At 54.6% G+C, this 56,422-nt stretch carries 44 protein-coding genes (1 of these 44 running past the window's edge); 28 read left to right on the forward strand and 16 right to left on the reverse strand.

Translation table 11 applies throughout. The features are described 5' to 3' along the window. Positions 1 to 341, forward strand: the end of a protein-coding gene (locus tag TU92_RS07710; RefSeq protein WP_112165888.1) for a methyl-accepting chemotaxis protein. It extends 1,489 nt beyond the left edge of the window; only the last 341 of its 1,830 coding nucleotides appear in the window; the start codon falls outside the window, past its left edge; the stop codon is at positions 339 to 341. Between the two features lie 62 nt (positions 342 to 403). On the opposite strand, the gene TU92_RS07715 is transcribed toward TU92_RS07710, so the two are convergent. The 3 genes from TU92_RS07715 to TU92_RS07725 form a co-directional block, all read right to left on the reverse strand. Next, the gene (locus tag TU92_RS07715) at positions 404 to 1,588 is read right to left on the reverse strand and encodes a sugar transporter (RefSeq protein WP_112165890.1); all 1,185 of its coding nucleotides are present in this window, start codon (positions 1,586 to 1,588) and stop codon (positions 404 to 406) included. A 184-nt stretch (positions 1,589 to 1,772) separates the two neighbouring features. Further along, positions 1,773 to 2,315, reverse strand: coding sequence for a M15 family metallopeptidase (locus TU92_RS07720; protein ID WP_112165892.1), 543 nt, complete (start codon positions 2,313 to 2,315; stop codon positions 1,773 to 1,775). Next, positions 2,312 to 3,130 carry a gamma-glutamyl-gamma-aminobutyrate hydrolase family protein gene (locus TU92_RS07725; protein ID WP_112165894.1) on the reverse strand — a complete coding sequence of 273 codons (819 nt, stop codon included), beginning with the start codon at positions 3,128 to 3,130 and terminating at the stop codon, positions 2,312 to 2,314. Before TU92_RS07725 ends, TU92_RS07720 begins: the two co-directional genes overlap by 4 nt. 471 nt (positions 3,131 to 3,601) lie before the next feature. Here TU92_RS07725 and TU92_RS07730 point away from each other — a divergent pair, with 471 nt between their 5' ends. The 4 genes from TU92_RS07730 to TU92_RS07745 are packed head-to-tail and all read left to right on the forward strand — an operon-like array spanning position 3,602 to position 12,663. Next, positions 3,602 to 4,894, forward strand: a complete 1,293-nt coding sequence (locus tag TU92_RS07730) for an MdtA/MuxA family multidrug efflux RND transporter periplasmic adaptor subunit (RefSeq protein WP_112165971.1) — start codon at positions 3,602 to 3,604, stop codon at positions 4,892 to 4,894. Next, complete coding sequence (locus TU92_RS07735) at positions 4,891 to 8,100, forward strand: efflux RND transporter permease subunit (protein WP_112165896.1); 3,210 nt, start codon at positions 4,891 to 4,893, stop codon at positions 8,098 to 8,100. The genes TU92_RS07730 and TU92_RS07735 overlap by 4 nt, the downstream gene beginning before the upstream one ends. Next, on the forward strand, positions 8,097 to 11,222 hold the full coding sequence (locus TU92_RS07740; RefSeq protein ID WP_112165898.1) for an efflux RND transporter permease subunit: 3,126 nt from the start codon (positions 8,097 to 8,099) through the stop codon (positions 11,220 to 11,222). The genes TU92_RS07735 and TU92_RS07740 overlap by 4 nt, the downstream gene beginning before the upstream one ends. 58 nt (positions 11,223 to 11,280) lie before the next feature. Beyond that, positions 11,281 to 12,663, forward strand: a complete 1,383-nt coding sequence (locus TU92_RS07745; RefSeq protein WP_208640487.1) for an efflux transporter outer membrane subunit — start codon at positions 11,281 to 11,283, stop codon at positions 12,661 to 12,663. Positions 12,664 to 12,739: 76 nt separating this feature from the next. Here TU92_RS07745 and TU92_RS07750 read toward each other — a convergent pair whose 3' ends face one another. Together TU92_RS07750 and TU92_RS07755 are read right to left on the reverse strand one after the other, a co-directional pair. Then, positions 12,740 to 13,933, reverse strand: a complete 1,194-nt coding sequence (locus TU92_RS07750; protein WP_112165902.1) for a cytochrome c — start codon at positions 13,931 to 13,933, stop codon at positions 12,740 to 12,742. Next, positions 13,930 to 15,840, reverse strand: coding sequence for an NAD(P)-binding protein (locus tag TU92_RS07755; RefSeq protein WP_112165904.1), 1,911 nt, complete (start codon positions 15,838 to 15,840; stop codon positions 13,930 to 13,932). Before TU92_RS07755 ends, TU92_RS07750 begins: the two co-directional genes overlap by 4 nt. Positions 15,841 to 16,189: 349 nt before the next feature. On the opposite strand from TU92_RS07755, the gene TU92_RS07760 reads away from it, so the two are divergent. Further along, the gene (locus tag TU92_RS07760; RefSeq protein WP_112165906.1) at positions 16,190 to 17,791 is read left to right on the forward strand and encodes a PTS transporter subunit EIIC; all 1,602 of its coding nucleotides are present in this window, start codon (positions 16,190 to 16,192) and stop codon (positions 17,789 to 17,791) included. On the opposite strand, the gene TU92_RS07765 is transcribed toward TU92_RS07760, so the two are convergent. Next, the gene (locus TU92_RS07765; protein WP_112165908.1) at positions 17,788 to 18,528 is read right to left on the reverse strand and encodes a GntR family transcriptional regulator; all 741 of its coding nucleotides are present in this window, start codon (positions 18,526 to 18,528) and stop codon (positions 17,788 to 17,790) included. The genes TU92_RS07760 and TU92_RS07765 overlap by 4 nt on opposite strands. Positions 18,529 to 18,704: 176 nt before the next feature. Further along, positions 18,705 to 20,459, reverse strand: a complete 1,755-nt coding sequence (locus TU92_RS07770) for an ABC transporter ATP-binding protein/permease (RefSeq protein ID WP_112165910.1) — start codon at positions 20,457 to 20,459, stop codon at positions 18,705 to 18,707. A gap of 130 nt (positions 20,460 to 20,589) precedes the next feature. On the opposite strand from TU92_RS07770, the gene TU92_RS07775 reads away from it, so the two are divergent. Further along, positions 20,590 to 21,306 carry a tetratricopeptide repeat protein gene (locus tag TU92_RS07775; RefSeq protein ID WP_112165912.1) on the forward strand — a complete coding sequence of 239 codons (717 nt, stop codon included), beginning with the start codon at positions 20,590 to 20,592 and terminating at the stop codon, positions 21,304 to 21,306. Positions 21,307 to 21,526: 220 nt separating this feature from the next. Here TU92_RS07775 and TU92_RS07780 read toward each other — a convergent pair whose 3' ends face one another. Next, a complete protein-coding gene (locus tag TU92_RS07780) occupies positions 21,527 to 21,856 on the reverse strand; it encodes a DUF805 domain-containing protein (RefSeq protein WP_112165915.1) in 330 nt (109 codons plus the stop codon). A gap of 295 nt (positions 21,857 to 22,151) precedes the next feature. Beyond that, positions 22,152 to 23,027 (reverse strand): MBL fold metallo-hydrolase, encoded by an 876-nt coding sequence (locus TU92_RS07785; protein WP_112165917.1) that lies wholly within the window; start codon positions 23,025 to 23,027, stop codon positions 22,152 to 22,154. 117 nt (positions 23,028 to 23,144) lie between these two features. Between TU92_RS07785 and TU92_RS07790 the strand changes: the two genes are divergently transcribed. Together TU92_RS07790 and TU92_RS07795 are read left to right on the forward strand one after the other, a co-directional pair. Further along, positions 23,145 to 24,062 carry a LysR family transcriptional regulator gene (locus tag TU92_RS07790; protein WP_112165919.1) on the forward strand — a complete coding sequence of 306 codons (918 nt, stop codon included), beginning with the start codon at positions 23,145 to 23,147 and terminating at the stop codon, positions 24,060 to 24,062. Between the two features lie 336 nt (positions 24,063 to 24,398). After that, positions 24,399 to 25,562, forward strand: a complete 1,164-nt coding sequence (locus TU92_RS07795; RefSeq protein ID WP_112165921.1) for an MFS transporter — start codon at positions 24,399 to 24,401, stop codon at positions 25,560 to 25,562. Between the two features lie 54 nt (positions 25,563 to 25,616). Here TU92_RS07795 and TU92_RS07800 read toward each other — a convergent pair whose 3' ends face one another. After that, positions 25,617 to 26,546 carry a LysR family transcriptional regulator gene (locus TU92_RS07800; protein ID WP_112165923.1) on the reverse strand — a complete coding sequence of 310 codons (930 nt, stop codon included), beginning with the start codon at positions 26,544 to 26,546 and terminating at the stop codon, positions 25,617 to 25,619. Positions 26,547 to 26,679: 133 nt separating this feature from the next. Between TU92_RS07800 and lysA the strand changes: the two genes are divergently transcribed. Next, complete coding sequence (gene lysA / locus TU92_RS07805) at positions 26,680 to 27,939, forward strand: diaminopimelate decarboxylase (RefSeq protein WP_112165925.1); 1,260 nt, start codon at positions 26,680 to 26,682, stop codon at positions 27,937 to 27,939. 187 nt (positions 27,940 to 28,126) lie between these two features. On the opposite strand, the gene TU92_RS07810 is transcribed toward lysA, so the two are convergent. Then, a complete protein-coding gene (locus TU92_RS07810; RefSeq protein WP_112165926.1) occupies positions 28,127 to 28,444 on the reverse strand; it encodes a PTS lactose/cellobiose transporter subunit IIA in 318 nt (105 codons plus the stop codon). A 286-nt stretch (positions 28,445 to 28,730) separates the two neighbouring features. Here TU92_RS07810 and TU92_RS07815 point away from each other — a divergent pair, with 286 nt between their 5' ends. From TU92_RS07815 to TU92_RS07835, 5 genes are all read left to right on the forward strand, one after another. Further along, positions 28,731 to 30,068, forward strand: a complete 1,338-nt coding sequence (locus TU92_RS07815; RefSeq protein ID WP_112165928.1) for a PTS sugar transporter subunit IIC — start codon at positions 28,731 to 28,733, stop codon at positions 30,066 to 30,068. 35 nt (positions 30,069 to 30,103) lie between these two features. Next, positions 30,104 to 31,540 (forward strand): glycoside hydrolase family 1 protein, encoded by a 1,437-nt coding sequence (locus TU92_RS07820; RefSeq protein ID WP_112165930.1) that lies wholly within the window; start codon positions 30,104 to 30,106, stop codon positions 31,538 to 31,540. 14 nt (positions 31,541 to 31,554) lie between these two features. Next, complete coding sequence (locus tag TU92_RS07825; protein WP_112165932.1) at positions 31,555 to 31,872, forward strand: PTS sugar transporter subunit IIB; 318 nt, start codon at positions 31,555 to 31,557, stop codon at positions 31,870 to 31,872. A 94-nt stretch (positions 31,873 to 31,966) separates the two neighbouring features. Further along, a complete protein-coding gene (locus TU92_RS07830; protein WP_112165934.1) occupies positions 31,967 to 32,740 on the forward strand; it encodes an FCD domain-containing protein in 774 nt (257 codons plus the stop codon). 5 nt (positions 32,741 to 32,745) lie between these two features. Further along, positions 32,746 to 33,198: a GNAT family N-acetyltransferase gene (locus tag TU92_RS07835; RefSeq protein ID WP_112165936.1), complete on the forward strand. Its 453-nt coding sequence runs from the start codon at positions 32,746 to 32,748 to the stop codon at positions 33,196 to 33,198. On the opposite strand, the gene galR is transcribed toward TU92_RS07835, so the two are convergent. Further along, a complete protein-coding gene (gene galR / locus TU92_RS07840; protein ID WP_112165938.1) occupies positions 33,191 to 34,198 on the reverse strand; it encodes an HTH-type transcriptional regulator GalR in 1,008 nt (335 codons plus the stop codon). The two genes, TU92_RS07835 and galR, sit on opposite strands and share 8 nt — an antisense overlap. Before the next feature lie 260 nt (positions 34,199 to 34,458). On the opposite strand from galR, the gene TU92_RS07845 reads away from it, so the two are divergent. From TU92_RS07845 to lplT, 3 genes are all read left to right on the forward strand, one after another. After that, entirely contained in the window at positions 34,459 to 36,729 is a 2,271-nt protein-coding gene (locus tag TU92_RS07845; RefSeq protein WP_112165940.1) for a molybdopterin guanine dinucleotide-containing S/N-oxide reductase, read from the forward strand. A gap of 325 nt (positions 36,730 to 37,054) precedes the next feature. After that, positions 37,055 to 39,220 carry a bifunctional acyl-ACP--phospholipid O-acyltransferase/long-chain-fatty-acid--ACP ligase gene (aas, locus tag TU92_RS07850; RefSeq protein WP_112165942.1) on the forward strand — a complete coding sequence of 722 codons (2,166 nt, stop codon included), beginning with the start codon at positions 37,055 to 37,057 and terminating at the stop codon, positions 39,218 to 39,220. Further along, positions 39,217 to 40,425, forward strand: a complete 1,209-nt coding sequence (gene lplT / locus TU92_RS07855; protein ID WP_112165944.1) for a lysophospholipid transporter LplT — start codon at positions 39,217 to 39,219, stop codon at positions 40,423 to 40,425. The genes aas and lplT overlap by 4 nt, the downstream gene beginning before the upstream one ends. Positions 40,426 to 40,512: 87 nt before the next feature. Here lplT and TU92_RS07860 read toward each other — a convergent pair whose 3' ends face one another. The 3 genes from TU92_RS07860 to mutH all read right to left on the reverse strand — a co-directional run bounded on the left by TU92_RS07860 (position 40,513) and on the right by mutH (position 42,773). Beyond that, positions 40,513 to 41,553 (reverse strand): NADP(H)-dependent aldo-keto reductase, encoded by a 1,041-nt coding sequence (locus tag TU92_RS07860; protein ID WP_112165946.1) that lies wholly within the window; start codon positions 41,551 to 41,553, stop codon positions 40,513 to 40,515. Between the two features lie 176 nt (positions 41,554 to 41,729). Then, the gene (locus TU92_RS07865) at positions 41,730 to 41,948 is read right to left on the reverse strand and encodes a YgdI/YgdR family lipoprotein (RefSeq protein ID WP_112165973.1); all 219 of its coding nucleotides are present in this window, start codon (positions 41,946 to 41,948) and stop codon (positions 41,730 to 41,732) included. 138 nt (positions 41,949 to 42,086) lie between these two features. Continuing rightward, on the reverse strand, positions 42,087 to 42,773 hold the full coding sequence (gene mutH / locus TU92_RS07870; RefSeq protein WP_112165947.1) for a DNA mismatch repair endonuclease MutH: 687 nt from the start codon (positions 42,771 to 42,773) through the stop codon (positions 42,087 to 42,089). 696 nt (positions 42,774 to 43,469) lie between these two features. Here mutH and rppH point away from each other — a divergent pair. The 9 genes from rppH to ptrA all read left to right on the forward strand — a co-directional run bounded on the left by rppH (position 43,470) and on the right by ptrA (position 53,423). Further along, positions 43,470 to 43,997 carry an RNA pyrophosphohydrolase gene (rppH, locus tag TU92_RS07880; RefSeq protein ID WP_112165949.1) on the forward strand — a complete coding sequence of 176 codons (528 nt, stop codon included), beginning with the start codon at positions 43,470 to 43,472 and terminating at the stop codon, positions 43,995 to 43,997. Between the two features lie 11 nt (positions 43,998 to 44,008). Beyond that, complete coding sequence (gene ptsP, locus TU92_RS07885) at positions 44,009 to 46,255, forward strand: phosphoenolpyruvate--protein phosphotransferase (protein ID WP_112165951.1); 2,247 nt, start codon at positions 44,009 to 44,011, stop codon at positions 46,253 to 46,255. 181 nt (positions 46,256 to 46,436) lie between these two features. Then, a complete protein-coding gene (gene lgt, locus TU92_RS07890; RefSeq protein ID WP_112165953.1) occupies positions 46,437 to 47,306 on the forward strand; it encodes a prolipoprotein diacylglyceryl transferase in 870 nt (289 codons plus the stop codon). A 6-nt stretch (positions 47,307 to 47,312) separates the two neighbouring features. Then, on the forward strand, positions 47,313 to 48,107 hold the full coding sequence (gene thyA / locus TU92_RS07895; RefSeq protein WP_112165955.1) for a thymidylate synthase: 795 nt from the start codon (positions 47,313 to 47,315) through the stop codon (positions 48,105 to 48,107). Between the two features lie 239 nt (positions 48,108 to 48,346). After that, entirely contained in the window at positions 48,347 to 48,841 is a 495-nt protein-coding gene (locus TU92_RS07900) for a prepilin peptidase-dependent protein (protein WP_279633914.1), read from the forward strand. Next, positions 48,838 to 49,419 (forward strand): prepilin peptidase-dependent protein, encoded by a 582-nt coding sequence (locus tag TU92_RS07905; RefSeq protein WP_244207828.1) that lies wholly within the window; start codon positions 48,838 to 48,840, stop codon positions 49,417 to 49,419. The genes TU92_RS07900 and TU92_RS07905 overlap by 4 nt, the downstream gene beginning before the upstream one ends. Positions 49,420 to 49,475: 56 nt before the next feature. After that, positions 49,476 to 49,913 (forward strand): YgdB family protein, encoded by a 438-nt coding sequence (locus TU92_RS07910; RefSeq protein ID WP_112165976.1) that lies wholly within the window; start codon positions 49,476 to 49,478, stop codon positions 49,911 to 49,913. Continuing rightward, positions 49,906 to 50,265 carry a prepilin-type N-terminal cleavage/methylation domain-containing protein gene (locus tag TU92_RS07915; RefSeq protein ID WP_112165959.1) on the forward strand — a complete coding sequence of 120 codons (360 nt, stop codon included), beginning with the start codon at positions 49,906 to 49,908 and terminating at the stop codon, positions 50,263 to 50,265. Before TU92_RS07910 ends, TU92_RS07915 begins: the two co-directional genes overlap by 8 nt. A 272-nt stretch (positions 50,266 to 50,537) precedes the next feature. Then, entirely contained in the window at positions 50,538 to 53,423 is a 2,886-nt protein-coding gene (gene ptrA, locus TU92_RS07920) for a pitrilysin (RefSeq protein ID WP_112165961.1), read from the forward strand. A gap of 67 nt (positions 53,424 to 53,490) precedes the next feature. Here ptrA and argA read toward each other — a convergent pair whose 3' ends face one another. Further along, a complete protein-coding gene (gene argA, locus TU92_RS07925; protein WP_112165963.1) occupies positions 53,491 to 54,816 on the reverse strand; it encodes an amino-acid N-acetyltransferase in 1,326 nt (441 codons plus the stop codon). Between the two features lie 229 nt (positions 54,817 to 55,045). Here argA and amiC point away from each other — a divergent pair, with 229 nt between their 5' ends. Further along, positions 55,046 to 56,296 (forward strand): N-acetylmuramoyl-L-alanine amidase AmiC, encoded by a 1,251-nt coding sequence (gene amiC / locus TU92_RS07930; protein WP_112165965.1) that lies wholly within the window; start codon positions 55,046 to 55,048, stop codon positions 56,294 to 56,296. The last annotated feature ends 126 nt before the right edge of the window (positions 56,297 to 56,422 follow it).

Raw genomic sequence — 56,422 nt, forward strand, 5'->3', positions numbered from 1 at the left:
TGGCACAGCGCAGCGCGCAGGCGGCAAAAGAGATTGAAGAGCTGATTGGCGAATCGGTTGAGCGCATCAGCGCGGGCTCGGAGCTGGTGGAGCAGGCGGGCACGACGATGCACGACATCGTGACATCCATCGGTAATGTCACTGAAATTCTGAATGAAATTGCTCAGGCGTCAGATGAACAGAACCGCGGGATCTCACAGGTCGGGGAAGCGATTATCGAGATGGATAACGTGACTCAGCAAAACGCCGCGCTGGTGGAGGAGTCTTCTGCCGCCGCCAACGCGCTGCGCGATCAGGCGCAAAGCCTGGCGGGTTCCGTTTCACGTTTTGTGACTGAGTAATTGTTTTATTGCTCACTGCGCTATTGCGGCGCAGTGAGTTTTTTTACCAAAGCAGTACGCACTCAGCTGGTGGTTTTTAACTGCGGATAGCGTTTGAAAATCGTCAGACACCAGACAAAGGCGATACAGCCGAGCAATCCGCCGGCGTAGCCGACGTCGCTCATCGCCAGATGTAAACTCACCTGATTGCCGATCAATGCGCCCGCGCCGATACCGATATTGTAGATGCCCGACAGCAGGGACATCGAGACGTCGGTGGCGTCGCTTGCCAGCCCCAGCACGCGTACCTGCATTGCCAGCCCGATAATCATCATCGCCAGCCCCCAGACCACGCACAGAATCGAAATACTGACCGGGTTCATCACCGCAACAAACAGCAGCAACATGCTGAGCGTGACCATCAGGATCGGCCCGCTGAGCATGGCTGCCGGGAAGCGGTTACCGAACACGCTGAAAATGATGCTGCCGAAAATCCCCGCACCACCAAAAATCAGTAGCAGGAACGTGGTGAAGTTTTCACCCATATCCGCGACGGTCTGAATAAAGGGCTCGATATAACTGTAAGCGGTGTAGTGAGCGGTCACTATCAGCGCAGTCAGAATATACATGCCGACCAGAGCGGGACGGCGGAACAACATCGGGACGCTTTTCAGGGAGCCGGTATGTTCGCTTGGCAGCGGTGGCAGCAGTTTAATCAGGCAAATCAGCGTCAGCAGCGCAACGCCGCCGATGCACATAAAGGTGGTACGCCAGCCGAGATACTGGCCGATAAGGCGGCCAAGCGGCAGGCCAAGCACCATCGCCAGCGCGGTACCGGTGGCTAACATACTGAGCGCCTGCGTTTTTTTACCGGCCGGTGCCACGCGGATTGCCAGCGATGCAGTAATCGACCAGAAAATGGCATGGGAGAGGGCGATACCGACGCGGGACGCCACCAGACTCCAGAAATCCCAGGCCACCACGGAGAGCCCATGACTGACGATAAACAGGCAAAAGATGATGATCAGCAGACGCTTTCGCTCGACCTGTCGGGTCAGCAGCATCAGCGGCAGCGACATCAGCGCGACCACCCAGGCGTAAATGGTGAGCATCAGGCCGACCTGCGCCGTTTTCATATTGAAACTGGCGGCGATGTCAGAGAGTAATCCGACCGGCACAAATTCGGTGGTATTGAAGATGAAGGCGGCGATCGCCAGCATTACAACGCGAAGCCAGGCAGTCCTGCGCGAAACGGTATCTGATTGCATTGAAATTTATGACTTATTAGAAGGTGTAAAGACCAGGCTCGCTTCTCAGGAAGCCTTTTGAGGACATAGTGTGTTTTATTTGTTCTAAAAATGAAACAGAAAATTGGCCTAACAGAAAAATGTTTAAGGGACAATTTTAGTTATGGAAAGTGAGAGGCAGATCACCGGTTTAAGACAAATGGCGTTATTGCGGGTGCCAGCACCAGTGCCACGGCTCAAAGATGAATCCCCACGGATTGTTCAGCGGAAATGACATCACGAAGCCAAAACGCGCGGCGTTGCCTTTCAGCCAGGCGAAAGCGTCGGTTTCACCGAACACGCCGGTGACTTCATCACAGCCGGGGGTATTGATATCCACGGCGCAGCCGGTGTGATGCTCGCTGCATCCGGGCGGTGCCAGTGAGGTAAAGAAGGTTTCAGGCGGGATACCGGCCTCCTGCTTCGCGCGGATAAGACCCGCCTGATATTCCACACTGCGCCACGCGGATACCAGGTAAATGGCGATGCCTTCGGCGGTAGCCTGCTGTTTCATCGTCTGCCATGCCTGCGCGGCGGGTGAGGTCAGGCGGTAGATTTTACCGGTGGCCGCATCGGTTTCAGCGTCCACCAGTAAGTGCTCACTTACTTCCTCGAAGAACGGCAGCGTGCGGTGCGCGATAACCCGCGGGTCGATATTAAGATCCCGCAACATCTGGTCTGTTTTGGTTTTCAGCACCGCCTGATTCATGCCTCTTCTTTCCCTTTGCGTGTCATTGCGTCGGTCATCGCCCGCGCCGAACTGCGCATAGAATGCTTATAGCGCGAAGCCGCCGACACCAGCGCGTTCAGCAGTTGCGTATCCTGCTGATGTTGCTGATATTCCGGGTGCCACTGCACGCCAAGGCAAAAGTCATAGCCTTCGCACTCGATGCCTTCAATCACGCCGTCGGGCGCATACGCATTAATGCGGCAACCTTCGCCGACCGATTTCACCGCCTGATGATGCGAACTGTTGACCTCATAGTGCAGGCTGTCGACGCAGCGGCTGAGCAGCGACCCTTCGACGATCTCAACCTGATGGCGAGCGCGCTTTTTGCCTCCGGCATTTTCGGTATCGACGGTGGTGCTGTGCTCGAGCGCATCGGGCAGCGCATCGGGAATATGCTGATGCAGCGTGCCGCCGGTAAGGACAGCCAGCAGCTGCTGGCCCCCGCAGATACCGAGCAGCGGCATGTTGCGCTGCATCGCGCCTTTGACGATGGCTTTTTCGAATTCGGTGCGGCCAGGTTTCAGGCGTACCTGACTGCTGGTTTGCTGCTCATTGAACAACTCGGGTGGGACGTCAAACGCGCCGCCGGTGACGACAATCCCGTCGCATAGCGCGAGATACTCATCGGTTAAATCTGCGTGATGCGGCAATGCCAGCGGCACGGCCCCCAGTTCTGCCAGACTTTCCATGTAGTTCTGACGTAAGGCGTACCACGGAAAGTCGGCGTAACCCCCGGCTTCCTCGCTGTCGAGCGTGACCCCGATAACCGGTCTGGATTGAAATTTTGTATGCATTCTCCCGATTCCCTGCCATGAAGATGAAAAACAACCAGAAAATTAACCATAACAAGGGGCGGTCGACGCAAACAATATAAATTATCAATGAATGCAATTTTCAGGATTTACCTCTACTTTTTTAAACCATTTGGGTGATGTGGTTGTTTATTTTTCATGCTAAATCAGCGCATTCCTGACAAAATTCCGGGTGGCGTTGACAGTTCCTTAAAATTTTCTGCTCCCTTCTTCAACTTTCATTCTCATTTAGTCCTTAACATTGGCTACCTCTAAAGGCTAAATTAGCGGGTATAATTCATCCGGATGATTGAAATACATATTCTTAATTACTAACGAAATCTTTACGGTGTCCTAAAAACAGCCACCCGTGGTTTTCAGGGATAATGGTTTTGCGCCGAACAATAAAATCTCTGGTTGAAGGTCATTTTTCAGCTGTTTTCTCCTCATCAATACTGCGAAATCAAGAAATTTATGCTGCCGACTGCCTCATCTCGCTCTAAAAAACGCACCTTCGTGTGGGTTATCATCGCCATCATCATTGCGGCGATCCTGGTCTGGTTCTTTGCTTTTCATCAGAGTTCGTCCGAATCCGCGGGTAAAAAAGGACCGGGACGCGGCGGTATGCGCGCGATGCGCGGCCAGATGATGATGGGGATGGATACGCCGGTGCAGGCCGGAAAAGCCACGCAGGCGGATGTGCCAGTCTATCTGCGTGCCCTGGGTACCGTGGTGGCCAACGCCACCGTGACGGTCACCAGCCGGGTCGATGGCCAACTGATGAAGGTGTATTTCACCGAAGGGCAGAAAGTTGAGCAGGGGCAGTTGCTGGCGCAGATTGATCCGCGCAGCTATCAGGCGACGCTCGAACAGTATCAGGGCTCCCTGGCGCAGAATCAGGCGCTGTCGAGAAGTGCCGAACTGACGCTGGCGCGTTACCGCAAACTGTATGCGCAGGACTCTTTAGCGCGTCAGGATCTGGAAAGCCAGATAGCGACCGCCGGGCAGTACGCCGGGGCGATGAAAGCCGATCAGGCGCAAATCGATGCCGCAAAACTGAATCTTGAGTTTGCGAAAATCACCGCACCGGTCAGCGGCCATGTCGGGTTACGTCTGGTCGATCCGGGCAATATGGTCACCAGCAGCTCAACGACCGGTATCGTCACTATTACCCAGACGCAGCCGATTGCTGTTACCTTCAGCGTGCCGCAAAGCAATCTGCAAACCCTGCTCAAAGCGCTGCGCGGCGGCAATAAACTGCCGACCACCGCCTTTAATCAGGACGGCAGCGAAGTGCTCGATCAGGGCCAGCTGCAATTTATCAGTAATGAAATTGATAGCAGCACCGGCAGTATCAAGCTGAAAGCGCTGTTCAACAATGCGGATGAAAAACTCTATCCGAACCAGTTTGTTAACGCCCGCTTACAGGTTTCCACGCTCAAAGATGCCACCGTTATTCCGGCTGCGGCGTTGCAGCTGAGCAGTAACGGCGATTTCGTGTACGTGATTAAAGCTGATAACACCATCGAGCGCCGCGCCGTGAAATCCGGGCCGGACTTCGGTGACAATCAGGTAGCGATTTTGTCCGGCGTGAAGCCGAGCGAACAAGTGGTGACGACAGGGATTGATCGTCTGACCAACGGCGCGAAAGTGCAGGTGGTGACAGCCAATACCGAAGATGCCGCCGCCGCCGGTTCTTCGAAAGCGCGTGAGCAAGGCGCTGGCGTCGATAAAGCCACAACCGGTAAAGACAGCGGGCCGAAATGAATCCTTCACGCCTCTTTATTCAAAGGCCGGTCGCGACTATTTTGCTGATGGTCGCCGTGCTGCTGTCGGGCATTTTTGCCTACAACATGCTCTCGACGTCGGCGCTGCCGCAGGTCGATTACCCGACCATTCAGGTGACCACGCTCTATCCGGGTGCCAGCCCGGACGTAATGGCGTCTGGCATTACCGCGCCGCTTGAACGCCAGCTCGGCCAGATGGCGGGCCTGAGCCAGATGTATTCCACCAGCGCGAGCGGCTCTTCGATCATCACGCTGAAATTCTCGCTGGATCTCTCTCTTGACGTCGCCGAGCAGGAAGTGCAGGCCGCGATCAACGCCGCCGACAGTCTGCTGCCGAACGATTTACCCAATCCGCCGACCTATAAAAAGGTGAACCCGGCGGATGCCGCGGTGCTGACGCTGGCCGTCACTTCCGAATCACTGCCGCTGACCAAAGTGCAGGATCTGGTCAATACCCGTGTAGCGCTGAAGCTTTCGCAGATCTCCGGCGTTGGCATGGTGACGCTGGCGGGCGGGCATCAGCCTGCCATACGCGTGCAGGTCGATCCGCGTAAACTGGCGGCGCACAACCTCACGCTGGAAACCATTAACACGTTGATCGGCAACAGCAACGTCAACGGCTCCAAGGGCGGTTTCGACGGTCCGCATCATTCGATCACCATTGATGCTAACGATCAGCTGCGCACCGCGTCTGAATACGCCAACCTGATTGTGACTTACGAAAACGGCGCGGCGCTGCGTTTGCGCGATATCGCCACGCTGTCTGAAGCGCCTGAAAACCAGTATCTGTCTGCGTGGGCGAATAAAGAACCGGCGATCATTATCAGCGTTCAGCGTCAGCCCGGCGCCAACGTGATTCAGGTGGTGGATGCGATTAAGACCCAGTTGCCGAAATTGCAGGAAGCGCTGCCGGATTCGGTCAAAGTCAGCATTCTGTCTGACCGGACCCAGACCATCCGTGCCTCGATAAGCGACGTTCAGTTTGAGCTGTTGCTGTCGATTGCGCTGGTGGTGATGGTGACTTTCCTGTTCCTGCGCAACGTGGCGGCGACGCTTATCCCAAGCGTTGCCGTGCCGCTGTCGCTTATCGGCACATTTGGTGTGATGTATCTGTGCGGCTTCAGCCTGAATAACTTGTCGCTGATGGCGCTGACCATTGCTACCGGCTTCGTTATCGATGACGCCATCGTGGTGGTGGAAAACATTTCGCGACGGCTGGAAGAGGGCGAAACCCCGATGCAGGCGGCGCTGAAAGGCTCGAAGCAGATCGGTTTCACCATCATTTCCCTGACCTTTTCTCTTATTGCCGTCCTGATCCCGCTGCTGTTTATGGGGGATGTCGTGGGGCGCCTGTTCCGCGAATTTGCCATCACGCTGGCGGTGTCGATACTGGTGTCGATGGTCGTCTCTCTGACGCTCACCCCGATGCTGTGTGCCTATTTACTGCGCCACACTCCGGAAGACAAACAGAGCAAGTTCTACCGCAAGGGCGGGGAGTTTTTCGACAAACTGATCGCCGGTTATGACCGGATGCTTATCGTTGTGCTCAACCACCAGAAGATAACCCTGCTGGTCGCCGCCGCTACCTTAGTCTTCACCGCGCTGCTGTATGTGATTGTGCCAAAAGGCTTCTTCCCGTCGCAGGATACCGGGATGATTCAGGGCATTACGCAGGCGTCGCAGGACGTGTCCTTTGGCGAAATGGGGCGTCGTCAGCAGTTACTGGCTGCCGCTATCCTTAAAGATCCCGACGTCGAAAGCGTCGCGTCAACCATTGGCGTGGACGGCAATAACACCAGCCTGAACAGTGGCCGCTTGCAGATCAGCCTGAAATCTTTTGATGAACGCAGCGAACGTGCGCCGGCGATCATCGAACGTCTGAAACAGGAAACCGCCGGTGTGCCCGGCATCGAACTGTATTTACAGGCATCGCAGGATCTGACCGTTGACGATCAGGTCACGCCGAGCCAGTACCTGTTCACGCTGGATGATTCCGACAGCGAAAATCTGGTGGAATGGACGCCGAAACTGCTGGCGAAACTCAGCGAGCAGCCGGAATTCAGCGATGCAGTCAGCAACCTGCAAAATCAGGGGCAGATAGCCTACGTGGAATTAGATCGCGACGCCGCAGCGCGTTACGGCATTACCGCGTCAGACGTCGATACCGCGCTGTACAACGCCTTCGGCCAGCGTCTGGTCTCCACCATCTTTACCCAGGCCAACCAGTATCGCGTGGTGCTGGAAGTCGCGCCGCAGTTCCAGCAGTCTCCGGCCTCGTTCGATGACATCTATCTGGCGAGCAACGTCACGACGTCAGCCACCAGCAGCACAACCTCGAACAGCAACGCGGCGTCCTCAACGACCACCGCATCCGGCAGTTCGACGTCGTCCACCAGCACCAGCAGTTCCAGCAATGGCATGGTGAAACTGACGTCGATCGCCAAAATCCACATGCGCACCGGCGCGCTGTTGCAGGCGCGACTGAACCAGTTCCCGGCGGTGACGGTGTCCTTCAACCTCAACGACGGCTATTCGCTGGAGCAGGCGCAGCAGGCGATCAAAACCACCGTAGCGGATATCGCGATGCCGGACAGCATTACTCTGCGTTATCAGGGCGCGGCGGCCTCGTTTGAAAGTGCCACCGGTAACACGTTGTGGCTGATCCTCGCCGCGTTGCTGACCATGTACGTGGTGCTCGGCATTCTGTACGAAAGCTTTATCCATCCGGTGACCATTCTTTCCACGCTACCGTCGGCGGCGGTTGGCGCGCTGTTGTCGCTGATCTTTGCCGGAACGGAATTCAGCTTGATCGCGTTGATCGGCGTGATCCTGCTGATCGGGATCGTGAAAAAGAACGCCATTATGATGATCGACTTTGCGCTGGAGGCGGAAAACAAGCAGGGATTATCGCCGCGTGAGGCGATCCATCAGGCCTGTTTACTGCGTTTTCGCCCGATCATGATGACCACCATGGCCGCGCTGCTCGGTGCATTGCCGCTGATGCTGGCGAGCGGATCCGGTGCGGAACTGCGCCAGCCGCTCGGGCTGGTGATCGTCGGCGGTCTGATCTTCAGTCAGATCCTGACGCTGTTTTCGACGCCGGTGATCTACCTGATGTTCGACAACCTCTCGCACCGCTTTAATCCGCGCCACCGTCGTGCCGCGCAGCGGGCAGATAACCGATGAACATCTCACGCTTCTTTATCCTGCGCCCGGTCGCCACCCTGCTGCTGACGCTGGCGGTTCTGCTGCTCGGCCTGCTCGGTTATCGTTTATTGCCGGTCGCGCCGCTGCCGCAGGTGGATTTCCCGACCATTCTGGTCAGCGCCAGTTTGCCGGGAGCCAGCCCTGAAACCATGGCGGCTACCGTCGCCACGCCGCTGGAAAGGGCGCTCGGGCAGATCGCGGGCGTCACCGAAATGACCTCGCGCAGCTCGCAAAGCTCCACCAGTGTCATTTTGCAGTTCGATTTAGATCGCGATATTAACGGCGCAGCGCGCGACGTGCAGGCGGCGATCAACGCTTCCCGCGCGTTATTGCCAAGCAGCATGCCGTCGCTGCCGACCTATCGCAAAGCCAACCCGTCGGATGCGCCGATCATCATGCTGGCGCTGACCTCGGCCACGCGCAGCAAGGGCGAGCTGTACGATATCGCCTCCAGCCAGCTGCAACAGAAAATTGCGCAGGTGAACGGCGTCGGGCAGGTCTCGCTGGTGGGCTCCGCGCTGCCGGGCGTACGTATTGATTTGCGCCCGGAAGCGGTCACCTCTTACGGCATTTCCCTCGACACCATTCGTTCAGCCATTGCCAACAGCACCAGCAACCTGCCGAAGGGGCTGCTGCAAGGCTCGAATCAGTCCTGGATGATCGAGGGCAACGGCCAGCAAAGTACCGCAGCACAGTACAAAACGCTGATCATCACCTACATCAACGGTTCGGCGATCCGCCTCAGCGACGTCGCCAATGTTTACGATTCGGTCGAAGACAAATACAACGTCGGCTATTACAACAGCACGCCGTCGGTGATGATCGGCGTCACGCGTCAGGCGGGCGCGAACATGCTGGAAACCATCGAGGCAATCAAAGCTGCGCTGCCGCTGATGAAAGAAAGCTTGCCGGGCGACGTCCAGCTTAATCTGGCGCTTGACCGCTCGCCGAACGTCTCCGCTTCCCTGCGCGATACCGAAATGACCTTGCTGGAAGCCACGCTGCTGGTGATCGCGGTGGTGTTTGTTTTTCTGCGCAACTGGCGTGCGGTGCTGATCCCCGCGCTGGCACTGCCGGTTTCTTTAATCGGTACCTGCGCGGTGATGTACCTGCTTGGCTACAGCCTCGATAACCTGTCGCTGATGGCGCTGATTATCGCCACCGGCTTTGTGGTTGATGACGCCATCGTGGTGCTCGAAAACATTACGCGGCATATCGAAGAAGGAATGGGGCCGGTGCGTGCGGCTATCAAAGGCGCACAAGAAGTCAGCTTTACCGTGCTTTCCATGACGCTGTCGCTGATCGCCGTGTTTATCCCAATCCTGCTGATGGGCAGCATCGTCGGGCGTCTGTTCCGCGAATTCGCGGTGACGCTCAGCGTCTCGCTGATCATTTCTATGCTGGTCTCGCTCAGCCTGACGCCGATGCTTTGTGCGCGTTTTCTCACGCGTAAACCACCGGTGGAAAAACGTCAGCCGCGCCTTTATCGCATGATCGAACGCGGCCTCAACAAGCTGCTGGCCGCCTATTCGGTGGCGCTCGGCTGGGTGATGCGTCATCAGCTGATCACACTGGTCGGGCTGTTCCTGACCGTGCTGCTTAACTTCTATCTGTATACCGTAGTGGAAAAGGGCTTCTTCCCGGATCAGGACACCGGCATGTTGATGGGCATGTTGCGAGCGGATCAGAACACTTCGTTCCAGTCGATCCAGCCGCAGGTGCTGAAATACAGCAAGATCATCCAGGACGATCCGGCAGTGGAAGCGGTAATGAGCTCAGCGGGCAGCGGCGGGTTTGGATCACGCAATACCGCCACGTTCTTCGTTCGCCTGAAAGATTTCGATAAACGCACCGCCAACGCCAATCAGGTGGCTAACCGCCTGATGATGGAAACCGCTAAAGTCCCGGGATCGCAGCTGTTCCTGATGGCGGCGCAGGACTTGCACATCGGCGGACGCAGCGCTAACGCCCAGTATCAGTACAGCTTACAGGCTGACGATCTTTCCCTGCTGCGCGAGTGGGCACCGAAAGTGAAAGCGGCACTGGCAGCGCTCCCGGAACTGACCGGCGTCGATTCCGACTCGCAGACCGGCGGGCAGGAAGTGATGCTCAATATCGACCGCGACCGTGCCACGCAGCTCGGCGTTAACGTGAGGATGATCGATACATTACTCAATAACGCTTTCAGCCAGCGGCAGATTGCGACTATCTACAAAACGCTTAACCAGTATCACGTGGTGATGAACCTGACCTCGGATTACACCGGCAATCCTGACGTGCTGAATCAGCTGTATGTGGTGACCGACGCAGGCAAGCAGATCCCGCTGTCGGCCTTTACCTCGTTCAGCGGCGCAAATGCACCGCTCTCGGTGGCGCATCAGGGGCAGACGGCAACCACGACCATCGCCTTCAACCTGGCCGACGGTTACGCGCTGGAACAGGCGCAGATTGCGCTGAAAACTGCGATGGCGAAAATCGGTTTGCCGGATACCATTCAGGGCAGTTATGCCGGTACGGCGCAGGCGTTCCAGGCGCTGGCCAGCTCGATGCCGTGGCTGATTCTGGCGGCGCTGGCGGCGGTGTATATCGTTCTCGGTGTGCTGTATGAAAGCTATATTCATCCGCTGACCATTCTCTCAACGCTGCCGTCTGCCGGGCTTGGCGCGCTGCTGCTGATGCTGATGACCGGCACACAGCTGACGGTGATTGCGCTGATCGGGATCCTGTTACTGATCGGCATTGTGAAGAAGAATGCGATCATGATGATCGACTTCGCGCTCGATGCCGAACGCCGCCTCGGCCTCTCGCCACAGCAGGCGATCACCCAGGCTTGTCTGATGCGTTTCCGCCCGATCCTGATGACCACGCTGGCGGCGTTCTTTGGCGCATTGCCACTGGCGCTCGGCAGCGGCGGCGATGCAGATCTGCGCAGCCCGCTGGGGCTGGCAATCGCCGGTGGTCTGGCACTGAGCCAGATCCTGACGTTATTCACCACGCCGGTGGTGTACTTGTATATGGATCGCACGAGCCGGGCGACGCATCGCTTATGGCATCGCCTGCGCCCGCACACAGCGTCGCCGGAGGTCAGTTCACATGACTGATAAAACAATGAATTCTTACCCTGAAGCGAATCTGATGACTTTGCAAAAATCCCGTACTATGGCGTCCCGACTTGTTCCGCTGGCGCTGGCTATAATGGTCAGCGCCTGTACCGTCGGGCCGGATTACCAGCGGCCTGACGTCGCCATGCCCACGGCGTTTAAAGAAGCCAAAGGCTGGACGGCGGCGATCCCTAAAGATAACCAGAGCAAAGGCGACTGGTGGACGGTGTATCAGGATCCGGAACTGTCTTCGCTGCTGAGTCAGGTGCAGATTTCCAACCAGAACGTCGCGCAGTACGCCGCGCAATACCGTCAGGCGCAGGCGTTAGTCACCCAGGCGCGTTCGGATCTCTATCCTTCCGTCGATGCCTCTGTTGGCAGCACGCGCAGCGGCACGTCATCGACTGTCACCAAAAATCAGTCGGCTGAACTCAGCGCCAGCTGGGAGCTGGATCTGTGGGGCAAACTGCGCCGTTCGGCAGAAGAGCAGGACGCCAGCGCGCAGGCCAGCAAGGCCGATCTTGCCGACGCCACGCTCAGCGCGCAGTCCGAACTGGCGCAGGATTACTTCCAGCTGCGGGTAATGGATCAGCAGATCGCGCTGTATCAGCGCAGCATCGAGGCGTATCAGCGTTATCTGACCGTCATCCAGAATCAGTATGAAGGCGGTAACGCCTCACGCGCCACGCTGGCGCAGGCCCAGACGCAGCTGGAAAGCACCAAAGCGTCGGCGCTTGATCTGCAATGGCAGCGTGCCCAGCTGGAGCACGCTATCGCGGTGCTTGTCGGCAAACCACCGGCGCAGTTCAGCCTCGCCGCGCGCGACGTCAAACTGACTCTGCCGCAGATCCCGGATGCCTTGCCTTCGCAGCTGTTGCAGCGCCGACCTGATATCGCCGCCGCTGAACGCACCATGGCGTCTTCCAACGCCGCTGTCGGTGTTGCTACTGCCGCTTATTACCCGGATCTGACCTTAAGCGCCAGCGGCGGATTTGCCAGCTCTGCCTTCCATAACCTGTTCTCACTGCCGAACCGCGTCTGGTCTTTAGGCCCGGAACTCAGCCAGACGGTACTGGATTTTGGTTCGACCCGTGGCAAAGTCGCCCAGGCGGAAGCCGCCTATGACGCCGACGTCGCCGGTTATCGCCAGAGCGTGTTAACCGCGATGCAGGAAGTGGAAGATTATCTGGTGGAATTAAATACGCTGGACAATGAGCTCATTGCCCGCCAGAACGCCGCCGATTCCGCCAAAGAATCCGCACGCGTGACCTACAACCAGTATCAGGCCGGGATGATTGATTATCTTGACGTCGCCAGTACCGAGAATACCAGCCTGACCCAGCAGCAAAGCGTCCTGTCGCTGGTCAGCACTCAGATGGTCACCAGCGTCAAGCTTATCGCCGCGCTGGGCGGTGGCTGGAACGGAGATGTGGGTAAATAATGAGTGGTGAAGTGGATGGCTAAACCCCGTCCCGGCGTCCCCTTTCGCAAGGGAAGCGCCGGGACGGGGTGCTAGTTTATCGGCTATCTTGTGACTTCCCGGCTTTGCGCGCTTTCGCCACATCCTCTGGCGTAACGATGGCCGCGTGATTTCCCCAGCTGGCGCGCAGAGTGTTGGTTAATTCTGCGGCCTGTTCGTCAGTCAGCGTCCAGCCGTAGGCGGGCATGGTGTCAGACATATGCGCTGCCGTCACCGGCGTCTGGCCACCGTTTAGGATCACCCGCAGCAACGTTTGCGGATTTTCAGCGTTGACCGTCAGATTGCCCGCCAGCGCCGGGATCGTATAGTCTTTCCCGCCGCCGTTCACACCGTGGCAGGTTGAGCAGTAGCGCATAAACGTCTGCTGCCCGGCCTGTGTCGCGACGGCAATTTTCGCGGGTTTATCCTGTGGCTCCGCTTTGAGACTTAGCAGATATACCGCCATGCTGTTGAGATCTGCATCGGTCATAAACTGCGTGCTATTAGTGATCACTTCGCCCATCGGACCGCTGACGGCGTCGTGCGCGTTACGACCCGTTTTCAGCAGCGTGACCAGCTCCGGCTGGCTGACCCTGAGGCCGCGCAGCGAAGGCGCGGACCAGCCGTCAAGTTCGCCGCCGCTCAGAAACGCCGTACTCTGATCGTCGACCGCTTTCTCCTGCTGCGCCCAGCCGCGTGGCGTATGGCAGGCACCGCAGTGTCCGGCGCCCTGCACCAGATACGCGCCACGGTTCCATTCGGCACTTTTATCGGCCTGTGTGGTGTATTCGCCTTCTTCGAGGAAAATGCTGTTCCATACGTGCAGTGGCCAGCGGACAGACATGGGCCAGCTGATATCATTCTCGCGGTTGGCGACCGGCTGGGGTTGCACCTCTTTCATCAGATAGTCGTACAGCGCGTGCATATCTTTGCCGCTCATTTTCACGTACGAGGTATACGGCATGGCCGGATACAGCGGATGCCCGTCTTTGGCGATGCCCTGACGCATGGCTTTGTCGAACTCCTCAAAGCTGTAGCCGCCAATGCCAGATTTCACGTCTGGCGTGATGTTGGTCGAGTAGATTTCACCGAGCGGCGTCGCAAAACGCACGCCACCCGCCAGGTTCGCCCCTGTCGATGACGTATGACAGGCCGCGCAGTCGGCGGCCTTAGCAACATATTCTCCTTCGGACATCGCCATCGCAGATCCTGCCGTCGCCATCAGCGTGGCGAAAATCATCAGCTGTTTCATGCGTTCACCTTCTTCATGGCTGTCAGTTCGTTCACTGCGCGCCACGCCTGATCCACCGCTGAGTTAGCGTACGGGCTCCAGTCGGAGTCTGAGTTGGCGATAGTGATGCGCCCGACCGGCTGGCGGGCGAGCTGAATGGTTTTCTGCGATTGTTCCTCATCGTCGAACATCCCGCTGAGGAAGTAGGAATAGCCGTGCGACCAGCGGTTGACGGTGATCGCCATGATGTCGCGCTGATGGTCAAAACCCGCCTCGCCGAACATGCCCTGGAGCTGATCGCGGATCATTTTTTCATGCGCATCAAACGAGGTTCCGAGCAGCAGCGCACGGCCTTTGTGCGACTGCTCGCGCGGGCTCAGGCCGCTGCCAGGCAGCGTCGGCACATAGACCATGTGCAGACCAATCGGTTGATTCGGATCGCGCGGATGCTGATAACCGCCCATATCCACCGGATAATCCAGCTTCACGCGGCTGTAAGGCGCACCGGGGGAGTAGATTTCGTGAACGCCAAGTTTGATAAACGGCTGCCAGTTGCGGATCACCACTTTGGTATACACCAGCGGCGCTTTGACGTTTTCCTTCAGCGCCGCTTTTTGCGCGTCGGCAATCTCCGGCACCAGGTACGGGATCATCATATTGTATCCGGCCATCACTGCCTGTCCGGCGCGGACGCGGTGCAGCTGCGAGCCGGTCATGTAAGTCACCTCAACTGCCGGTTTCCCTTCATGCTCCACGTTGGCGACGTGCATTCCGGTGCTGTTCAGGCGCAGACGCACCGGCTGCCCGTTCTTATCGAGCTGGCTGTAATCGAATTTCGCGAGCACGATATCTTCCATCGTATTGCCCGGCGCGACCTGCGGGATCAGATGACGCACCATCAGGCGCGCCAGACCGGCGTTGCCGTCCGGAAAGTGGAAGATGTACGGCTGGTCGAGATCTTCCAGCGATTCGGCATCCAGCGGCGGTAATCCCATGCTTTCCAGCCCCGGCAGGGCGCAGATGCGCGCATCGCTGCACGAGGTGGCATCAATTCCGACTGCCTGAAAATCATTGGTGCGCTGTTGGAAATAACGGATTGCCATCTCACTCAGCCCGACTTTTTCACGCAGGAATTGCGTATAGCTGTGTCCGTCCACCCAGGCGACTTTCTCTTCCTGACTCATCCCGTGCAGATAATCTTTCTCTTCGGTATGCAGGGCGATAAGCGCTTTACGGTCAGATTCCGGCAGGGGAAAATCATTGATGAAATCGCGGATATCGCGCCCGTTGAGGCGATCCGGCGGAATATCATCGGCCACTGCGCGGCCCGGGTCGCCGCTGACGATTTTATCGACGCCAAAGTTTTTGCGGTCAAAGTACACGCCACGGCTCAGGTGCAGATCCGGATAGAACGTCTGATCGAAGTCCTTCGCCATCGTTTCGATATCGACGTTCAGCGTTTTCAGCAGGCCCATCGCCACCGGGCTGAAGTTGGTGCGTGGCGACTGGAAAGACTCGCTGCCGCCATAACCGAGCAGCGTTTTATCTTCGACATGAAATTCATTACGCTTGGCGTGTCCGCCGAAATCATCATGGTTATCCAGCAGTAAAATCCGCTGTTGCTTGCCATGCTGTTCCTGCCAGAAACACGCCGCCGCCAGCCCGCTGATCCCGGCACCGACGATCACCAGATCAAACTCGTCCTCCACCGGTAAACTGGAAGGATCGACCTTTTTGCCTTCGCGCCCGAGAATATGCGCCGCCTCGTAAGAGCCCTGATGATTCCCGCGCAACCCGGTCAGGGAAGGCGGGTAATACAGCGTCTGCGCCGCCGTTTGCGGCGATGCTTTCAGTGCCTCAAACGGCGTCATACCGGCGGTTACGGTAATTGCCACACCATTTAAAAAATCACGACGAGTGATACCCATGTTGTTTCCTTAAATTGCTCACCATCAACCCGCGCCGAAGCAGCGCGGCAAAAGTCTTACGCTTAAAAATGTCTCAATGTTTTAACAATTTTAACATATAGAGCGACTTAGGGAGAGTGACGGAGGGCGCAAATGAGGAAGGAGAGGATTTGATGAGTGGTTGGTGAGTGTTGGGGGGTATTAATGGCTGCGTTGTGCTGAGATTATTAAATCTATCCCGCCTCTCTCATCTTCCCGCAAAAAATGTGATCCCTTTCATACTCCTGACTGCTATGTCTATACAACTATACATTCTATGACTTAACTCAATGAAAGTGTGTTTTTTCGCCAGTGACCTGAGGGGATACAGATGATGAAACTTGGCAGCAAGATCCACGATCTGGGGAAAGCCCTGATGACGCCTATCTCGGTGATCGCCGCCGCCGGGATTTTCCTGGGGCTGGCCGCCGCGTTGCAGAACCCGTCGGTAACCGGCGAAGCGTTCACGCAGATGAAAACGTTACAGCTGGTGATCGGGTTTATCCGGCAGGTGTCCGGCGCGTTGTTCGCTAATCTGCCGCTGTTCTTTGCGGTGGCGACCGCGATGGGTCTGGCCAATGCAGAGAAGGCCACGGCGGCCTTTTCCGCAGTGATCGGCTTTGTCGGGTTGCACGTCGGGGTTAATTATAGCCTGCTGGCGCAGGGTATTACGCCGGAAACCATTACCGTTGCGAAGCTCACCGCGAAAGGCATGACCGAAAGCGATGCGATGATTTACGCGGCGGAGTTCACCAACACGCTGGGCATTTTCACCTACAACATGAGCGTGCTGGGTGGTGTGCTGGTCGGGCTTATCACCATGTGGCTGCATAACCGGTTCTATACCATCGTGCTGCCTACGGCCATCGCCTTCTTCGGTGGACGGCGGTTTGTGCCGATCGTGACCATTCTGGTGCTGCCGATCGTCGGTGTGCTGATGTCGCTTATCTGGCCGACAGTTGCGCAGGGGATCCAGTGGGTCGGCGAGCTTATCGGGAGAACGGGCGAGGTCGGCACCTTTATTTATGCCACCTCTGAGCGGTTGCTGATCCCCACTGGTCTGCATCACATCATCAACGAAACCGTGCGCTTTACGCCAATTGGCGGGGTGACGACGGTAGATAATCAAAGCATCGTCGGCGCGCTCAATATCTTCAACGCCGCACTGGCGAATCCGGGCATGATCTCTGACGCCGTGACCCAGCAGGCGACGCGCTTCCTGGCGCAGGGCAAAATTCCGGTGATGATGTTTGGCTTACCGGCGGCGGCGCTGGCGATGTATCACTGCGCGCGTCCCGAGCATAAAGGTCGGGTAAAAGCGCTGATGCTGGCGGGTGGGCTGGCGTCGTTTACCACCGGGATCACCGAGCCGCTGGAGTTTTGCTTCATCTTCGTCTCGCCGGTGCTGTATATCCTGCACGCCGTGCTGACCGGACTCTCTTTCGTGCTGATGCAAATGTTCCATGTGATGATCGGTAATGTGCAGGGCGGGGCGATCGACTTCCTGATCTTCGGCGTGCTCGGCGGCAGCAAAACACATTGGTGGTATCCGCTGATCCTCGGGATACTTTACGCGCCGCTGTACTACTTCAGCTTCCGCTGGGTGATCCTGCGCATGCAGGTGAAAACACCGGGGCGTGAGGATGAGAACGATGCCGAGGAGCGCGCTAAACCGGCGAAGGGCACCGGTGAAAAAACCAAAAATATTATTATCGGGCTGGGCGGTGAGGGGAATATCACGGCGGTCGATTGCTGCTTTACCCGTCTGCGCGTGAAGGTGAAAGATATGTCACAGGTGCAGGATGGCACGTTGATGAAAACCGGGGCGGCAGGCGTGAAACGGATTACTGAAACTGACGTGCACGTAATTTACGGCCCGCAGGTCGAACAGGTCGCAAATCTGGTGAAGGCAGAGCTTTCCGGTATCGCCTAACTTTTGACTTTGGCATGGACGCTGAAGCCGTAGTTTTTCTGGTTGTAGTACACGTCGGAGACTTCAAACAGCGAACCGTCGGTAAAGGTGACGATGGCGTGAGAATGGAGCACCGGCTGGTCACGCGACAAATTCAGCGCGAGTCGGATCTCGTTAGAAGGCAGTTCTGCTGAAATCAGTTTGGTGCTGCCCGAGGGCTGAAAACCTTTCGAGCGGATATAGGCGTATTTCGAGGAGGTCATCGCCGCACGGGTGATATCCTGGAAACGTTCGCACAGCATCCAGCACTGTTCGTACACAAAAGGCTCATCGCCGAGCAGGCGCAGCCGGATCATGAAATAGACTTCCGTACCTGCGGGGACATTCAGTTCAGCAGCAATACTTTCACTCGCAGGGATGCGGCGAAACTCCAGCACCTGATTTTCAATTCGCTGATTATTTTCCTGTGCCACTTCGCTGGCGGTTAGATGCCGGTCCAGCGGCAAAATGATTTTCTGCTGTTTTGGCGGCTCGACCACGAAGGTCCCTCGCCCGCGAAAACGCGCTACTCTGCCCTGACGCACCAGATAATCCACCGCTTTTCGCGCGGTCATGCGTGATACGCCGTAAATCTCACACAGCGCCGCTTCCGTAGGGATCGGATCACCGGGTTTGATGTCGCCTGCACTGATTTTTTCGGTCAGCTGCTGCTCAATTTGCAGGTAGAGCGGCGTGAACGAATTCTTATCAATTTTCATCAAACCTCCGGTCACTAAATAATAGCTGTTAAGAATAATTGTATAGCCGGGTATACATTTGAACAAATTGTGTTGCGGGTTTTGTGCGCTGAAATGGGTTATGAAAGCAAAAAAAAAGGTTGCTGTTATCAGCAACCTTTATACGCTTCGATAGTTTGATACGCGGGCGTCAGACGCTATTCAGGCAGAACGGCGCTCGAGGTAAATCCGCACGGACCGTTTTCCTGATTTTTGAAACGCCAGCAGTTCTGATGGTACTTCGCCACCGTGTTACGGTGCGCAACGCTGATGACCGACGTTTCCGGCAGTTCGCTCAGCAGTAACGCATAAACCCGATGCTCAGTTTCTTCATCCATTGCGCTGGTAGCTTCATCAAGGAACAGCGTATCTGGCTTGATAAGCAGGGCGCGGGCAAACGAAAGACGCTGCTGCTCGCCCGGCGACAGGCGCTGGCTCCAGTTGGCATAATCATCGAGCATGGCGACCGAAGCCAAGTGCGGCAGACGGCATTGCTCCAGCACGCGCAGCAGTTGCTCGTCGGTATATTCGCGGCTGGCATCCGGATAACTCAGCGCATCGCGCAGGGTGCCGATCGGAATATAACTACGTTGCGGCAGGAACAGGTAACGCTTGCCCTGTGCCAGCGAGATATTGCCTGCGCCGTAAGGCCAGATACCCGCAATGGCGCGCAGCAGCGTAGATTTACCGCAGCCGGAAGGGCCGGCAATCAGTACACGTTCGCCCGGTTTCATGTCGGCAGAAACGTTGCAGAACAGCGGGCTTCCGTCCGGCAGATTCAGCGTCAGATTATCGAGTTTCAGCGCATGTTCCGCGCTTTCACCGACGTTGATGCCACGTGGCTGAGCGTTAACCTGATCAATCGCGGCGTTAAAACCTGCAAGACGGTTAACGGTCGCTTTCCAGTTGGCCAGATCGGTAAAGGCATCAATAAACCATGACAGCGCACCCTGCACCTGACCGAACGCCGAAGCGATTTGCATCAGCGCACCCATCTGGATAGCACCGGCAAAATAGCGCGGGGAAGCAACCAGAATCGGGAAGATATTGGCAAACTGGCCGTAGAAGTTGGAGGCAATATTCAGGCGACGGGTGACGCGCATGATCGACCACCAGTTGGTTTTGATCGAATCAAACTTGCCGGAAAGCTGGTCGCGTTCGTTTTTCTCGCCGTGGTACAGCGCAATAGCATCGCTATTTTCACGGATACGGATCAGCCCGAAACGGAAGTTCGCCTCGAACCATTCCTGATTAAATCCGAGTTTGACCAGCGGCTTACCGATCCACCAGATGATGAAGGAACCCAGCGCCGCATACAGCAGGGCGAACCACACCATGTAGCCGGGAATGTCGAAATGATGGCCGGCGAACACGAAGTTGAGCGGGCCACTGATCGACCACAAAATAAAGACGAAGGAGAACAGCGTGACAACGCTCGACAGCAACCCGAGAACCAGTGAAAGTGTGCCGCTGGTCAGGGCATTCAGGTCATCAGAAATACGCTGATCGGGGTTATCCACCTGATGCTGGTACTCCGTGTAATAATAGGCGTGATTGGTCAGCCACTTCTCCATATACTCTTCTGTCATCCAGCGTCGCCAGCTCATTTGCAGGCCCTGCGTCAGGTAAACCCTGTACACCGCAATGACGATGAAAAGCAGTGCCAGCCAGGTGAATTTCCACAGCTGGGCTTTGAAAACCGGGTAGTTTCTGTTTTGCAGCGCATCGTAAAATACGCGGTTCCATTCGTTTAGCAGGACGCTGATGTAGACGGTTGCCAGTGAGAGGATAACGATCGTGGCCAACATGCCCCAGGCACGCCACTTTTCTTCTGAGCGCCAATAAGGCTTAATCAATTGCCAGACGGCGCCCCATTGCGCCGATTTCCCAGGTTTTTTAGTCATAATTGCCATGTTTAATCGATATGTTGTGAAGCCTAATCATCCCAGAATGAGTGCCTTAGCGCGATAGGGCAATAAAGTACTTGTAAGGATGTTTTTCCAGCACGAAGCTCTGTAGACCACAAAAGTAGAAGGATGTTTGATGAAAGTCGCAGTGAATTTTCTGCTGGTGGCAGGATGTTTTACCAGCGTTCAGGCCTTTGCTCAGATTGATGAGCCGGACATTAACGCCGATTGCGTGAAAGCGGGTATTTATGCCTCTGCCGGAAAAGTGGCGTACCAGCAGGGCGAATTCGCCAAAGCGCGCGAAGTTTTCCGCAATCAGGTGGCCTGGAGCGAATTCTGCCACAAGCCACAGGATCAGATTGCCACGGCGTACAACAACATCGCGCTGACCTACATCCGTCAGGGCAATTACCGCAAAGCCAAAGCCTGGCTGATGCTGGCGCCTGCTGACAAAAAATCACAATACAACCTCAGCCAGATCCAGCCAAAACTCGATGCGCTGCCAAAACCCGAGAGCGCGGCGGGCGAATACTGGCAATACGCCGGTTATGGCAGCTGGAATCTGGTGGACGTCAAAGCCGAAGAGGCACAGTTTAAAATCGACTTCTCCGGTCAGTATATGGGGCAGATGTCGCTGTACTACGGCCCGAACATCGGCGAATTCTCGGTGGTGACCGCGATTAAAGACAATCACGCGGTTTATCATGAAGCCGATGACGCCTCAGTGGGTGAGGGGCAATGTACGGTAGAGATGAATTTCGCCGATGAAAACGTCAGATTGCACACCACCGGCGACTGCGGTTTCGGGCATAACGTGCAGGCCGAAGGGGAATTTGTACGGGTAACGCCGTAAGTTCTGCCTGCGCCAGCCATTAAAAAAACCCGCGTTATGCGGGTTTTTGCGTTCAGACCAGCCGGTGTAATCCGCTGATATCCACGGTTTGTTCTGCAATCCATAAAGAGTGTTGCATATGGCGCAGCACCTTTTATGAAAATGTGATCTTTAGACGTTCGCGCCGTAAAAATTCTTAAACCATAAATCGGATGCAGGGCTGGTACCCACACACGCGAGTTTACCGGGCAATATCTGCCGGGCGGAGGCCGAAACGGTTGTCATCTTCACTTGCGAAAAACAAGACGATTAAATTGAAAATGGGGCAGAGAACCCACCATCCGCTGTAACCGGCATCGTGGATCCTGCGAATCGTTACGGCCAGACCAGGCAGGAAGATAAATAAAGAATAGAGGCCGGATATTACATATTCATCTCCCAGTAAACTTGCGATCAAACTTAATGCTATGGAAATAAGGAAATTAAACATTGAGAACCACCAGTACTCACTTCTGGGTGCGCGGCCAGAAAAACAGGTGTAATTTTTAAGTACCTTCAAATACCAATTCATAATATTCCTTTATATAAGACAGGGTCAGGCTAGCCTGTGTGAATGACAGGATCCATGGGCCTTGAGGTGGGGGAGTGCTATCTGGCGGGAGTCTAATATGGGGAACGTAAGGGTTCAATTTATAAATAATAAGTCAGAGTTGTTTAATAATGAATTTTTGATTTTTTTTCGGAAAATTATAAGGTTAAATCCGTGAAAGTATTTAACACGGTTATTTCTTAATGATTTTAAAATAAAAAAAGGCGGGAAATAATCCCGCCGCTTTATTCATTCAATTATACGGAAAATGTATTTATTAAGGCCACTGCATTTCCCCTTTCAATACTTTCGCGCTCAACTGTAATGAAGAATCGTCTTTCAGCTGAGGATAATGTTTTTTCATCGCGGCAACCAGTGCGGCGGAATCTTTAGCTTTCGGCAGCTCTTTTTCCAGCGTCAGCAGATAATTGCGGGTGAATTTCACCGCTTCAAGCGTATGCGGCGCGCCCGGCAGGAAATGCCCCGGCACGACAACATCAGGTTTCAGACCGGCGATTTCATCCAGTGCTTCTACCCACTGCTTACGGGATTTCGCCGTCTGGGTGTCTGCTGTCCAGACGTGCATGTTGTCGCCGTTGACCAGTACACCGCCAGCGACGGCTTTCAGTGAAGGAATGTAGACAAAGGTGCGCGCGGCATCGACGCCTTTCACCTCAAATTTGTGTCCTTCCAGCTCGAACGAACTGCCTTTCAGCGGCTGCGGGACGATCACGGATTTTGGCGCATTCTCTTTCAGTTGCGGACCCCAGAAAGCGACTTTGCCGTCTTTGCTGGCGTTGATCAGATCGATGGTCGCCTGCGTGGCGACGATGTTTGCCTCCGGGAACGCGGCGTGGATCACGTCCAGCCCGAAGTAGTAATCAGGGTCTGACTGGCTGATGTACACCGTGGTCAGTTTTTTGCCGGTGGCCTTAATTTTTTCGACCAGTTTTTCGGCGTCGTTACGCTGGAACTGGGCGTCGATCAGTACGGCTTCTTTCTCGCCGGTGATAATTTCTGAAGATACCGGGAAGATAGCACTTTCGCCCGGATTGTAGACCTCCATTTTCAGCACGGTAGCGGCATGAGCGGACAGGCTGGTGCTGAGCAGGGCGGCAATCAGGGTCAGTGGTTTTAAGAGATCAAGACGCATAACGTTTCCTCAGGGGCATAAAAATAATCACGTTCAGTAAGCATCTACTGTACGTTGCATAATCCGCGAGAAAAACAGGATAATGCGCAATTGTTTGTTGCATAAATCGGACGAATCATGGACAGAATTACCGCTGCACAAGTGTTTGTTGCCATTGTTGAACGCAAAAGTATGGTCGGCGCCGCCGAATCGCTGAATATGTCGCGGGCGATGGTGACGCGTTATCTGTCGGAGATGGAGAAGTGGTCGGGTGCGCGCCTGCTGCACCGTTCCACCCGCAAACTCAGCCTTACCGATGCCGGTGAAAATACGCTGGCGCGCTGCCGCAAGATGCTCGCGGTGGCGGCGGACATGGGCAGCGTGGCGGATACTTCCGACGAAGCGTTGCGCGGTTTACTGCGCCTGAGTTGCTCGCAGTCTTTTGGGCAGGGCGCGGTGGTGATTGCCGTCAGCGAGTTTTTGCGACGACATCCGCAGGTGAGTATCGATCTTCAGCTGGAGAGCCGGGCGATCAATCTGGTGGAAGATCGCATCGATCTGGCGCTGCGCATCACGAACGACCTGGATCCAAACCTGATCGCCCGCCCGCTTGCGCTGTGCCCGTCGGTGGTGTGCGCGTCTCCGGCCTATCTCGCGGCGCAGGGCACGCCGCAGCATCCGCAGGATCTGAGCGTGCATAACTGCCTGACGTACTCCTATTTCGGAAAAAGCCTGTGGCAGTTTGAGCTGCAGGGCGAAAAAATTTCGGTGCCGGTAAGCGGCAATCTCAGTGCCAATGAATCACTGGTATTGCTGACCGGCGCGGTGGAGGGTGCGGGGATCGTCATGCAGCCTTACTATTCGGCGGCCCCGCTTATTGCCAGCGGGCAGCTGGTTTCGTTACTGGAAAACTGGCAGCCGCAGGAGATGGGAATTTATGCGATTTATGCCTCGCGGCGGCAGATGCCTGCGGCGTTGCGCGCGCTGCTCGATTTTCTGGTGGAATGGTTTAAAGGCCATCCGCGCTGGCTGTCATTGAGCGGGCAGAAAGACTGAGCCACGGTAAAGACGTCAGCCCGCTGGGGACGGTTCCTTTTTGACATCTTTACTCACATTTGTTTAATACTTTGATATTCAAAACCTTAACTAAAATGCCTGCCCTTTTCAGGGCGCAGGGCACAGACTGCGTATGGTCAAAAGTGTGATCTGCATGGTATTTCTGTAAAGGGAAACCAGCATAAAAACCATAAAACACACAAGGTTATCGATTCCTGTCGCTGCTGATTTGCTGTCTGATTTTCTTATTTTTTTGTTTCGCCAGACTGACTTTTTAAAGTCCGTCCGGCTGAGCGTCGTTCAAAAATTGGTTAAATATAATATCGGGGAGTTGTTATGCCTGTTGCACTTCTGGCACTGGCGCTAAGCGCGTTTGCCATCGGGACTACTGAATTCGTCATCATGGGGCTGCTGCCCAACGTGGCGGGTGATCTGAATGTCAGTATCCCGTCGGCCGGGTGGCTGATCAGCGGATATGCGTTGGGCGTGGCGATCGGTGCGCCGATCATGGCGGTGCTGACCGCGAAACTGCCGCGCAAAAATACGCTGTTGCTGTTAATGGGCATCTTTATTTTCGGCAACGTGATGTGCGCCCTGTCGTACAGTTACGGTTTCCTGATGCTGGCGCGCGTGATCACCGCACTGTGCCACGGCGCGTTCTTCGGGATTGGCGCGGTGGTGGCGGCAAGTCTGGTGGCACCAAACCGTCGTGCCTCTGCGGTGGCGCTGATGTTTACCGGTCTGACCCTGGCGAACGTATTGGGCGTTCCGCTGGGTACCGCGCTTGGCCAGGCATTCGGCTGGCGTTCAACGTTTTGGGTCGTCGCCGTTATCGGCGTGGCGTCGCTGTTCGCGCTGTATAAAAAGCTGCCGGATAAAAAAGAAGAAGAACCGACGGACCTGCGCAAAGAAATCCGCGCGCTGGGCAGCCTCGGCCTTTGGTTGTCTTTGTCGATCACCATTTTCTTCGCGGCGGCTATGTTTGCGCTGTTTACTTATATCGCGCCAATCCTGACCGAAATCACCGGCGTTTCAGAGCACGGTGTCAGCTGGACGTTGCTGCTGATCGGTCTCGGCCTGACTATCGGTAACGTGGTCGGCGGGCGTCTGGCGGACTGGCGTCTGGGTGTTTCTCTGACCACCACGTTCCTGCTAATCGCCGTGTTCTCGGTGCTGTTCAGCTACACCAGTGTTCATCTTGTGGCGGCGGAAATCACCCTGTTTATCTGGGCGATGGTCAACTTTGCGGCGGTTCCGGCATTGCAGGTGAACGTGGTGACCTACGGCAAAAACGCGCCGAATCTGGTCTCGACGCTGAACATTGCGGCATTTAACGTCGGCAATGCGCTGGGCGCCTGGGTGGGCGGTGCGGTGATCGAACGCGGCATGGGTCTTAGCAGCGTGCCTCTGGCGGCGGGCGGCCTCGGTGCCATCGGCTTCGTGCTGTGCGTGATAACTTTCCGTCGTGCGGCAAAAAAGACTGAGAAAGTCGTCGCGTAATATCCGATTGATGCAATGAAAAGGCCACACAGAATCTCTTCTGCGTGGCCTTTTTTATCGGATGGCCGAAACCTCCACCTCCAGCCGCTCGGCAAACCGTTGCGCCTGCTGATGACAGTGTTCGCTAAAGAGAGTAACCAGTGCGGAAGCGGGGCGATGCAAGGGTTTGATCAGGCTGACGGTGAAAGGCACGGCAATGCTGAATTCGCGGATCACCACGCCGTTTTCGGCATAGTCTAAGGCGGTCAGCGGGTTGACTATCGACACGCCCGCGCCCGCGCGCACCATGCTACAGACCGATGCGGCGCTGTGCGTCTCCATGACCAGTCGCCGCGGGACGTGCTGCTCGGCAAACAACGTATCGAGAAGCTGACGGTAACTGTCTGTCGCCGATAAGCTGATGAAATTCAGGCCGCTGAAATCCTGCGGTGTCAGGCATGGCTTTGCCGCCAGCGGATGCCCTGGAGGCAACACGCAAACTTCGTTGAGCGTCAGCAGCGTCTGGCGTTCGGTACCGGCAGGCGTCTGGGTATTTTCGGTCAGACCTAAATCGTGGCGCTGCGCCGACAACCATTCCTCCAGCAGCGGCGACTCCTGCGGCACAATATTGAAACTGACGTCAGGGTATTTATCCAGAAAGGGTTTGCAGACCGCCGGCAACAGCGACTGGCTGAACACCGGCAGGCAGGCGATGGACAGTTGCGCCTGCTCAAACTGGCGGATGCCCTCTGCCGCGCTGACGATCCTCTCCAGCCCGTAATAGGATCGCTGCACCTCTTCGAATAAACGTAATCCCTGCACCGTCGGGTACAAACGCCCGCGCAGGCGCTCGAACAGCTGCAAATTCAGCAACTTTTCGCAGCGCGCAAGTTCGCGGCTGACGGTCGGCTGCGAGGTGTTGAGCAACGCGGCGGCTTCCGTCAGGTTACCGGTGGTCATCACCGCATGAAAAATTTCGATGTGGCGCAGGGAAATGGCGGGCATGATTTTCATCCGGATGATGAGCAATAAGTCATATCATAAATGAATAGACTTGCATGAAATAGATATTTTATCGCAACCGTGTATCACGGCATACTGAGGGAAATAGACACGATCTCACCTGACGGAAAACCTTATGCCACGCGCCCTGAACGACACCACTACCGCGCTTAACGCCGAAAATTTACTGGCTCTTACCCAACAGTTTGGCTGCCCGGTCTGGGCATATGATGCGGAAATCATCAAAGCGCGCATTGCGCAGCTGCGTCAATTCGACGTCATCCGTTTTGCGCAAAAAGCCTGTTCGAATATTCACATTCTGCGCCTGATGCGCGAGCAGGGCGTGAAGGTGGACTCTGTTTCTCTGGGTGAAATCGAACGCGCGCTGGTGGCCGGTTTTATTCCGGGCCGCGAGCAGAGTGAAATTGTCTTTACCGCCGACGTAATGGATCAGCCGACGCTTGAACGCGTAACCGCGCTGGATATCCCGGTCAATGCCGGTTCCATCGACATGCTGAGCCAGATTGGGCAGCAGAAAACCGGACATCCGGTGTGGCTGCGTGTGAATCCGGGCTTCGGCCACGGCCACAGCCAGAAAACCAATACCGGCGGCGAAAACAGTAAACACGGGATCTGGTATGCCGATTTACCGCAGGCGCTGGCAGAAATCGGCCGTTACGGCCTGAAACTGGTTGGGATCCACATGCACATCGGATCCGGCGTGGATTATGGTCATCTGGAGCAGGTGTGTGATGCGATGGTGCGTCAGGTGATTGAAACCGGACAGGATATTGAAGCGATTTCCGCCGGTGGTGGCTTGTCGATTCCGTACCATTTTGAGGAAGAGTCCATTGATACTGGCCATTACTTTGGTCTTTGGAACCGCGCCCGCGAGCAAATCGCCGCGCATCTGGGGCATGACGTAAAACTGGAAATCGAACCGGGACGCTTCCTGGTGGCGGAATCCGGCGTTCTGGTGGCACAAATCCGTGCGGTGAAAAATATGGGCAGCCGTCACTTTGTGCTGTGCGACGCAGGTTTCAACGATTTGATGCGCCCGGCGATGTACGGCAGCTATCACCACATTTCGCTGTTACCGGCCGATGGCCGCGAGCTTGTTGGGCAACCGCTGACGGATTCGGTAATCGCTGGCCCGTTGTGTGAATCCGGCGATGTCTTTACCCAGCAGGCAGGCGGAGGCGTCGAAACTTTCCCGCTGCCACCGGTTAACATCGGCGATTATCTGGTATTCCACGATACCGGCGCGTATGGCGCATCTATGTCATCCAACTACAACAGCCGTCCGCTCTTGCCGGAAGTGTTGTTTGAGAATGGCGTACCGCGTGTAATTCGTCGCAGACAGACGGTGGAAGAGCTGCTAGCTCTGGAGCTGTAATTTTTTTGCTCCCTCCCCGGTAAAGGGGAGAGTTGGGGTGGGTATTACAACAAAATCATACGGTTGACGTTTATTTTGGTCGCCGTTTTGCCATTAACACCCCCTCCCGGCCTCCCCCTTCACAGGGGGAGGAGCAAGAGCCAAACCTAAAAAAACGGAAGGCTCCTTCTCTTCGCGGGGAAGGCACTTACTTATCAAACATTTCCTTTCTCAGTAACACGATCTCTTCGGCCAGTTCGCGGCACAGCATGGCGGTCATCAGGTGATCCTGTGAATGCACCATGATCAAGTTCACCGGTATTTTGCCCACGCCTTCATCCAGGCCAATCAGCTGTGTCTGCACTTTGTGCGCCACGCGCGCCGCGTCGTCGGATGCTTTGAGCATCGCATCGGCTTCTGCCCACTCTCTTTTACGCGCATGCTGAATCGCCATCATCGCGTTGGATCGTGCTTCTCCGGCGTTGATCAATAACTCCATCACCGTTTGTTCCAGATCGAATTCCATCGAAAACTCCAAATTGGTATACCAGAAAAGTGTGAATTCATCATATTGGAATTCCAATATTCACATGTGAGAACGCTGTCACAGAAATTAATTCTCATTCCGCTATTTTTTGGCATGCCACATTTTGCTTTATGAACGAAATAAAGCGGAATGCGGGCCGACAGGATCACTCTCAGAAACGGAATCTGGCTCTACTTCGCGCGGCACCTTTTCTTCCAGCGGTATAAAAGGTCAATGCGAAACAAACACCTGTACAGCTTTACACAAAATTAAAAGAGGTGGTGTCATGTCATTTAAAGACCGTTTTATCGATTCTCTCGGGGGATTCGCCAACACCTTCAATAGCTACCGATACATTATGGCTATCAAGGCGGCTTTTATCACATTAATGCCCGTCATTATTGTGGGGGCATTCTCAGTTTTAATTTCTAACATGGTGATGGATCCGAAAAACGGATTAGCACACTTTGAAATGTTGTCGTGGCTGGCCACGCTCAAACCGATCATGAGCAGTATTAACTACGCCACGCTGAGTTTCCTGACTATTGGTGCCGTCTTCTTAATCGGTATTGAATTAGGCAGAATCAATGGTTCGCGTTCATTATTTCCGGGCCTGCTGGCGGTCATTTGTTTTATTGCCGTGACACCCACCACTGTCGATATGATGGTGAATGGTCAGATGCAGGAAGTCAAAGACGTGCTGGCGAAGCAATTCTCCGATACCAAAAGTCTGTTCCTCGGAATGTTTATTGCGATCCTGTCCGTGGAGATTTATTCCAAACTCGAAAGCTATAGCGGCCTGCGAATTAAGATGCCGGAAAGTGTGCCGCCAAATGTCTCAGCGTCGTTCTCGGCGTTAATTCCCGCCATTATTACCGTGGTGATTATTGCCACCTTCGGATTTGTGTTCCATCAGGTCACCGGCATGTATCTGTACGATGCGGTGTATCAGGTGATCCAGCGTCCGCTGGAATCCGTGATGCAAAGCCTGCCGGGCATTCTGCTGCTGATGTTTGTCGCGCAACTGTTCTGGGTGATCGGCATTCACGGTAATCAGATGATCAAACCTATCCGCGAACCGCTGTTGCTGGGCGCGATCATGGTCAACATGACGGCGTTCGAGCAGGGGCATGAAGTGCCGAACATCATCACCATGCCGTTCTGGGATGTGTATATGAGCATTGGCGGCTCCGGCTGCACCATCGGTTTGTTGCTGGCCGTGATGCTCGCCACCCGCCGTAAAGAAATGCGCGAAATCTCCAAATTGTCGCTCGGGCCAAGCGTGTTCAACATCAACGAGCCCGTGATTTTCGGTATGCCGATCATGCTCAACCCGATCCTGGCTATCCCGTTCATCATCACGCCGCTCATCACCGGCACCATCGGTTACTTCGCCACCAGCCTCGGCTTTGCCGGACGCGCCGTGGTCATGGTGCCGTGGACCACACCGCCTATCATCAATGCCTGGCTTTCCACCGCCGGTTCGATGGGCGCGGTCATTACCCAAGCCGGATGCATCGTGGTGTCAGTGCTGATTTATCTGCCGTTTGTGAAAGTGGCCTCGCGCCGCGCCGAACAGGCACAGCTTGAGGCGATGCAGAAGAAACAGGCTGCAACGGCCTGAAGCGCACAAAATTATTCGGATAAAAGAGGACTGTTATGAGCAAGGTTTCCATCGCCATTCCTGACGGATTTATCCTCGGTGCCGCGGCTTCCGCGTGGCAGACCGAGGGCTGGAGCGGCAAGAAAAACGGGCAGGATTCGTATCTGGATCTCTGGTACAAAAACAGCCGTCACGTCTGGCACAACGGCTACGGCCCGGCGAAAGCCACGGATTTCATTCACCGTTACAAAGAAGACGTGGCGCTGATGAAAGCCAGCGGGCTGAGCCATTACCGCACGTCGATCAACTGGTCGCGTTTTCTCACCGATTATGAACTGGGTACCGTCGATGAGGAGTATGCCGCTTACATCGACTCGCTGCTCGACGAGATGAAACTACAGGGCATCGCGCCGATGCTGTGCCTTGAGCACTATGAACTTCCGGCCTATCTGATTGAAAAATATGATGGCTGGAGCTCGAAAAAAGTTGTCGAACTGTTCGTGCTGTACGCCGAAAAAGTGTTTGAGCGCTTCGCCCATAAAGTCGACCGCTGGTTTACGTTCAACGAACCGGTGGTGGTGCAAACCCGCGTGTATCTGGATGCCATCCGCTGGCCTTTCGAGCAGAACACGGCGAAATGGATGCAGTGGAATCACCACAAAGTGCTGGCGACCGCCAAAGTCGTCGAGCTGTTTTACCGCAAAGGCTATAACGCGGCGGGCACCATAGGTGTGATCCTCAATCCGGAAGTCACCTACGCCCGTTCGACTGCGCAGCACGATCAGAAGGCGGCGCACTTATACGATTTGTTCTATAACCGCGTGTTTTTAGATCCTATGATCAAAGGTGAGTATCCGCAGGAGTTGCTGGAATTACTCGAAAAGCATGGCGTTGATTTTGATTATTCCGAACAGGAACTGGCGATCATCCGAAATAATACCGTGGATGAAGTGGGGATAAATCTGTATTACCCACACCGCGTGAAAGCGCCGTCCCGCGAATGGAATAAAGAGACGCCATTCCATCCGGCTTACTATTACGAACATTTTGAATTACCGGGGCGGCGGATGAATAAATCCCGCGGCTGGGAAATTTATCCGCGTGTAGTGTATGACATGGCGATGCGCATTAAATCGGAATACGACAATATTCCGTGGTTCGTGGCCGAGAACGGTATGGGTATCGAAAATGAAGGCCAGTTCCGCGATGCTGCTACCGGTGAAATTCAGGATGATTACCGCATTGAATTTATCGCGGAACATCTTTACTGGACGTTAAAAGCGCGGGAAGACGGCGCGAATTGTCAGGGATATATGCTGTGGGCGTTTACCGATAACGTCTCACCGATGAATGCCTTTAAAAATCGCTACGGGTTGATTGAAATTGATCTCGATGACAACCGGAATCGTCATCAGAAGAAATCATCTCGCTGGTTTAAATCGCTCAGTGAAAATGGCGTGTTGTCTTTGACGCTGGACGACGAAGATAAATAACCCGAGGAAACACTATGAAACGTATCGTTTTAGCCTGTTCGGCAGGGATGTCCACTTCCCTTGTGGTCACCAAAATGGAAAAAGAAGCCGCCGCCCGTGGCCTGGAATTTCAGATCTACGCGATCCCGGAAAATAATCTGCGTGATGAACTCGAAGCCTATGGTCGCGATATTCAGGTGGTGCTGTTAGGGCCGCAGGTGAGATTCAAACTGGCAGAAAATAAAAAGCTGACCGATGAACACAATATTCCGATCGATGTCATTGATATGATGGCTTACGGAACGCTCAATGGTGCGAAAGTGCTTGATCAGGCATTAAGTCTGATAAAGTAATCCGTCATACTTCCGGCTGCAGGTGCGTGGTTCATGAGCCTGCAGCCCGAATTATTTTGGATTTTCATTTTTGTTTTTGCAGCAAGGTGAGCGTGTGGAAAAAGGTGTGGTTTCGCAGGACAGAAAACAGTATCAGGAAATCGGGCATGACCTGCGTGAGCAAATCAAGCAAGGGCAGTTTGCCGTGGGCTCCCGTCTGCCGCCTGAGCGCAATATGGCAGAAACCTATGGCGTCAGCCGGACTATCGTGCGCGAAGCGTTGCTGATGCTGGAGCTCGAAGGCACGGTGGATATCCGCCAGGGCTCGGGCGTATATGTGATCCGCATTCCTTCGCAGGAAGAGGGCGAAGATGAACTGATGTATCAGGGGCAGATTGGCCCGTTTGAGATTTTACAGGCGCGGCAGTTACTCGAAAGCAATATTGCCGCGTTTGCCGCCAAAATGGCGACCAAGTCTGATATCGAAAATCTGCGCCGCACGCTGGAGCAGGAACAAACCGCCATCGTGGCTAACGATGAGAGTGGCGACAATGACCGCCTGTTTCACCTGCTAATTGCCGGCGCGACACAAAACCAGATGCTGCTCGATTCGGTCAAAAATATCTGGATGCACCGCGACTCCAGTCCGCTGTGGAAACAGTTACACAGCCATATTGCCACGCGTGGATATCGTCTGAAATGGCTGGCTGATCATCAGAATATTTTGGCCGCGCTGCGCCGCCGCGACGTGATGGGATCCTATCAGGCGATGTGGCAGCACATGGAAAACGTGAAAAATACCCTGATGGAACTTTCCGACGTTGATGCGCCGGAGTTCGATGGCTATCTGTTTGAATCCGTGCCGATTTTTCAGGGAAAAATGGTCTGAACGCGATGAAAATCATCAACCTCAGCGCGCGGCCAGAGTTTAAAGAACAGGTGACCGACTGGCTGTGGCAGGCGTTCGGCAGCGAAAACAGCCGCGATTTTTTTGCCAGCGTGGTGCAAAGCAGCCTGTCGGGGGCAGATCTTCCGCAGACTTTTATTGCGCTGGAAGGTGAACGGCTGGCGGGGACGGTGGGTTTATGGCGCTGCGATTTGGTAAGCCGTCAGGATCTCACGCCGTGGCTGGCGGCGCTGTACGTCGATAAGGATTACCGCTCGCGCGGGTTGGGGCAGCAGTTGCAGGAGTTTCTTCAGGAGCACAGCCGCCGCAGCGGCTTTTCCGAACTCTATCTTTACGCCGAATTCACCGGCTATTACGAACGTTTTGGCTGGCGCTATATTGGCGATGCGCTGGACTATCCTGATAAGCCAGTTCGCGTTTACAAAAAGTCTTTTAGCTGACCGCCGGCCCGCTCACTGAGTGACGTCGTACCAGCGTAGGGCTGAACATGTGGGTGGTTTCCGGCAACGGCTGACCATTCGCCAACGCCAACGCCAGCTGCGCCGCCTGATTCGCCATCGCCACGACCGGATAACGCACCGTGGTCAGACGCGGGCGCAGATAGCGGGAAATCAGCACATCATCAAAGCCTATCAGCGAGATTTCGCCCGGCACATCAATACTGTTATCACTGAGCACCGATAAGGCACCGGCGGCCATGGAGTCGTTGTAGCAGGTGACCGCCGTGAAGCCTTTCCCCAGCCCCAGTAAATCTGCCATGGCTTTCTCGCCCCCGATTTCATCAGGTTCGGCGTAGGCGATGAGTTTGTCATCCACCGGGATATTATTCTCCGTCAGCGCGTCGATATAGCCTTGCAGACGATCGCTGGCGTCCGAAATACCGTGGTTGGAGCACAGGATGGCAATGCGTTTATGCCCGGCCTGAATCAGATGGCGGGTCGCCAGCCAGGAACCGTAACGGTCATCAAGCGCGATACAGCGCTGTTCGAAGCCAGGCAGCGTGCGGTTAATCAGCACCATGCCCGGAATTTGCTGCATCAGGCTGGTCAGTTCTTCTTCCGGCAGCATTTTGGCGTGAACCACCAGCGCCGCACAGCGGTGGCGGATCAACTGCTCAATCGCCTGACGCTCTTTTTCAACGTTGTGGTAGCCGTTGCCGATCAGCAGGAAATTGCCGGTCGCATACGCCACCTGTTCCACCGCTTTGACCATCGCGCCAAAGAACGGGTCGGAGACGTCAGCGACGATCAGCCCCAGCGTTTCGGTCGCCTGTTGGGCAAGCGCGCGGGCGTTGGCATTCGGGTGATATTGCAGATGTTGCATGGCGCTCTGAACCGCTTCCCGCGAGCTTTCGCTGGCCTTCGGGGAATGATTTATCACGCGTGAAACGGTCGCAACCGATACGCCTGCCAGTTTTGCTACATCCTTAATCGTTGCCATAACACTTCCGCTATTCCGTGAGGGTAATCGTTTACACCGCCAGTCTTGCGGAAAAGACAGGTGGCTGCAAGGATGACGATCGCAACTTTTTGATGCAAGTGCTGAAACGACGAGTTTTAACTTCATAACACGCTGACAGCGGGAGTTTTGCAAACGCCGCCTGACCCGAGAATTCTATTTATCATTATTTGTGCTTTGAGTTTCCGCCTGTGTGAGTGGTATTTTTATGGTCAAACACCTGCGCTGAGAAAATAAAAAACATGTCGATAAAACGCTATCCGCAACTGGCTCACTGGGGCGCATACACCGCCGTCGTAGAAGATGGACGGTTGATCCGCTGCGAACCCTATTCTGCGGATGCCGATCCTTCGCCCTTACTCGATTCCATCGTGCCGCTGGTCTATTCCGATAAACGGATCCGTAAACCGGCGGTGCGTCGTTCATGGCTGCAAAAACGCGAAAACAGCGATCGCTCGCTGCGGGGTCGCGAAGATTTTGTTGAAGTGGACTGGGATGTGGCGCTGGATCTGGTCGCGCAAGAGAACCGCCGCGTGCGCGACCGTTATGGCGCGTCCGGCATTTTCAACGGCTCTTATGGCTGGTCTTCCGCTGGTCGCCTGCATCATGCCCGTTCGCTGGTGCGCCGTTTCTATTTCACCGGTGGCGGCGGCGTGGATCAGTTAGGCAACTACAGCTGGGGCTCGGCGCAGTTTTTCCTACCTTATGTAATCGGCACTTTCACACCGCTGACCGGCCGTGTGACCTCCTGGCCGAGCGTGGTTGAACACGCTGAAATCCTGCTGGCCTTCGGTGGTCTCGCGCTGAAAAATGCGCAGGTGGCCTCCGGCGGCGCAGTGGAACATACTCTTAAACCGGCGCTGGAACAGCTGGCGAAGAAAGGCACGCGGGTCATCAACATCAGTCCGATGCGCGATGACTGCCCGGAATTCCTTAACGCCGAATGGATCCCGATCCGCCCGAATACCGATGCGGCGCTGATGATGGCCATCGCCTATGAAATTCAGCGCAAAGAAGCGCAGGACGATGCCTTCCTCGCCAGCCACTGCGTGGGGTATCCGCAACTGGCCGCCTATCTGCGCGGTGAGAAAGACGGCGTAGCGAAAACGCCTGACTGGGCGAGTCACATCACCGGCATTCCGGCTGAGCGCATCGCGCGTCTGGCCGATGATCTGATCGGTGTGCGCAGTTTTATCACCTGTTCGTATTCCGTGCAGCGCGCCCACCGCGGTGAGCAGCCTTACTGGATGATGATTGCTATTTCAGCGATGCTCGGACAGGTCGGCCTGCCGGGGGGCGGCTTCTCATTCGGCCACGGTTCAATGAACAGCGTCGGCAACCCGCGTTATGACACGCCGGGTCCTGCGGTCAGTGCGGGGCCGAATCCTTCCGGCCTGGCGATCCCGGTTGCGCGCATCAGCGACATGCTGCTCAATCCTGGGCAGCCCTATGAGTTTCAGGGCGAAACACAGTATTATCCGGATATCCATCTGGTGCACTGGGCGGGCGGCAATCCTTTCCACCATCATCAGCAGTTAAACCGTCTGGTAGAGGGCTGGCAGAAGCCGGATACCATCATTGTGCAGGATAACGTCTGGACACCGGCCGCGCAGATGGCGGATATCGTGCTGCCAGCCACCACTTCGCTCGAACGTAATGATATCGGCGGATCCTCACGTGACCGCTTCGTGCTGGCGATGCATCAGGCGATTGCACCCCAGCATCAGGCGCGTAACGATTTTGATATCTTCGCCGATATCGCCGACCGTCTGGGTTATCGCGAGCAGTTCACGCAGGGGCGCAATGAAGATCAGTGGCTGCGCCATATTTACCGCCAGTGCGGTGAAGCGCAGAAAGGCACGAACGTGGATTGGCCGGACTTTGAATCCTTCTGGGAACGCGGTTTTGTGGAGCTGCCGATGCCGGAAAAAGATTTTGTGTTTTTCGAGGAGTTCCGGAAAAGCCCACGCGCGAACCCGCTGGGTACGCACAGTGGTAAGATCGAACTGTTCTCGGAAACCATCGCCGGATACGGTTATGCCGATTTCGCACCGCATCCGGAATGGCAACCGCCGGTGGAATGGCTGGGCGCTGAGACGGCAAAGGAGTGGCCGCTGCATCTGATTTCCATCCAGCCGAAAGACCGTCTGCACAGCCAGCTCGATCAGTCGCCGCTGGCACAATCGAACAAGACTGCCGGAAAAGAAACGCTGTTTATGCACCCCGAGGACGCGGCCAGCCGCCAGCTGAACGACGGCGATCGTGTCAAAGTGCATAATGCGCGCGGCAGCTGTCTGGCCGGTGTGTCATTCAACGACGGGATCACCCGCGGTGTGGTGCTGATGTCCACCGGTGCGTGGTTTAATCCGGGCTTCGGCGCCAAATGGCAGGAGACGGAACAGGCCGGGAACCCGAATGTGCTTACGCTCGATATCGGTACTTCGCGTTTAACGCAGGGGCCTAATGCCATGAGTTGCCTGGTTGAAGTGACGCAATCAGCACTAAATGATTAAAACCGGGAGCATTTTCACCACTCGTTACACTTTGCGGAATTATGTTTCGATTGCCTGCTGGCTGTGATTACCACAAACCAGATAGATTGAACGTCCCAGAGGTATTGATTGGTGAATCATCAACGTGCTCTGCATGTTGATACCGATTAAATTTGCACCAACCTACGCGGATGCGTAGGTTTTTTTTTGCCTCAATGCTGACAACTGGCTCAGCGTCTTCCTAAACTCACTCCTGACTGTCGTCATTACTCAGCGGCTTATAGTATGCTGTTTCCCCAACCTTTTTCTTTCAGGATCAGGGATGACACATAAGGAGATGGCAAACATGTATAACTTTCTTTTCGCCGCGTTCAGGTGGCTGTTCCGCATCGCGTTCAGGGTTACTGTGACACCGGCGAAATCCTCATTTGATTACCCGCGTTTACTGCTGACACCCAACCATGTTTCTTTTATTGACGGCATGCTGCTGGTGCTTTTCCTGCCGGTCAAACCCGTATTTGCAGTCTATTCCAACATCACTGATACCTGGTTTATGCGTTGGCTGAAGCCGTATGTGGACTTCATGCCGCTGGATCCGACCAAGCCGATGGCAATTAAACATCTGATCCGCGAAGTGGAGAAGGGGCGCCCGGTCGTCGTCTTTCCTGAAGGGCGTATCACGGTCACCGGTTCATTAATGAAAATTTACGACGGCGCAGCCTTTGTGGCGGCGAAGTCTCAGGCGACGGTCATCCCGGTGCGCATCGACGGCGCTGAATACACGCCGTTTGGCCGCCTGTTCGGCAGCTTTAAAATCCGCTGGTTCCCGAAAATCACCATCAACGTTCTTCCCCCGGTGACGATCCCGATGCCGGATGCACCGCGCTCGCGTGAACGCCGGATACTGGCCGGTGAGCAGTTGCATAAAGTGATGATGCAGGCGCGCATGGCGACCCGCGAGCCACAAACGTTGTATGAAGCGCTGCTGTCTGCGCAAACGCGTTATGGCAGACGCAAAAAATGCATCGCCGATATCGCGTTTAAAGAAGATACCTATCAGGGACTGCTGAAAAAATGCCTTGGCGTGAGCCGGATCCTGCAACGGTTCACCCGCGAAGGGGAACATGTCGGGATGTTGTTGCCCAATGCCACCATCATGGCGGCGGCGCTGTTTGGCGCCTCGATGCGTAACCGCATTCCGGCGCTGCTCAACTACACCGCCGGGGCGAAAGGTCTGCAAAGTGCGATGAAAGCGGCGCAGATCAAAACCATCATCACCTCCCGCCAGTTCCTTGAGAAAGGGAAGCTGACCCATCTGCCTGAGAACGTGCCGGAAGCCAACTGGGTGTATCTGGAAGATTTGAAGGACACGGTTACCACGCAAGACAAGCTGTGGATCTTGTTCCACCTGATCTTCCCGCGTGGCGCGATGCTGCCGCAAAAGGCCGACGACGCCGCGCTGGTGCTGTTCACCTCAGGCTCCGAAGGTAATCCGAAAGGCGTGGTGCATTCACACGCCAGCCTGCTGGCCAACGTCGAACAGATCCGCACCGTCGCGGACTTCACGCCGCGTGACCGTTTCATGTCCTCGCTGCCGCTGTTCCACGCCTTCGGTCTGACTGTCGGCCTGTTAACGCCACTGCTGACCGGTGCGCGCGTGTTCCTTTACCCGAGCCCGCTGCATTACCGCATTGTGCCTGAGCTGGTGTACGACCAGAACTGTACCGTGCTGTTTGGCACCTCGACCTTCCTTGGCAACTACGCCCGCTTTGCTCATCCTTATGATTTTGCCCGGTTGCGTTATGTGGTGGCCGGTGCGGAGAAACTGGCAGAAAGCACCAAGGAAGTCTGGCAGAACAAATTTGGTATCCGCATTCTTGAAGGCTACGGCGTGACCGAATGTGCGCCGGTGGTGGCGATCAACGTACCGATGGCGACGAAGATAAACACCGTCGGGAAGATTTTACCGGGCATGGAGGCGCGTCTGATTAATGTGCCGGGCATCGAAGAAGGCGGACGCCTTCAACTGCGCGGCCCGAACATCATGAAAGGCTATCTGCGCGTCGAAAATCCGGGCGTACTCGAAACGCCGCAGGCTGAAAATGCCGAAGGCGAAATGCAGGCGGGCTGGTACGACACCGGCGATATCGTCACGCTCGATGAAAAAGGATTCTGCGCCATTCGTGGCCGTGTGAAGCGTTTTGCCAAACTGGCCGGTGAGATGGTATCGCTGGAAAGTGTGGAGCAGCTGGCGATTAAAGCCTCGCCTGACGGCCAGCATGCCGCGACGTCACGCAGCGACAGCAGTAAAGGTGAAGCACTGGTGCTGTTTACTACCGACGCAGAACTTCGTCGCGATGCGCTGAGCAAGGCGGCGCGCGATCTGGGGCTGCCTGAACTCGCCGTACCGCGTGATATTCGCGTGGTCAAAGCCCTGCCATTGCTCGGCAGCGGTAAACCTGATTTTGTCACCCTGCGCGAAATGGCAGAAAAACCGGAGACTGAGGCATGAGTAAACCTTTAGCGGCGGCATCGCCGCTGATGTCAAAAAGCATGACGGCGGTGATCGTGGCGCAGTTTTTATCTGCCTTCGGCGATAACGCGCTGCTGTTCGCTGCGCTGGCGCTTATCAAACAACAGCTCTACCCGGACTGGAGCCAGCCGGTTTTGCAGATGGCGTTTGTCGCGACCTACATCATTCTCGCGCCGTTTGTGGGGCAGTTCGCCGACAGCTTCTCTAAAGGTCGTGTGATGATGGTCGCGAACCTGCTGAAACTCGGCGGTGCGGCGGTGATTTGCGCCGGTCTGAATCCGTTCCTCGGCTATACGCTGGTGGGCATTGGCGCTGCCGCCTATTCGCCAGCCAAGTACGGCATTCTGGGTGAAATCGCCAGCGGCGAGCAGCTGGTTAAAGCCAACGGCCTGATGGAGGCATCGACGATTGCCGCCATCCTGCTCGGCTCTGTGGCGGGTGGCGCACTGGCTGACTGGAATATTCTTGCGGCGTTGGGCATCTGCGTACTGGCGTATGGCGCTGCCGTGGCAGCCAACTGGTTTATTCCAAAACTGACCCCTGCGCGCGCCGGACAGTCCTGGCATCCGGCTAAAATGACGCGGACGTTTTTCTCGGCGTGTAAAACGCTGTGGAATGATGGTGAAACCCGCTTCTCGCTGGTGGGCACCAGTCTTTTCTGGGGCGCGGGCGTCACGCTGCGTTTCCTGCTGGTGCTTTGGGTACCGGTGGCTTTAGGGATCACCGATAACAAAACTCCGACGCTGTTGAACGCAATGGTGGCTATCGGGATTGTCTTCGGGGCCGGTGCCGCCGCGAAGTTAATCCGTCTCGAAACCGTCAAACGCTGCCTGCCTGCGGGCGTGGCGATTGGTATCGCCGTGGTAGTCTTCGCGCTGCAAACCAGCATGTTGAGCTCGTATATCGTCCTGGTGGTGGTGGGTATTCTCGGTGGCTTCTTCGTCGTGCCGCTGAACGCGCTGTTACAGCATCGCGGCAAAGCCTCTGTCGGTGCCGGTAACGCGATTGCGGTGCAAAACCTTGGCGAGAACACTGCGATGCTGCTGATGCTCGGCCTGTATTCACTGGTGGTAATGGCAGGTGCGCCGGTGGTGGCGATTGGGATCGGCTTCGGCGTGGTCTTCGCGCTGGCCATTACCGCGCTGTGGATCTGGCAGATTATGCAAAAGCGCCGTCAGGTCTGAGACATTCCTGCGCTCTTTGAAAAATGAAGGGCATCTGAAAAAACGAAAGGGCGCTCAGCGCCCTTTTTTAATGTCTGTAATCTGTGGTTACGGTGCAGGAATGGTGAAGCGCTTGTGGATGTTTTCCAGCTCGCCCATGATTTCGGCATCCAGTGTCAGATCCTGACTGTCGATGTTGATCTTCAGTTGTTCCAGCGTGGTCGCGCCCAAAAGTGTGCTGGCAACGAACGGCTGCTGACGCACGAAGGCCAGCGCCATCTGCGAAGGATCCAGATTGTGTTTCTTCGCCAATGCCACGTATTCCGCCACTGCGCCTTCAGCCTGTGGTGACGAATACCGGGTGAAGCGGCTAAACAGCGTATTACGCGCGTTAGCCGGTTTCGCGCCGTTCAGGTATTTCCCGCTCAGCGTACCGAACGCCAGGCTGGAATAGGCCAGCAGTTCGACGCCCTCGTACTGGCTGATTTCCGCCAGACCGATTTCGAAACTGCGGTTCAGCAGGCTGTACGGGTTTTGAATGGAAACGATGCGCGGCAGATCGTGTTTCTCGGCCAGTTGCAGATAACGCATCACGCCCCATGGAGTTTCATTTGAAACGCCAATGTAGCGGATTTTACCGGCCCGAACCTGTTCGTTCAGCGCTTCCAGCGTTTCCAGCAGCGTCACCGGAGATTGCTCTTCGGTGTACTGATAGCCCAGTTTGCCGAAGAAATTGGCCTGACGTTGTGGCCAGTGCAACTGATAGAGATCCAGATAATCAGTATTCAGACGTGTCAGGCTGGCATCCAGCGCCGCGCGGATATTTTTACGATCCAGCATCTGCGCCGGACGAATCGCATTATCGCTGCCACGGGAAGGGCCGGAGACTTTGCTCGCCAGTACGATCTTTTCGCGATTACCACGGGCCTTCAACCAGCTGCCGATATAGCTTTCCGTCAGACCCTGAGTTTCCGGGCGTGGCGGAACAGGATACATCTCTGCGGTATCAATCAGATTGATGCCCGCTGCAACGGCGTAATCGAGTTGCTGATGGGCGTCGGCTTCGCTGTTTTGCTCACCAAAAGTCATGGTGCCAAGACCCAGTAAGCTCACTTCTAAAGAACTGTGGGGTATACGGTGATATTGCATTGCCGGTCTTCCTTTCTTCTGAGAATGTCAGGCTGATAGAAAAAGTGCCTTATCTGACTATATACAAGGGAATCATCAGGTGGAAGTGGCAGAGAGTGCCGGTAATCAGAGAGGGCGGGGGAGGCGTTGAAAGAGCCAGTCCAAAACCGGCTCTTATCGGTGGGCACGGATCTGACTTAGCGTTCCATCACCTGGCTGACATTGTCGTTGTTGATCTGACGCTCGTTGCCCTGTTCGTCGGTGTAGCTTAACAGGCCGGTGGATTTATCCAGCTTCGGTTTGCCGTCGGTCAGGATCATATTGCCGTCTTTGGTTGAAATCACATAATCACTGGCGCAGCCTGCAAGCCCGAATACCAGCAGCGCGGCGCTGGTCATCATCAACATTTTCTTCATCATTGTTATCATTCCTTGTGTGTGCACGACGTTTTAGAAAGTCCGAAATGACTCTGTCCGGACATAATCACATTCTATCGTAGCAAAGCCTTTAAAAAGTGGCACAAAAGGTGCCTGAAATTTTTTTAAATGATGACATCAGAGCAGAAAATGTCGGGCCAGCAGCGCGCCGGTAAAGCGTTTTTTCAGATAGAAGCCGCGTGGCAGCGTCAGGATCGGCTGACCGAATTCACCGATCGCTTCGGTTAACGCTTTGCTGTTAGCCGCTTTCGGGCGCAGTTGCAGGAATTCCCCGTGGCGCGCAGTAATGCTTTCAACTTTGCCCAGTACGATCAAATCCATCAACTCTTCCCAGTCCTGACGCAACTGTTCATCTTCTTCTTTGGAAGGCTGCCACAATAAAGGTGCGCCAATATGGCGCTCTGAAAGCGGGATCTGACGCTCGCCTTCAACCGGGATCCACAGCACCCGTGCCAGTTTATGGCGAACATGGCTGCTTTCCCAGGTCACGCCGCTATTGCCGGTTAACGGCGCAACGCAGACGAATGTGGTTTCCAGCGGCTTACCGTGCGAATCAATGGGGATAGTTTTTAGCTCAATGCCAATATCGGCGAAATCCTGCTCAGGCTTACTGCCTGCAATCGCGCCAAGATAGACTTCCAATAACATTCCCACCCAGCCTTTTTCTCGTTTGAGATTGGCCGGGATCGGCAATCCTGCACGTGCAGCCAGCTCGCCTAAGGTGTGACCTGCCAGTGACTGCGCGCGGTGCAGCAGCTCATCTTCGTGACGGGGCGGTTCAGTTGCGGGTAACGGAATAGACATAAAAAACAACACTCATGAATTTAGGTTAATTTTTAACCTCACCCTGCGTAATGCAGTGCATAAAAAGTTATACCCGTGAGATGGATGAATAATAGCATGATTTAATTTGGTTTTTTTTAGGCTTCTGGCCGGTTTATCACAAGCCGTTTTTAGGTTGACCACCTGTTGAAGGCGACAATGAACAGGATCTTCCCCCTACTTATCCACAGATTTCTTGGATAACCCTGGATAAATCCGATCACTGGTTCGATTTACAGGCTTGACGGACAGGGTTTTATCCAATTTCTACCCCGTCGACGTCAACTTTTAGACGATCGCTGTGGATAAAAACGTCATTGGTGGATCTTTCACCAGATCATGTCTGCGCGTGACGTGCCTCACTTTTTTAGGGGGTTGATAACGCGGTTTATCGGTCGTAACTTAATGCTTTATATGTCTTTTATAAATATTAATTTTCGCGCCTGGGATAAGTTCACGAGAGTTTTACCCTGCTTACTCTTAAGTTCTGCACACATCTATCCACAGAAAAAGTGAATAAAATCGCGAGCCCTGACCTGAATCTGTTTATAACTTTGCCAATTAGTGAAAGTTATCCCATTTTTATTCGTGCGGATCAGCGCTATCCAGTGGTTTACCGCCTGTTGGTAGTGTGAAACAATCAGAACATCTATGATTTTAAGCTATTGAGGTAGTCCGGTGATCGATGATGATGGCTACCGCCCGAATGTTGGTATCGTAATCTGTGACAAGCAGGGCCAGGTGTTATGGGCCAGACGATACGGTCAGCACTCCTGGCAGTTTCCTCAGGGAGGCATTAATCCGGGAGAAACCGCTGAGCAGGCAATGTACCGCGAGCTGTTTGAAGAAGTGGGTCTGGGCCGCAAAGATGTCCGTATTCTGGCGTCGACCCGCAACTGGTTACGTTATAAATTGCCAAAACGTTTGGTGCGTTGGGACACAAAGCCGGTTTGTATCGGCCAAAAGCAAAAATGGTTCTTGCTGCAACTGATGTGTAACGATGCTGATATCAATATGCAGCGCAGCAGTACGCCTGAATTTGATGGCTGGCGTTGGGTGAGTTTCTGGTATCCGGTTCGTCAGGTGGTGTCATTTAAGCGCGATGTGTATCGTCGCGTGATGAAAGAGTTTTCGACCACTATTATGCCGATGCAGGAAATTTCCCTTCCCAAGACATCGCCCGCTTACCGTCGTAAAAGAGGCTAAGTCGCGAAGAGATGCTCACGCGTTTGCGAGAAATTGTTGAAAAGGTAGCAATGGCGGCCAGCCTGAATGATGCGCTGGACGTACTGGTCAATGAAACCTGCCTGGCGATGGACACCGAAGTGTGTTCCGTTTATCTCGCTGACAATGACCGTCGTTGTTATTACCTGATGGCGACGCGAGGTTTGAAAAAACCTCGCGGGCGTACTATTACGCTCGCGTTTGATCAGGGGATCGTCGGTCTGGTAGGCCGGCTGGCAGAACCTATCAACCTCGCCGACGCGCAGAGTCATCCCAGCTTTAAATACATTCCCGCCGTAAAAGAAGATCTTTTCCGATCCTTCTTAGGCGTGCCGATCATTCACCGTCGTCAGCTACTCGGCGTGCTGGTCATTCAGCAGCGCGAACATCGACAGTTCGACGAAAGTGAAGAATCTTTTTTAGTCACGTTAGCGACTCAGCTGGCGGCGATCCTTTCACAGGCCCAGCTGAACGTGCTGTATGGCCGATTTCGCCAGACCCGCGTCCGCGCGCTGGCGGCTTCGCCGGGTGTCGCCATCGGTATTGGCTGGCAGGACAGTTCGCAGCCATCACTTGAACACGTCTATATGGCGTCTACGCTCGATACGGTGCGTGAACGCGAGCGGCTGACCCGTGCGCTTGAAGATGCCGGTGCAGAGTTCCGCCGTTTCAGTAAACGGTTTACCGCCAGTGCACAAAAAGAAAGTGCCGCAATTTTCGACCTCTATTCACACCTGCTTAACGACGCCCGTCTTAAGCGCGAACTGTTTGCGCAGATCGATCAGGGTGCCGTTGCTGAATGGGCGGTGAAAAAGGTTGTTGAAGAATTTGCTGCGCAGTTTGCCAGCCTGCAGGATACCTACCTGCGAGAGCGCGGCAGCGATTTGCGTGCACTTGGTCAGCGGCTGGTTTTCCATCTCGATGACACTATTCAGGGCAATACACAGTGGCCGGAGCGTTTTATTCTGGTCGCAGATGAACTGACCGCAACGCTTCTGGCCGAAGTTCCGCAGGACCGGCTGGCGGGCGTGGTGGTGCGCGACGGTGCGGCGAACTCCCACGCGGCCATTCTGGTGCGCGCGATGGGCGTGCCGACCATTATGGGCGCGGATATTCAGCCTGCGCTACTCAGCCAGCGGCAACTGATTGTTGATGGCTATCGCGGCGAGCTGCTGATCGACCCGGAACCGGTGCTGGTCGCAGAATATAAGCGTCTCATCAGCGAAGAAATGGAGCTGAGCCAACGCGCAGAGGATGATGTTGATCAGCCTGCGGCGCTGAAAAGCGGCGAAAGAGTGAAGGTGATGCTCAATGCAGGTCTGAGCGCCGATCACGAAAAACTGTTCGGCAGTCGCGTGGACGGCGTCGGGCTGTATCGCACTGAAATTCCATTCATGCTGCAAAGCGGTTTCCCTTCCGAAGAGGAGCAGGTGGCGCAGTATCAGGGCATGTTGCAGCTGTTCCCGCAAAAACCGGTGACACTGCGAACGTTGGATATCGGCTCTGACAAACAGCTGCCATACATGCCGATCAGCGAGGAAAACCCTTGTCTGGGTTGGCGTGGGATTCGTATTACGCTCGATCAGCCGGAAATTTTTTTGATTCAGGTGCGCGCCATGCTGCGTGCCAATGCGGCGACAGGGAATCTCGGTATCTTGCTGCCGATGGTCACCAGCCTCGAAGAGATTGATGAAGCACGCCGTCTGATAGACCGCGCCGGACGTGAAGTGCAGGAGCAGCTCGGTTACGAACTGCCGCGCACGCGTATCGGGGTGATGATTGAAGTGCCGTCGATGATCTTTATGCTGCCGGCTCTCGCCGGAAGAGTGGAGTTTATCTCGGTTGGTACCAACGATTTAACTCAGTATCTGCTGGCGGTTGACCGCAACAACACCCGCGTTGCCGGGCTTTATGACAGCTTACATCCGGCGATGTTGCGGGTGCTCAAGCAGATAATTACCAGCGCTGAAGCGATCGGGCTGGACGTCAGCCTCTGTGGTGAAATGGCGGGCGACCCGATGGGCGCACTGCTGCTGACCGGCATGGGTTACCGTAACCTGAGCATGAACGGGCGCAGCGTGGCGCGCGTAAAATATTTGCTGCGCCGCATCGACCTGATGGATGCCGAAGAACTTGCCAGCCGGGTTTTGCAGGCACATTTCACTACGGATGTTCGTCATATGACGGCAGCATTTATGGAAAGGCGCGGTCTGGGCGGCCTGATTCGCGGCGGCAAATAGGACTCAGGCGCGGTATTTACCACCGCGTCATTCCTGCCTGCCCCCAATGCGGCGCAGAATGAGACGATTTTTTACAGAACTTTTCCCCGGCTTTAGCCCCGGAAATCCTCCCGGCTATGCTACTATTCGCACCCTGCTGACCCCTAACCGGGCTAAAATAATAAACAATTTGTGGTGATAGATGAGCAACAGCTATCTGGCGTTTCCCCAGTTTGATCCGGTGATTTTCTCTATCGGACCGGTATCCCTCCACTGGTACGGACTGATGTATCTGGTTGGTTTTGTCTTCGCGATGTGGCTGGCTGTACGCCGTGCCAATAAGCCGGGCAGCGGCTGGACCAAAGACGAAGTCGAAAATCTGCTGTATGCCGGTTTCCTTGGCGTGTTCCTCGGTGGCCGTATCGGTTACGTATTCTTCTATAATCTGCCTCTTTTCCTCGACAATCCGCTTTACCTTTTCAAAGTTTGGGACGGAGGTATGTCCTTCCACGGCGGCCTGATCGGTGTGATCGTCGTAATGCTGGTCTTCGCCCGCCGCACCAAGCGTAATTTCTTCCAGGTCGCGGATTTTATCGCGCCGCTGATCCCGTTTGGTCTGGGTGCCGGACGTCTGGGTAACTTCATCAACGGCGAACTGTGGGGCCGTGTGACCACTGATGTGCCATGGGCAATGTTGTTCCCCGGCTCCCGTCAGGAAGATATCGCCATCGCTGCTGCTGACCCGAAATGGCAGCCGCTGCTGAACCAGTATGGTGTCCTTCCGCGCCATCCTTCCCAGCTGTATGAACTGCTGCTCGAAGGCATCGTGCTGTTTATCATCCTGAACGTCTTTATTCGTAAATCACGCCCGATGGGCGCGGTATCAGGCTTGTTCCTGATCGGTTACGGTTTATTCCGCATCATTGTTGAGCATTTCCGTCAGCCGGATGCACAGCTCGGTTTGTTCGACGGCGTGATCAGCATGGGGCAGGTACTGTCCATTCCGATGGTAGTCATCGGCCTGATTATGATGGTCTGGGCATACCGCCGTCCGCAGAAACAATTGTCGTGAGGTAACATGAAACAGTATCTGGATTTAATGCAGAAAGTGCTCGATGAGGGCACCCCTAAAGCCGACCGTACGGGTACCGGCACGTTGTCGATTTTTGGTCATCAGATGCGTTTCAATTTGCAGGAAGGTTTCCCGCTGGTCACCACCAAACGTTGTCATTTACGCTCCATCATTCATGAACTCCTGTGGTTCCTGAAAGGCGAAACCAATATCGCCTATCTGAGTGAAAACAATGTCAGCATCTGGGACGAGTGGGCCGATGAAAACGGCGATCTCGGCCCGGTGTACGGCAAGCAATGGCGTGCCTGGGGCGCTGCGGATGGAAAGCAAATCGACCAGTTGACCAATGTCGTGAACCAGCTTAAAAGTGATCCGAATTCGCGTCGTATTATTGTTTCTGCGTGGAACGTCGGTGAGCTGGATCAGATGGCACTGGCACCTTGCCATGCTTTCTTCCAGTTCTACGTGGCGGACGGTAAGTTGTCTTGCCAGCTTTATCAGCGTTCTTGCGATGTTTTCCTTGGCTTGCCGTTTAACATCGCCAGTTATGCGCTGCTGGTGCACATGATGGCGCAACAGTGCTCTCTTGAAGTCGGCGATTTTGTCTGGACCGGGGGCGACACCCATCTGTACAGCAACCATATGGAACAGACGCATCTGCAACTGAGCCGTGAACCGCGCGCGTTGCCTAAACTGATTATCAAACGCAAACCGGCCTCCCTGTTTGATTACAACTTCGAAGATTTCGAGATTGAGGGGTACGATCCGCACCCTGCAATAAAAGCGCCTGTCGCTATCTGATTCTTCGCTGTTTGCTGCCTGACGCCTGTCAGGCAGCCATTATCCTGACTTCCCTCTGCAACACTTTTTACCCTTTTCCCCGACGATTCCCATCGCTTTTGTATCCCACATTTTGATTTTGCGAGACGTCGCGCAACATTTTTGTCGCGCGCATTCTTTTGCACTTTTTCTTCTCGGGATGTCCTGGAAAAAATCATTTTGCCACTGGTGGTGAAAATTCAAATGCCTACCCTGAGCGTATGAAAACAACCGAACGTTCAGGAGAGCAGGGAATGTCACTGATAGAAATGATGGTGGTTGTCGCGCTGGTCGCGATGTGCACCCTGTGGGGATTACACAGCTGGCGCGGCTATCAGCAGGCGCTGAAACTTGAACAGCAGGCGCAGCATCTGCGTTTGTATCTTTATGATTTGCAGGCTGAAGCGAACAATTACAACCGCTCCGCCATACTGTGGGCGATAAGCGGTACCGGCGGGTGCGTTGGTACAGGTGCGCGTCCGGCAGTTTGCAGTGCAGCGGGCGGAAGAGTGTTTGTGGTCAGTGAACCGGATATTGAGTTATTTGATTTTACCGACAAAGCGATGGGTTTTTACGGGCTACGAAATGCCGCGCTGGCCGGGCATCTGACACTGAAAAATGCGGCAGGGAGTCTGCGTGTGGTGCTCTCAGCCAGAGGGCGTTTGCGTCTGTGCAGTGAGAATAAGCCGATGCTGGGCATCGGAGTCTGTCAGTGATTTTCCGTCGGACGCAGGGCTTCACACTGCCGGAAGTGATGATGGCGATGGGAGTCGGCAGCATGCTGATGCTCAGTGCGGCGCAAGTTTATCCGCTGATGCGCCAGCGAAGCCAAAGCCTCGGGCGACATTATCAGTTGGATCAATTGCTGCGCCAGACCAGCTTTACTATCGAAAAAGACTTACGACGCGCTGGATTCTGCAATGGCGTGTGTGACGGTAAAACCGTCATTCTCGGCAATGCGTCAGGAGAAACTACAGGCTCCTGTGTTATCGCGATTTATGATCTGAACCGAAACGGGCACTGGGAAAAACCGGGTAGTGCAGAATCTGAATATTTTGGTTATCGCCTGCGTCAGGGCGGTATTGAAACCCAGCGTGGTGCAGATACATGCAACAGTTCTGGCTGGGAGAAGTTGCTCGACCCGGCAGAAGTTAACGTCACGAAGTTTGCCGTGACGGAGCATTCTGGCCTGACTGCCGGACGCCTTTTCTCACTGGAACTCGAGGCACGGTGGAGTAAAGATCCCCTGATCCACCGGAAAATTATTGTCCAGGTTGCGGGGCATTCCCTATGAAATTCCGGGCGAAAATCAGGAAGGATCCCTCTCAATACCATCAGCAGGGCAGTGCCATGATATTGAGTATTATGGTGATGATGGGGCTGGGTATGATTGCACTGAACTCCCTGCAACAACAGCTTTCCGCCGGGCTGGCTCTGACATCCCATCAGCACCGGTATGCGATTGCCTGGGAGAATGCTGCGTCTTCACTGAGCTGGGGAGTCAGCGAGCCGTGGAAATTAACGGCACAGACAAAGTGGCAATGTCAGACGTTGACCGCCGGGATCGTGACTGCGGGGTCAGGGCGTACCTGTGTCCGCCCTTCACTACGTGAAGATGTTTTTGTGGTGCGCGGAGAAGGGAGAGCGTCGGAAGGGGGAGAGCCCGTGCTCCTTTACCAGCAGGTTAGCGCGCAAAAACAAGCGGATGGCTTGCTGATTTTTTCCCCACTCAGGCAAGGCTGGCTGGATTTCTGTCCGGAAGCCGATGAGTTGTTCTGTGATGACTGAGAAAGAAATCAATCAGCAAGGATTTAGCCTGCCGGAAGTGATGATCGCCACGCTGCTGCTCTCAGTATCGGTACTTGGATTGCTCAACTATTTTCAATCGCTGAGTCAGGGTTTTATGCGTCAGTGGCAGGTGCAGCAGGCGTGGTCAGAGGCGCACTCAGAGTTAGAAGCCTATTCGGTCAGCGGAAACGGGACTCAACCGATGAATAAAGATTGGGAGTATCAGATATCCGGTTTTTCTGCCGGCCAGCGATGCACACTTGTCAGTGTAACTATCCGTTCACCGGCACAATATCAGGCACGTTTGCAGCGTTTAGTTTGCGAGCCAGATACAGGTAAACCTTCCGCTTAAGCAGGAGAAATACCGTTAAGCCGCTTGCAATGACAGCCTAACTGCATAGAGTGGTTTAAACAGGTGATTCATCTGGAGGGAATAACGCCCCCGGTTGCTAAAAGTGATACAGCGACAGGTTATACATCCCGACACAGATTTTTCGACAACTATCCTGCATCTGCGGGGTCTGAAAAGACTCAACGGCATAAAACAGCAGGTTGAGGTTCATCAGTGGTTGAACCGTCATTTTTGCCCGTGTGGCACGTATATTGGATTGAGGGAGAGTGGCAATGTTTAAACAGGTTACCCGATTCACAGGGTTACTGTTGTTATTGACCTTTTGGGCCCCTGTTGTTTCAAGTGCCGCCGGTTGGCAGCCTTATGCACAAGCTATCAATAAAAGTCAGAATGACCCGCGTCAGTATCAGGCGATAACGCTGGCGAATGATATGACGGTTTTGCTCGTTTCTGATCCTGATGCGCCTAAATCTCTCGCCGCTTTGGCTATTCCCGTCGGCTCGCTCGAAGATCCTGACTCACAGTTAGGTCTGGCTCACTACACTGAACACATGCTGCTGATGGGATCCAAAAAATATCCCCAGCCAGAAAGCCTTTCCGAATTTCTCAAGAAACATGGCGGCAGCCATAACGGTAGCACCGCATCCTATCGCACAGCATTCTATCTGGAAGTTGAAAATGACGCCCTTCCTGAAGCGGTAGATCGCCTTTCCGATGCAATCGGTGAACCGTTGTTAGACCCAGCCAATGGTGACCGCGAACGCAACGCGGTGAATGCTGAACTGACCATGGCACGTTCACGCGACGGAATGCGTATGGCACAGGTACGCGCTGAAACACTGAACCCTGAGCATCCTGGTTCGCGCTATTCAGGCGGTAATCTCGATACCCTAAAAGACAAGCCTGGCAGCAAGTTGCACGATCAACTGACGGATTTCTATCATCGTTACTACTCTGCCAATCTGATGGTCGGCGTGATTTATAGCAATAAACCTTTGCCGGAACTGGCGCAGCTGGCCGCAGACACTTTCGGGCAGATTGCCAATCATCATGCTGCCGTACCGCCGATTACCGTGCCGACCTTAACGGATAAACAGAAAGGCGAATATATCCATTTTGTTCCCGCACAGCCGCGCAAAGAGTTACGCGTTGAGTTCGCCATTGATAACAACAGCGCCGCGTTTCGCAGCAAAACGGATACCTATATCAGCTACCTGATCGGTAACCGCAGTCTGAATACATTGTCTGACTGGCTGCAAAAACAAGGCTATGCCGACGGTATCAGTGCCGGTGCGGACCCGATGGTCAACCGCAATCAGGGCGTGTTCAATATTTCAGTTTCGCTGACGGATAAAGGTCTCGCCGAGCGCGATACCGTCATTGCCGCCATCTTCAGCTATTTGCATGAAATGCGCGAGCAGGGCATAAAGAAACCCTATTTTGATGAAATCGCCCACGTGATGGCGCTGGACTTCCGCTATCCGGCGCTGACGCGGGATATGGATTACGTCGAATGGCTGGTGGATACCATGTTGCGCGTGCCGGTAGAACACGTTCTGGATTCGCCTTATCTGACGGACCAATACGATCCGAAAGCGATCGAATCGAGGCTGGATGAAATGACGCCACAAAATGCGCGTTATTGGATAATCAGCCCAAATGAGCCACACAATAAAGTCGCTTACTTTGTGAATGCGCCTTACCAGGTCGATAAAGTCCCGCCACAAACTTTCGAGCAATGGAAATCCCTGGGGGAGGGAATCAAACTTACTCTGCCTGAGCTGAACCCATACATTCCTGACTCTCTGGCGCTGGTGACCAGAGATTCGAAAGCGACAAAACCTGAACTGCTGGTTGAAGATAAAGGCCTGCGCGTATTTTACATGCCAAGCCGCTTCTTCGCTGATGAACCGAAAGCCAGCGTGACGGTATCCTTTCGTAATGAACAGGCATTAAGCACGGCGAAAAATCAGGTGCTTTATGGCCTGACGGATTATCTTACCGGCGTAGCGTTTGATCAGTTGAGTTATCAGGCTTCTATCGGCGGGTTGAGCTTTGGTACGTCGCCAGACAACGGGCTGCAGTTTACCGCCAGCGGTTTCACCGAATGTCTGCCGGACTTACTGGCCGCACTGGTGGACAGCTATCCTGATTTCAAACCCACGCAGCAACAGCTTGATCAGGCTAAGTCATGGTATCGGGAGCGATTAGCCTCTGCGGATAAAGGCAAAGCCTTCGAATTAGCACTGCAGCCGGTTCAGCTGCTTTCGCGCGTACCTTACACTGAACGTTCAGAACGCGAGAAGCTGGTTGCGGGTATCACGCTCGATGACGTAAATGCCTACCGTGAGCAGTTGATTCATCACGCCGCGGTGGAAATCATGGTGGTGGGTAACATGACAGGCGATCAGGTGAAAGCCATGTCCCAGCAGATTATGCAGAAGCTGGGGGCGCACGGAACCGATTGGTGGCGCGGAACGCAGGCCGTTGTGACTGAGCCTCAGAAAGCCAATATCCAGCGTGTCGGCAGCAGTTCTGACTCGGCGCTGGCCGCCGTGTATGTACCGACCGGTTATGATGAAGTCCAGAGCATGGGCTATAGCGCATTGCTCGGGCAAATTATTCAGCCGTGGTTCTACAGCCAGCTTCGCACGCAGGAGCAACTCGGTTATGCGGTGTTTGCGTTCCCCATTCCTGTCGGTAAACAGTGGGGGATCGGTTTCTTACTGCAAAGTAACAGCAAGCAACCGGACTATCTGTATCAGCGCTATCTGGCCTTTTACCCACAGGCCGAAAAACGTCTGCGTGAAATGAAAGACGCGGAGTTTATTCAGTACAAACAAGGGCTGGTAAATGAAATGCAGCAACGCCCGCAAACGCTGGATGAAGAATCTGACAGATTAGGTAATGATTTCAGCCGGGGGAATGCGCAGTTTGATACGCGTACCAATGTTATCCGTGTGATTGCCGGGCTGACGCAAACGCAGCTGGCGGATTACTTCCATCAGGCCGTAATTAAACAGGACGGTCTGGCGATGTTGTCTCAGGTCTCTGGCAGTGACAGTAAAACGCCGCACTACGCTGCGCCGGAAGGTTTCAAAACCTACACTGATACTTCAACATTGCAGAAAACCCTGAAATCACAGACTGATAAATAATGTGATTTGAAATTCAGAAAGCAAAAAGGACGCGTTAGCGTCCTTTTTTATGGATGAAAATCAGTGTTTAGAGCTCGGAAATCAGGATTTTAGAACGGCGCTGATAGTTATACATTTCCTGCTTCTGAATCGGCAGAACATCTACTTCGGCCGGTTTGAAGCCACGTTCCTGGAACCAATGGATGCTGCGGGTGGTGAGCACGAACAGACGGTTTAGGCCCATTTGCTTCGCCTGGCTGGCCACTCGCTGCAACAGCATTTCGCCGCGTGATGAACTGCGGTAGTCAGGATGCACTGCTACGCATGCCATTTCACCGATGCCTTCATCGTGGAACGGATACAGGGCCGCACAAGCGATGGTCAGGTTATCCCGTTCGATAATGGTGAATTTATCTATTTCCATTTCCAGCTGTTCGCGGGAGCGGCGCACCAGGATTCCCTGTTGTTCCAGCGGACGGATCAGTTCGAGGATCCCGCCGATGTCGTTGATGGTCGCGCGGCGAACCTGTTCGGCACTTTCCATCACGATTTGTGTGCCGATGCCGTCGCGTGAGAACAGCTCCTGAATCAACGCGCCATCTTCCTGGTAGCTGATCAAATGACTGCGACGTACGCCGCTGCGGCAGGCTTTCACCGCACCGCGCAGGAAGCGCACTGTGCCTGAGAGGTAATCGCCGCTGGCTTCCATTGTATCAATACGAAGCTGCGCATCATTTGGAAACAGCTCGGAAATGATATTGCCTTCTTCGTTTATCACGCCCTGTGAAGAACAGAAGCCTATCATCTTCTCAGCTTTCAGTTTGATGGCCAGCTGCGTCGCGACTTCTTCGGACGTCAGGTTAAAACTTTCCCCGGTGACCGACACCGCAACTGGCCCCATCAGTACAATGGCGTTACTGTCGAGCTGGCGGTGAATCGCTTCTTCGTCGATGCGGCGGATACGGCCACTGTGGCAGTAATCAATACCGTCATCCACGCCCAGCGGCTGAGCAATAATAAAGTTACCGGAAACGACGTTGATGTGCGCGCCCTGTAGCGGAGTATTATTCAGACTCATCGACAGGCGGGCAGTAATATCCAGCTGCAAAAGCCCCGCCGCCTGCTTCACGAGTTCGAGGGCGCGGGCGTCGGTGACACGGATATTTTTATGATAAATCGGCTCACAATTGTGGTCGGCGAGATTCTCGTCGATTTGCGGACGCGCGCCATAAACGACGACAAGCCGGATCCCTAAGCTGTGTAACAGACCGATATCATTGACAATATTGCTGAAGTTCTCATGCTCAATGGCTTCTCCACCGAGCATGACAACGAATGTTTTGCCACGGTGCGCATTGATATAGGGAACTGAGTGGCGAAATCCCTGAACCAGTTCAGTACTACGTTCCTTCACGGCAAAACCTCGTTTGAATTTTTATTCGTAATTTCTGTATTTTTATTCTTTTAGGGCTGTGTGGCAAGTAAGAAATCTCTGTTTTTCTATTAACAACGATTACAAACACACAACAAATTGATATATCGAAATAATGTTTAGGAATGACATGCAGGGAAGGATTGGTTAAAATTCTCAAACTGAGCTTTTTATCAACACTTTAAGACTTTTAAAACCTGTTTGAGACTGCATGACTGACGATAACCACAACCCCGGAAGACGACGACTTCTTCAAACCGTAGCGGCTTCCTGGATGCTCAGTGTGAGTAAAGTGGGGTTCGCTGCCAGTTCACAGATTATTGCCGTGCGTATCTGGCCCTCTTCGACTTATACCCGCATCACGCTGGAATCCAGTACTCCTCTGAAGTATAAGCAGTTTCTGCTGAGCTCACCCGCGCGCGTGGTGGTAGATATCGAAGGCGTTCACCTCAACAGCGTGCTGAAAGGCCTGGGGGATAAGGTCCAGCAGAGCGATCCTTATATTCAGCAGGCGCGGGTAGGGCAGTTTGATGCCAACACTGTGCGAATGGTGCTTGAGCTCAAGCGCTCAATCAATCCTCATGTATTCACGCTTAAACCGGTGGCAGAGTTTCACAACCGACTGGTCGTCGATCTGTATCCGGAAGAAGGTGCGGTCAGCGCTGAGGATGATCCGCTGCTGGCATTACTGGAAGATTACAATCGCGGGGATGTGGAAAGGACTTTGCCGCCGGAAGCCGCAAAAGACGGGCAGGCAGGGCGCAGCAGACCACTGGTCATCATGTTAGATCCCGGTCACGGCGGTGAAGACCCCGGCGCTATCGGAAAATATAAAACGCGTGAAAAAGACGTCGTTTTGCAGATTGCCCGCCGGTTGCAAAAGCTTATTGCCCGTGAAAAGAATATGAAAGCGCACATGACCCGCAATGAAGACGTCTTTATTCCGCTGAAAGTGCGTGTCGCCAAAGCGCGAAAGTTGCGGGCCGATCTGTTTATCTCCATTCATGCCGATGCGTTTACCAGCCGGGCGGCTAAAGGCTCGTCCGTTTTCGCCTTATCGACGAAGGGGGCGACCAGTTCAGCGGCACGTTTTCTGGCGCAGACTCAGAACGAATCCGACCAGATTGGCGGCGTGAGTAAAAGTGGTGACAAGTATCTCGATCACACGATGTTTGATTTGGTGCAGACAGCGACTATCAACGACAGTCTGAAATTCGGCAAGGAAGTGCTGACGCGGATGGGAAAGATTAACCCTCTGCATAAAAACAAAGTGGATCAGGCCGGATTTGCAGTGCTCAAAGCACCGGACATCCCGTCCATTCTGGTGGAAACCGCGTTTATCAGTAACATTAATGAAGAGAAGAAACTGCGTACGGCACATTTTCAGCAGCAGGTCGCGGAATCAATACTGGCAGGGATAAAGGCCTATTTCGCTCAGGGTGGAATGTCTGCAAGGGGGTAAATAGTAAAGGGATATCAGGAAGAGAAGGGGGACAGGATTCTGTCGCCAAAATTTAGAGACAAAAAAACACCCGTTAAGGTGCCTGATGTTTACTGGTTTTTAGTAGTTGGTTGCGGGGGCCGGATT

This window comes from Rahnella inusitata (genome assembly GCF_003263515.1).
In the GTDB taxonomy this organism is placed as follows: domain Bacteria; phylum Pseudomonadota; class Gammaproteobacteria; order Enterobacterales; family Enterobacteriaceae; genus Rahnella; species Rahnella inusitata.

What these genes read in the sequence shown, in the direction of transcription:
- TU92_RS07715 (WP_112165890.1), bottom strand. Translation starts at nt 1,588, where the DNA reads ATGCAATCAGATACCGTTTCGCGCAGGACTGCCTGGCTTCGCGTTGTA.
- TU92_RS07720 (WP_112165892.1), bottom strand. Translation starts at nt 2,315, where the DNA reads ATGAATCAGGCGGTGCTGAAAACCAAAACAGACCAGATGTTGCGGGAT.
- TU92_RS07725 (WP_112165894.1), bottom strand. Translation starts at nt 3,130, where the DNA reads ATGCATACAAAATTTCAATCCAGACCGGTTATCGGGGTCACGCTCGAC.
- TU92_RS07730 (WP_112165971.1), top strand. Translation starts at nt 3,602, where the DNA reads ATGCTGCCGACTGCCTCATCTCGCTCTAAAAAACGCACCTTCGTGTGG.
- TU92_RS07735 (WP_112165896.1), top strand. Translation starts at nt 4,891, where the DNA reads ATGAATCCTTCACGCCTCTTTATTCAAAGGCCGGTCGCGACTATTTTG.
- TU92_RS07740 (WP_112165898.1), top strand. Translation starts at nt 8,097, where the DNA reads ATGAACATCTCACGCTTCTTTATCCTGCGCCCGGTCGCCACCCTGCTG.
- TU92_RS07745 (WP_208640487.1), top strand. Translation starts at nt 11,281, where the DNA reads ATGGCGTCCCGACTTGTTCCGCTGGCGCTGGCTATAATGGTCAGCGCC.
- TU92_RS07750 (WP_112165902.1), bottom strand. Translation starts at nt 13,933, where the DNA reads ATGAAACAGCTGATGATTTTCGCCACGCTGATGGCGACGGCAGGATCT.
- TU92_RS07755 (WP_112165904.1), bottom strand. Translation starts at nt 15,840, where the DNA reads ATGGGTATCACTCGTCGTGATTTTTTAAATGGTGTGGCAATTACCGTA.
- TU92_RS07760 (WP_112165906.1), top strand. Translation starts at nt 16,190, where the DNA reads ATGATGAAACTTGGCAGCAAGATCCACGATCTGGGGAAAGCCCTGATG.
- TU92_RS07765 (WP_112165908.1), bottom strand. Translation starts at nt 18,528, where the DNA reads ATGAAAATTGATAAGAATTCGTTCACGCCGCTCTACCTGCAAATTGAG.
- TU92_RS07770 (WP_112165910.1), bottom strand. Translation starts at nt 20,459, where the DNA reads ATGGCAATTATGACTAAAAAACCTGGGAAATCGGCGCAATGGGGCGCC.
- TU92_RS07775 (WP_112165912.1), top strand. Translation starts at nt 20,590, where the DNA reads ATGAAAGTCGCAGTGAATTTTCTGCTGGTGGCAGGATGTTTTACCAGC.
- TU92_RS07780 (WP_112165915.1), bottom strand. Translation starts at nt 21,856, where the DNA reads ATGAATTGGTATTTGAAGGTACTTAAAAATTACACCTGTTTTTCTGGC.
- TU92_RS07785 (WP_112165917.1), bottom strand. Translation starts at nt 23,027, where the DNA reads ATGCGTCTTGATCTCTTAAAACCACTGACCCTGATTGCCGCCCTGCTC.
- TU92_RS07790 (WP_112165919.1), top strand. Translation starts at nt 23,145, where the DNA reads ATGGACAGAATTACCGCTGCACAAGTGTTTGTTGCCATTGTTGAACGC.
- TU92_RS07795 (WP_112165921.1), top strand. Translation starts at nt 24,399, where the DNA reads ATGCCTGTTGCACTTCTGGCACTGGCGCTAAGCGCGTTTGCCATCGGG.
- TU92_RS07800 (WP_112165923.1), bottom strand. Translation starts at nt 26,546, where the DNA reads ATGCCCGCCATTTCCCTGCGCCACATCGAAATTTTTCATGCGGTGATG.
- lysA (WP_112165925.1), top strand. Translation starts at nt 26,680, where the DNA reads ATGCCACGCGCCCTGAACGACACCACTACCGCGCTTAACGCCGAAAAT.
- TU92_RS07810 (WP_112165926.1), bottom strand. Translation starts at nt 28,444, where the DNA reads ATGGAATTCGATCTGGAACAAACGGTGATGGAGTTATTGATCAACGCC.
- TU92_RS07815 (WP_112165928.1), top strand. Translation starts at nt 28,731, where the DNA reads ATGTCATTTAAAGACCGTTTTATCGATTCTCTCGGGGGATTCGCCAAC.
- TU92_RS07820 (WP_112165930.1), top strand. Translation starts at nt 30,104, where the DNA reads ATGAGCAAGGTTTCCATCGCCATTCCTGACGGATTTATCCTCGGTGCC.
- TU92_RS07825 (WP_112165932.1), top strand. Translation starts at nt 31,555, where the DNA reads ATGAAACGTATCGTTTTAGCCTGTTCGGCAGGGATGTCCACTTCCCTT.
- TU92_RS07835 (WP_112165936.1), top strand. Translation starts at nt 32,746, where the DNA reads ATGAAAATCATCAACCTCAGCGCGCGGCCAGAGTTTAAAGAACAGGTG.
- galR (WP_112165938.1), bottom strand. Translation starts at nt 34,198, where the DNA reads ATGGCAACGATTAAGGATGTAGCAAAACTGGCAGGCGTATCGGTTGCG.
- TU92_RS07845 (WP_112165940.1), top strand. Translation starts at nt 34,459, where the DNA reads ATGTCGATAAAACGCTATCCGCAACTGGCTCACTGGGGCGCATACACC.
- aas (WP_112165942.1), top strand. Translation starts at nt 37,055, where the DNA reads ATGTATAACTTTCTTTTCGCCGCGTTCAGGTGGCTGTTCCGCATCGCG.
- lplT (WP_112165944.1), top strand. Translation starts at nt 39,217, where the DNA reads ATGAGTAAACCTTTAGCGGCGGCATCGCCGCTGATGTCAAAAAGCATG.
- TU92_RS07860 (WP_112165946.1), bottom strand. Translation starts at nt 41,553, where the DNA reads ATGCAATATCACCGTATACCCCACAGTTCTTTAGAAGTGAGCTTACTG.
- TU92_RS07865 (WP_112165973.1), bottom strand. Translation starts at nt 41,948, where the DNA reads ATGAAGAAAATGTTGATGATGACCAGCGCCGCGCTGCTGGTATTCGGG.
- mutH (WP_112165947.1), bottom strand. Translation starts at nt 42,773, where the DNA reads ATGTCTATTCCGTTACCCGCAACTGAACCGCCCCGTCACGAAGATGAG.
- ptsP (WP_112165951.1), top strand. Translation starts at nt 44,009, where the DNA reads ATGCTCACGCGTTTGCGAGAAATTGTTGAAAAGGTAGCAATGGCGGCC.
- lgt (WP_112165953.1), top strand. Translation starts at nt 46,437, where the DNA reads ATGAGCAACAGCTATCTGGCGTTTCCCCAGTTTGATCCGGTGATTTTC.
- thyA (WP_112165955.1), top strand. Translation starts at nt 47,313, where the DNA reads ATGAAACAGTATCTGGATTTAATGCAGAAAGTGCTCGATGAGGGCACC.
- TU92_RS07900 (WP_279633914.1), top strand. Translation starts at nt 48,347, where the DNA reads ATGAAAACAACCGAACGTTCAGGAGAGCAGGGAATGTCACTGATAGAA.
- TU92_RS07910 (WP_112165976.1), top strand. Translation starts at nt 49,476, where the DNA reads ATGATATTGAGTATTATGGTGATGATGGGGCTGGGTATGATTGCACTG.
- TU92_RS07915 (WP_112165959.1), top strand. Translation starts at nt 49,906, where the DNA reads ATGACTGAGAAAGAAATCAATCAGCAAGGATTTAGCCTGCCGGAAGTG.
- ptrA (WP_112165961.1), top strand. Translation starts at nt 50,538, where the DNA reads ATGTTTAAACAGGTTACCCGATTCACAGGGTTACTGTTGTTATTGACC.
- amiC (WP_112165965.1), top strand. Translation starts at nt 55,046, where the DNA reads ATGACTGACGATAACCACAACCCCGGAAGACGACGACTTCTTCAAACC.